The organism is Bradyrhizobium sp. GW821-FHT13H05 (assembly GCF_058804065.1).
The window spans coordinates 1-55,110 of sequence record NZ_JBXAPO010000007.1; the positions used below are offsets into that span (position 1 = coordinate 1).

Annotated in this window: 59 protein-coding genes and 1 tRNA gene (1 of these 60 only partly in view); 54 read left to right on the forward strand and 6 right to left on the reverse strand. The window is 63.5% G+C overall.

The features are described from left to right. Positions 1-896: 896 nt before the first annotated feature. Positions 897-1,682: an SDR family NAD(P)-dependent oxidoreductase gene (locus tag AC1RR3_RS21620; protein ID WP_018322223.1), complete on the reverse strand. Its 786-nt coding sequence runs from the start codon at positions 1,680-1,682 to the stop codon at positions 897-899. A 133-nt stretch (positions 1,683-1,815) separates the two neighbouring features. Here AC1RR3_RS21620 and AC1RR3_RS21625 point away from each other — a divergent pair, with 133 nt between their 5' ends. Further along, positions 1,816-2,514 carry a histidine phosphatase family protein gene (locus AC1RR3_RS21625; protein ID WP_492825163.1) on the forward strand — a complete coding sequence of 233 codons (699 nt, stop codon included), beginning with the start codon at positions 1,816-1,818 and terminating at the stop codon, positions 2,512-2,514. A gap of 70 nt (positions 2,515-2,584) precedes the next feature. Beyond that, entirely contained in the window at positions 2,585-3,352 is a 768-nt protein-coding gene (locus AC1RR3_RS21630) for an SDR family NAD(P)-dependent oxidoreductase (protein ID WP_492825164.1), read from the forward strand. Between the two features lie 207 nt (positions 3,353-3,559). Here AC1RR3_RS21630 and AC1RR3_RS21635 read toward each other — a convergent pair whose 3' ends face one another. Then, entirely contained in the window at positions 3,560-4,783 is a 1,224-nt protein-coding gene (locus tag AC1RR3_RS21635) for a serine hydrolase domain-containing protein (protein WP_492825165.1), read from the reverse strand. Positions 4,784-4,932: 149 nt separating this feature from the next. On the opposite strand from AC1RR3_RS21635, the gene AC1RR3_RS21640 reads away from it, so the two are divergent. From AC1RR3_RS21640 to AC1RR3_RS21695, 12 genes are all read left to right on the forward strand, one after another. Continuing rightward, positions 4,933-5,008 (forward strand) — tRNA-Trp (locus AC1RR3_RS21640). A 342-nt stretch (positions 5,009-5,350) separates the two neighbouring features. Next, entirely contained in the window at positions 5,351-5,542 is a 192-nt protein-coding gene (secE, locus tag AC1RR3_RS21645; RefSeq protein WP_007611620.1) for a preprotein translocase subunit SecE, read from the forward strand. Beyond that, positions 5,542-6,099, forward strand: a complete 558-nt coding sequence (gene nusG / locus AC1RR3_RS21650) for a transcription termination/antitermination protein NusG (protein ID WP_015685389.1) — start codon at positions 5,542-5,544, stop codon at positions 6,097-6,099. The genes secE and nusG overlap by 1 nt, the downstream gene beginning before the upstream one ends. 132 nt (positions 6,100-6,231) lie before the next feature. Further along, on the forward strand, positions 6,232-6,660 hold the full coding sequence (rplK, locus tag AC1RR3_RS21655) for a 50S ribosomal protein L11 (protein WP_008136439.1): 429 nt from the start codon (positions 6,232-6,234) through the stop codon (positions 6,658-6,660). 6 nt (positions 6,661-6,666) lie between these two features. Continuing rightward, entirely contained in the window at positions 6,667-7,359 is a 693-nt protein-coding gene (gene rplA, locus AC1RR3_RS21660; RefSeq protein ID WP_492825166.1) for a 50S ribosomal protein L1, read from the forward strand. A gap of 90 nt (positions 7,360-7,449) precedes the next feature. Beyond that, positions 7,450-8,403 (forward strand): 2-hydroxyacid dehydrogenase, encoded by a 954-nt coding sequence (locus AC1RR3_RS21665; RefSeq protein WP_492825167.1) that lies wholly within the window; start codon positions 7,450-7,452, stop codon positions 8,401-8,403. Between the two features lie 583 nt (positions 8,404-8,986). Further along, positions 8,987-9,505 carry a 50S ribosomal protein L10 gene (rplJ, locus tag AC1RR3_RS21670; protein ID WP_492825168.1) on the forward strand — a complete coding sequence of 173 codons (519 nt, stop codon included), beginning with the start codon at positions 8,987-8,989 and terminating at the stop codon, positions 9,503-9,505. A gap of 54 nt (positions 9,506-9,559) precedes the next feature. Beyond that, positions 9,560-9,937: a 50S ribosomal protein L7/L12 gene (rplL, locus tag AC1RR3_RS21675; protein WP_028152883.1), complete on the forward strand. Its 378-nt coding sequence runs from the start codon at positions 9,560-9,562 to the stop codon at positions 9,935-9,937. 484 nt (positions 9,938-10,421) lie between these two features. Beyond that, entirely contained in the window at positions 10,422-14,540 is a 4,119-nt protein-coding gene (gene rpoB, locus AC1RR3_RS21680) for a DNA-directed RNA polymerase subunit beta (RefSeq protein WP_492825169.1), read from the forward strand. A gap of 129 nt (positions 14,541-14,669) precedes the next feature. Further along, on the forward strand, positions 14,670-18,866 hold the full coding sequence (gene rpoC / locus AC1RR3_RS21685) for a DNA-directed RNA polymerase subunit beta' (RefSeq protein ID WP_492825170.1): 4,197 nt from the start codon (positions 14,670-14,672) through the stop codon (positions 18,864-18,866). A gap of 192 nt (positions 18,867-19,058) precedes the next feature. After that, a complete protein-coding gene (locus tag AC1RR3_RS21690) occupies positions 19,059-21,119 on the forward strand; it encodes an FAD-dependent oxidoreductase (RefSeq protein ID WP_492825171.1) in 2,061 nt (686 codons plus the stop codon). Positions 21,120-21,253: 134 nt separating this feature from the next. After that, positions 21,254-23,281 carry an ABC transporter ATP-binding protein gene (locus tag AC1RR3_RS21695; RefSeq protein WP_492825172.1) on the forward strand — a complete coding sequence of 676 codons (2,028 nt, stop codon included), beginning with the start codon at positions 21,254-21,256 and terminating at the stop codon, positions 23,279-23,281. Here the strand turns inward: AC1RR3_RS21695 and AC1RR3_RS21700 are convergent. Next, positions 23,203-24,447 carry an FAD-dependent oxidoreductase gene (locus AC1RR3_RS21700; protein WP_492825173.1) on the reverse strand — a complete coding sequence of 415 codons (1,245 nt, stop codon included), beginning with the start codon at positions 24,445-24,447 and terminating at the stop codon, positions 23,203-23,205. The two genes, AC1RR3_RS21695 and AC1RR3_RS21700, sit on opposite strands and share 79 nt — an antisense overlap. A gap of 683 nt (positions 24,448-25,130) precedes the next feature. Between AC1RR3_RS21700 and rpsL the strand changes: the two genes are divergently transcribed. The 34 genes from rpsL to AC1RR3_RS21870 all read left to right on the forward strand — a co-directional run bounded on the left by rpsL (position 25,131) and on the right by AC1RR3_RS21870 (position 46,621). Beyond that, positions 25,131-25,502 (forward strand): 30S ribosomal protein S12, encoded by a 372-nt coding sequence (gene rpsL / locus AC1RR3_RS21705; protein ID WP_007603006.1) that lies wholly within the window; start codon positions 25,131-25,133, stop codon positions 25,500-25,502. A gap of 15 nt (positions 25,503-25,517) precedes the next feature. Continuing rightward, the gene (gene rpsG / locus AC1RR3_RS21710) at positions 25,518-25,988 is read left to right on the forward strand and encodes a 30S ribosomal protein S7 (protein ID WP_028152987.1); all 471 of its coding nucleotides are present in this window, start codon (positions 25,518-25,520) and stop codon (positions 25,986-25,988) included. Between the two features lie 30 nt (positions 25,989-26,018). After that, positions 26,019-28,091 carry an elongation factor G gene (gene fusA / locus AC1RR3_RS21715; protein ID WP_492825174.1) on the forward strand — a complete coding sequence of 691 codons (2,073 nt, stop codon included), beginning with the start codon at positions 26,019-26,021 and terminating at the stop codon, positions 28,089-28,091. Between the two features lie 40 nt (positions 28,092-28,131). Continuing rightward, positions 28,132-29,322, forward strand: a complete 1,191-nt coding sequence (gene tuf, locus AC1RR3_RS21720; RefSeq protein WP_200455586.1) for an elongation factor Tu — start codon at positions 28,132-28,134, stop codon at positions 29,320-29,322. Positions 29,323-29,404: 82 nt separating this feature from the next. After that, on the forward strand, positions 29,405-29,713 hold the full coding sequence (rpsJ, locus tag AC1RR3_RS21725) for a 30S ribosomal protein S10 (protein WP_002712302.1): 309 nt from the start codon (positions 29,405-29,407) through the stop codon (positions 29,711-29,713). A gap of 53 nt (positions 29,714-29,766) precedes the next feature. Continuing rightward, entirely contained in the window at positions 29,767-30,480 is a 714-nt protein-coding gene (rplC, locus tag AC1RR3_RS21730) for a 50S ribosomal protein L3 (protein WP_492825175.1), read from the forward strand. 1 nt (position 30,481) lies between these two features. Beyond that, positions 30,482-31,102, forward strand: a complete 621-nt coding sequence (rplD, locus tag AC1RR3_RS21735; RefSeq protein ID WP_492825176.1) for a 50S ribosomal protein L4 — start codon at positions 30,482-30,484, stop codon at positions 31,100-31,102. After that, on the forward strand, positions 31,099-31,401 hold the full coding sequence (locus AC1RR3_RS21740) for a 50S ribosomal protein L23 (RefSeq protein ID WP_008136362.1): 303 nt from the start codon (positions 31,099-31,101) through the stop codon (positions 31,399-31,401). Before rplD ends, AC1RR3_RS21740 begins: the two co-directional genes overlap by 4 nt. 12 nt (positions 31,402-31,413) lie before the next feature. Beyond that, positions 31,414-32,247: a 50S ribosomal protein L2 gene (gene rplB, locus AC1RR3_RS21745; RefSeq protein WP_028152985.1), complete on the forward strand. Its 834-nt coding sequence runs from the start codon at positions 31,414-31,416 to the stop codon at positions 32,245-32,247. A 12-nt stretch (positions 32,248-32,259) separates the two neighbouring features. Then, positions 32,260-32,538: a 30S ribosomal protein S19 gene (gene rpsS / locus AC1RR3_RS21750; RefSeq protein ID WP_008136357.1), complete on the forward strand. Its 279-nt coding sequence runs from the start codon at positions 32,260-32,262 to the stop codon at positions 32,536-32,538. A gap of 10 nt (positions 32,539-32,548) precedes the next feature. After that, positions 32,549-32,935 (forward strand): 50S ribosomal protein L22, encoded by a 387-nt coding sequence (gene rplV, locus AC1RR3_RS21755; RefSeq protein WP_008136353.1) that lies wholly within the window; start codon positions 32,549-32,551, stop codon positions 32,933-32,935. Positions 32,936-32,953: 18 nt separating this feature from the next. Continuing rightward, complete coding sequence (gene rpsC / locus AC1RR3_RS21760; RefSeq protein WP_492825177.1) at positions 32,954-33,679, forward strand: 30S ribosomal protein S3; 726 nt, start codon at positions 32,954-32,956, stop codon at positions 33,677-33,679. Positions 33,680-33,709: 30 nt separating this feature from the next. Continuing rightward, entirely contained in the window at positions 33,710-34,123 is a 414-nt protein-coding gene (gene rplP, locus AC1RR3_RS21765) for a 50S ribosomal protein L16 (RefSeq protein WP_008136349.1), read from the forward strand. A 5-nt stretch (positions 34,124-34,128) separates the two neighbouring features. Continuing rightward, entirely contained in the window at positions 34,129-34,335 is a 207-nt protein-coding gene (gene rpmC / locus AC1RR3_RS21770; RefSeq protein ID WP_008136348.1) for a 50S ribosomal protein L29, read from the forward strand. A gap of 13 nt (positions 34,336-34,348) precedes the next feature. After that, a complete protein-coding gene (gene rpsQ / locus AC1RR3_RS21775) occupies positions 34,349-34,597 on the forward strand; it encodes a 30S ribosomal protein S17 (RefSeq protein WP_008136346.1) in 249 nt (82 codons plus the stop codon). An 84-nt stretch (positions 34,598-34,681) separates the two neighbouring features. Then, positions 34,682-35,050 (forward strand): 50S ribosomal protein L14, encoded by a 369-nt coding sequence (rplN, locus tag AC1RR3_RS21780; protein ID WP_007603030.1) that lies wholly within the window; start codon positions 34,682-34,684, stop codon positions 35,048-35,050. After that, entirely contained in the window at positions 35,050-35,364 is a 315-nt protein-coding gene (gene rplX, locus AC1RR3_RS21785; RefSeq protein WP_063982583.1) for a 50S ribosomal protein L24, read from the forward strand. Before rplN ends, rplX begins: the two co-directional genes overlap by 1 nt. Next, the gene (gene rplE / locus AC1RR3_RS21790) at positions 35,357-35,914 is read left to right on the forward strand and encodes a 50S ribosomal protein L5 (protein WP_234678973.1); all 558 of its coding nucleotides are present in this window, start codon (positions 35,357-35,359) and stop codon (positions 35,912-35,914) included. Before rplX ends, rplE begins: the two co-directional genes overlap by 8 nt. Positions 35,915-35,960: 46 nt before the next feature. Then, positions 35,961-36,266: a 30S ribosomal protein S14 gene (rpsN, locus tag AC1RR3_RS21795; protein ID WP_492825178.1), complete on the forward strand. Its 306-nt coding sequence runs from the start codon at positions 35,961-35,963 to the stop codon at positions 36,264-36,266. Positions 36,267-36,280: 14 nt separating this feature from the next. Then, positions 36,281-36,679 (forward strand): 30S ribosomal protein S8, encoded by a 399-nt coding sequence (gene rpsH / locus AC1RR3_RS21800; RefSeq protein ID WP_014494505.1) that lies wholly within the window; start codon positions 36,281-36,283, stop codon positions 36,677-36,679. Between the two features lie 16 nt (positions 36,680-36,695). Next, positions 36,696-37,229: a 50S ribosomal protein L6 gene (rplF, locus tag AC1RR3_RS21805; protein ID WP_027549201.1), complete on the forward strand. Its 534-nt coding sequence runs from the start codon at positions 36,696-36,698 to the stop codon at positions 37,227-37,229. 11 nt (positions 37,230-37,240) lie between these two features. Continuing rightward, entirely contained in the window at positions 37,241-37,603 is a 363-nt protein-coding gene (rplR, locus tag AC1RR3_RS21810) for a 50S ribosomal protein L18 (protein WP_027535305.1), read from the forward strand. Positions 37,604-37,647: 44 nt separating this feature from the next. After that, entirely contained in the window at positions 37,648-38,241 is a 594-nt protein-coding gene (gene rpsE / locus AC1RR3_RS21815; protein ID WP_008136332.1) for a 30S ribosomal protein S5, read from the forward strand. 21 nt (positions 38,242-38,262) lie between these two features. After that, complete coding sequence (gene rpmD / locus AC1RR3_RS21820; RefSeq protein WP_063682757.1) at positions 38,263-38,457, forward strand: 50S ribosomal protein L30; 195 nt, start codon at positions 38,263-38,265, stop codon at positions 38,455-38,457. A gap of 76 nt (positions 38,458-38,533) precedes the next feature. Next, entirely contained in the window at positions 38,534-39,019 is a 486-nt protein-coding gene (gene rplO, locus AC1RR3_RS21825; protein WP_492825179.1) for a 50S ribosomal protein L15, read from the forward strand. 149 nt (positions 39,020-39,168) lie between these two features. Continuing rightward, a complete protein-coding gene (secY, locus tag AC1RR3_RS21830; RefSeq protein ID WP_492825180.1) occupies positions 39,169-40,500 on the forward strand; it encodes a preprotein translocase subunit SecY in 1,332 nt (443 codons plus the stop codon). Between the two features lie 302 nt (positions 40,501-40,802). Further along, positions 40,803-41,693: an adenylate kinase gene (locus tag AC1RR3_RS21835; protein ID WP_492825181.1), complete on the forward strand. Its 891-nt coding sequence runs from the start codon at positions 40,803-40,805 to the stop codon at positions 41,691-41,693. A gap of 187 nt (positions 41,694-41,880) precedes the next feature. After that, entirely contained in the window at positions 41,881-42,249 is a 369-nt protein-coding gene (gene rpsM, locus AC1RR3_RS21840) for a 30S ribosomal protein S13 (protein ID WP_014494511.1), read from the forward strand. A gap of 123 nt (positions 42,250-42,372) precedes the next feature. Further along, a complete protein-coding gene (gene rpsK / locus AC1RR3_RS21845) occupies positions 42,373-42,762 on the forward strand; it encodes a 30S ribosomal protein S11 (protein ID WP_007603045.1) in 390 nt (129 codons plus the stop codon). Between the two features lie 112 nt (positions 42,763-42,874). After that, a complete protein-coding gene (locus tag AC1RR3_RS21850; RefSeq protein WP_492825182.1) occupies positions 42,875-43,906 on the forward strand; it encodes a DNA-directed RNA polymerase subunit alpha in 1,032 nt (343 codons plus the stop codon). Between the two features lie 166 nt (positions 43,907-44,072). Beyond that, on the forward strand, positions 44,073-44,489 hold the full coding sequence (gene rplQ, locus AC1RR3_RS21855; protein WP_008136314.1) for a 50S ribosomal protein L17: 417 nt from the start codon (positions 44,073-44,075) through the stop codon (positions 44,487-44,489). Between the two features lie 119 nt (positions 44,490-44,608). Next, positions 44,609-45,445, forward strand: coding sequence for a c-type cytochrome (locus AC1RR3_RS21860; protein ID WP_492825183.1), 837 nt, complete (start codon positions 44,609-44,611; stop codon positions 45,443-45,445). 81 nt (positions 45,446-45,526) lie between these two features. Further along, on the forward strand, positions 45,527-46,315 hold the full coding sequence (locus tag AC1RR3_RS21865; protein WP_492825184.1) for an SDR family NAD(P)-dependent oxidoreductase: 789 nt from the start codon (positions 45,527-45,529) through the stop codon (positions 46,313-46,315). A 9-nt stretch (positions 46,316-46,324) separates the two neighbouring features. After that, positions 46,325-46,621: a DUF1330 domain-containing protein gene (locus tag AC1RR3_RS21870; protein ID WP_492825185.1), complete on the forward strand. Its 297-nt coding sequence runs from the start codon at positions 46,325-46,327 to the stop codon at positions 46,619-46,621. Between the two features lie 140 nt (positions 46,622-46,761). Here the strand turns inward: AC1RR3_RS21870 and AC1RR3_RS21875 are convergent, their stop codons facing one another. Then, a complete protein-coding gene (locus tag AC1RR3_RS21875; protein ID WP_492825186.1) occupies positions 46,762-47,775 on the reverse strand; it encodes a zinc-binding alcohol dehydrogenase family protein in 1,014 nt (337 codons plus the stop codon). A gap of 137 nt (positions 47,776-47,912) precedes the next feature. Between AC1RR3_RS21875 and AC1RR3_RS21880 the strand changes: the two genes are divergently transcribed. Next, the gene (locus AC1RR3_RS21880) at positions 47,913-48,293 is read left to right on the forward strand and encodes a winged helix-turn-helix transcriptional regulator (RefSeq protein WP_492825187.1); all 381 of its coding nucleotides are present in this window, start codon (positions 47,913-47,915) and stop codon (positions 48,291-48,293) included. A gap of 56 nt (positions 48,294-48,349) precedes the next feature. On the opposite strand, the gene AC1RR3_RS21885 is transcribed toward AC1RR3_RS21880, so the two are convergent. Beyond that, positions 48,350-49,981: an OprO/OprP family phosphate-selective porin gene (locus tag AC1RR3_RS21885; RefSeq protein WP_492825188.1), complete on the reverse strand. Its 1,632-nt coding sequence runs from the start codon at positions 49,979-49,981 to the stop codon at positions 48,350-48,352. Between the two features lie 314 nt (positions 49,982-50,295). On the opposite strand from AC1RR3_RS21885, the gene AC1RR3_RS21890 reads away from it, so the two are divergent. From AC1RR3_RS21890 to AC1RR3_RS21910, 5 genes are read left to right on the forward strand one after another with little or no spacing between them, the layout of a single operon-like run. Continuing rightward, positions 50,296-51,702, forward strand: a complete 1,407-nt coding sequence (locus tag AC1RR3_RS21890; protein ID WP_492825189.1) for a DegQ family serine endoprotease — start codon at positions 50,296-50,298, stop codon at positions 51,700-51,702. Further along, on the forward strand, positions 51,699-53,033 hold the full coding sequence (locus tag AC1RR3_RS21895) for a replication-associated recombination protein A (protein WP_492825190.1): 1,335 nt from the start codon (positions 51,699-51,701) through the stop codon (positions 53,031-53,033). The genes AC1RR3_RS21890 and AC1RR3_RS21895 overlap by 4 nt, the downstream gene beginning before the upstream one ends. A gap of 56 nt (positions 53,034-53,089) precedes the next feature. After that, positions 53,090-53,374: a type II toxin-antitoxin system RelE/ParE family toxin gene (locus tag AC1RR3_RS21900; RefSeq protein ID WP_492825191.1), complete on the forward strand. Its 285-nt coding sequence runs from the start codon at positions 53,090-53,092 to the stop codon at positions 53,372-53,374. A gap of 9 nt (positions 53,375-53,383) precedes the next feature. Then, positions 53,384-53,701, forward strand: a complete 318-nt coding sequence (locus AC1RR3_RS21905) for a HigA family addiction module antitoxin (protein ID WP_492825192.1) — start codon at positions 53,384-53,386, stop codon at positions 53,699-53,701. Further along, positions 53,698-54,915: an RluA family pseudouridine synthase gene (locus tag AC1RR3_RS21910; RefSeq protein WP_492825193.1), complete on the forward strand. Its 1,218-nt coding sequence runs from the start codon at positions 53,698-53,700 to the stop codon at positions 54,913-54,915. The genes AC1RR3_RS21905 and AC1RR3_RS21910 overlap by 4 nt, the downstream gene beginning before the upstream one ends. 136 nt (positions 54,916-55,051) lie before the next feature. On the opposite strand, the gene AC1RR3_RS21915 is transcribed toward AC1RR3_RS21910, so the two are convergent. Then, a protein-coding gene (locus tag AC1RR3_RS21915) for a hypothetical protein (RefSeq protein WP_492825194.1) crosses the window boundary here: on the reverse strand, positions 55,052-55,110 show its end. It continues 388 nt past the right edge of the window; the window shows 59 of its 447 coding nt (coding positions 389-447); its start codon lies beyond the right edge, outside the window; the stop codon is at positions 55,052-55,054.

The following is a 55,110-nucleotide window of genomic DNA, read 5'->3' on the forward strand; positions in this document are numbered from 1 at the left end:
CGAGAGGATGACGCAAAAAGGGATTGACTAACTGAGGCCCGTTACAGAAGCCCGGATGGAGCGCAGCGCAATCCGGGTCCGCTCTTTCCGCCTGGATGGAGTCCCGGATTTCGCTGCGCTCCATCCGGGCTACAAGATGTCGCGTTGCCCGACGGGCAAAACACCCAAGCGGTCGGTCAATCCGAGCCGTCAAAAATATTCCACTTTACCGAAATTCGGAAACGGCGTATGTGTCGCCTCACTCCGGCCCAAGGAAGAGGGGCGTATCGCGATCGTCACGAACGCGGGCCGGGCGGCGGTGGACGCTGGTCTCATCGGCGCGAAAAGCTTCGCAGGGCGGGCAACCGTGAGCGAAGACCTCGCGCCAACGACAGGTGTGATCTGCGTACGGCAAAATCGTGTCGTCCTGGCGCCCGGGGTCTGTGCGCCAAGTCTTGCGGTGATGTGGCGGCCCAACCGGGTCCGCGCATCAGCCATCCGCAAGGCGACGGGGGCAATAGTGCAACGCTCCCCGGGGAGAGCACGACATAAGCCGTTCCAACCATCGCGCAGGGAAGGCCGGGATGCTCCGGTTGCCCTGTTACCCGCTGTGCATGAAGCATGCGCAATCTGCTCATGGCATAGCGGTCAATGGGAGCCAGCCGGCTCCCGGCCTTCCCTGCGCCCTCTTTCATCGGGGGTGAAGCGGCGAAGCAAAGCTCGGGCGAAACAAGCCGCGAGGATGATGAGCCATGTCAGCCGTTCAACGACAGTCTCGTGCCCCGGGCGCTGCGCAGCGCAAAGCGGTGCGCTGCAGAACCGGGGCCCATGCATCAGCGTGCCGTGCGGCCTGCTGGGTCCCGGCTCTGCAGAGCGGCACTGTGTGCCGCGCCGCATCCGGGACACGAGAGCGCGTGCTAAACCGGCTTGCCCGTATAGGGCATCGACGCCGTCAGGCCACCGTCCACCGGGAACGCCTGGCCATTCACATACGACGCCTCGTCGCTGGCCAGAAACAGTCCCATCGCCGCGAGCTCGTGCGGCTGGCCGGGACGCTTGAGCGGATTGAGCTGGCCGATCTTGTCCTGGGTGCCGCGCTCCTTGGCGCGGTCGAAGATCGGCTTGGTCATGCCGGTTTCGATCAGGCCGGGGCATACCGCGTTGATGCGCACGCCGGTGCCGGTGAGCGAATAGGCGGTGGTCTGCACCAGCGAAATCACGCCGGCCTTGCTCGCGGCATAGGGATGACCGCTGGCGCCAGCCTTGAGGCCTGCGACGGACGCCGTGAGCACGATCGCGCCGGACTGCTGCTTCACCATGTGCGGCATCGCGTGCTTCACCGCGAGGAACGGCCCGATCAGATTGACGCGCAACACTTCCTGCCAGTGCTCCACGGTCTGCTCGCCGAGCGGGACGAGTCCGCCGGAGACGCCGGCATTGGCCCAGATCACGTCGAGCCGGCCATGCGTCTTCACCGCCTTGTCGATCACGGCGATGACGTCGGTCTCGGAGCCCGCATCCGCGATCATGGCTTCTGCGACACCGCCGGCCTTCTTCACCTCGTCGACGGTCTCCTTCACCGCCTCGGTGCGATCGACCGCGATCAGTTTTGCGCCTTCCCTGGTGAAGAGGAGTGCTGCCGCGCGGCCGATGCCGCTGCCGGCGCCGGTGATGATGACGGATTTGCCTTGCAGACGGCCCATGCGTTTCTCCCTTTGCTTCGCACGCGACGCTTGCCGCGCAACGGAATTTCAAACAAGATTTCAAACGGTAAAGTGTCTTGAGACACGTTCACTACTCACGTACAGCGACATCAAACGGGATGGAAGGGTTTCGATGGCAACCGCAGACAAGCCCAATGTGGTCACGACGCGATGGTGGTGGGTCCGTCATGCGCCGGTGCGCAATGACGGCGGCAACATCTACGGGCAGAGCGATCTCCCCTGCGACACCAGCGACACCTACGTGTTCAATGCTGTTGCCAAGGTGCTGCCACGCAAGGCGGTCTGGTATTCGAGCAATCTGATGCGCACGCATCAGACCGCTGAGGCGATCTGGGCCGCCGGATTCCCAAAGCCTGCGTCGATGACATGGGAAGCAGACCTCGCCGAACAAAATCTCGGCCGCTGGCAAGGCATGAACCGCGCCCAGTTCATCGCGAGCCGTCCCGTCGGCTCGAGCTGGTTCGCCGACATCAACGAGCCCGCGCCCGGCGGCGAGAGTTTTATGGACCTCTACAACCGTGCGCGCCGCGTCATCGATCGGATCAACGTCGAGGCTGCGGGCCAGGACGTGATCGCGGTCGCGCATGGCGGCACCATCAAGGCGGCGATCGGGCTTGCGCTCGACGGCCAGGTCGAGCGGGCGCTCTCGTTCGACATCGACAATTGCTCGATCACGCGGCTCGACTATTTTTCAAGTTCTGAGCGCTCGGTCTGGCGATTGCCGATGGTGAACCAGCAGCCGTGGATCGCCGATGATGCGCATGCGGAGATGCATCAGCTTGCCGGACCGGAAGTCAAGAAGCTCGCCTGAGCAATTGTCCGGTCTCGCGATCGCGGCGTAAGCTTCAGGCCAATTCAAATCATAACTCTGGGAGAGAAACATGACCTTGTTCGACATGAAGGGGAAAGTCGCCGTCATCACCGGATCGACGCGCGGCATCGGGCTCGCGATCGCCGAACGCATGGCCGAGCACGGCGCCAAGGTCGTGATCTCCTCACGCAAGGCTGACGTCTGTGACCAGGTCGCCAAGGGCATCAACGACAAGTTCGGCACGGGCACCGCGGTCGCGATCGCCGCCAACATCTCGTCGAAAGAGAATCTGCAAAACCTGATCGACGAGAGCAACCGCGCCTTCGGCAGGATCGACGTGCTGGTCTGCAATGCCGCGTCGAACCCGTATTACGGCCCGCTCGCCGGAATCTCCGACGATCAGTTCAGAAAAATTCTGGACAACAACATCGTCGCCAACAACTGGCTGATCTCGATGGTGGTGCCGCAGATGATCGAGCGCAAGGACGGCTCGGTCATCATCGTCTCCTCGATCGGCGGCCTCAAGGGTTCGACCATCCTCGGCGCCTACGCCATCTCGAAGGCCGCCGACATGCAGCTCGCGCGCAACCTCGCTTGCGAATACGGCAAGCACAATATCCGCGTGAACTGCATCGCGCCCGGCCTGATCAAGACCGATTTTGCCAAGGCGCTGTGGGACAATCCGGAGAATTTGAAAGCCTCGACCTCGCGCTCGCCGCTGCTGCGCATCGGCATTCCCGACGAGATCGCGGGCGCAGCCGTGTTCCTGGGTTCGAAGGCGGGCGACTTCATGACCGGCCAGACCATGGTGATCGACGGCGGCGCGACGATTAGTTGAGGCGTGAGATCAGGCCGAGGTGTGGCCGCGACGCATGCTGCGCTCCCTCTCCCGCTTGCGGGAGAGGGGTGGGGAGAGGGTGCTTCCGCAATGGGACAATCCCCAAGCTGAGAGAACCCTCACCCGGCGCTACGCGCCGACCTCTCCCGCAAGCGGGAGAGGTTACACCGAGCGTGTCGCTCGACCGTTCGATTCACGAAAGCAAGCTCACTCCACCGCCGCGTAAACCAGATCCCGTACCAAGGTCCGCGTAAAATCGCGCTGGCCCGGGCCCTGGCTCATGAACACCACGAACAGGTCCTCCTTCGGATCGATCCAGAAGAACGTGCCGGCAATGCCGCTCCAGAAATACTGGCCGACGCTGCCGGGGAAGGGCGCGATGCCGGCCTCGCGGCGCACGGCGAAGCCGAGGCCAAAGCCGTGGCCGGGCGAGAGCAGGGTGCCGTTGGTCACGACGTGCGGCCCGAGATGATCGGAGGCCATCAGCTCCAGCGTCTTGCGGCCGATGATCCTGTTGCCATCGAGCGTGCCGCCACTGCGCAGCATCAGCGCGAAGCGGGCGTAATCCATCGTGGTCGAGACCAGGCCGCCGCCGCCTGACTCCATCACCGGCACCTCCAGCATGTTGAACAGCGCAACCTTGTCGCCGGTCCAGGGATCGGCTTCGAACGGCTGGGCGAGCCTGTTGGCGTTCGCCTCTGAGGCCGAGAAAGCGGTTTCAGTCATCTGAAGCGGCGCCAGGATGCGCTCGGCGAGGTACGCGCCGAGCGACTTGCCGCTGACGACCTCGATGATGCGGCCGAGGATGTCGGTGGAGCGGCTGTAGTTGAACTCGTCGCCGGGATGGCAGACCAGCGGGAAGCTCGCCACCAGCGCGGCGTGCTCGGCATTGGTGATCTTGCGGCTGCGGACGCGGGACTCCTGGTAGATCTTGTGCACGGGGCCGTCGCCCTGATGCTCGTAGGTCAGGCCCGAGGTGTGGCGGAGCAGGTCCTGCACCGTCATCGGCCGCTTCGGCGGAACCAGTTCCAGCCTGCCGCCGCTGACGACACCGACCTTCTGGTTGGCGAACTCCGGGATGAACTTGGCCACGGGATCGCCGAGCAGCAGATGGCCGTCCTCGACCAGCGCCATGATGCCGACCGACACGATCGGCTTGGTCATCGAGAAGATCCGGAAGATCGAATCAAGCGCCATCGGCGCCGACCCGCCCGGGCTCTGCTTGCCGAGCGCCTCGAACCAGCCGACCTGGCCGCGGCGGGCCACCAGCACGGTCACCCCGGGGACGGTTCCCTTGTCGATCTCGCGCCTGAACGCGTCCGACATCGCCTGGAGGCGGGGGCGCGAGAGGCCCAGCGTTTCCGGCTTGGCCTCGGGCAAAGGCGGGGTTGTCGGCGCGGTCGAGGGGCGAGGGGCAGCTGTCGCGGTCATGTTCACTCCCGGGGGCACATTATTATCGGGAACGAACTGTGGCCCAGAAGGCGCGGCACAAACAAGCGAAGCCAGCGCGCTTCACCCTTGCAATCCGGCCGTCCCCTGTGCTTGAAAGCGCCCCTGATCCGCGGCGACGCAGGGTCCGTAGGAGTGTAGCTCAATTGGTAGAGCACCGGTCTCCAAAACCGGGGGTCGCAGGTTCGAGCCCTGCCACTCCTGCCAGCTAATCCCGACAATCAGGATCGACAGGCAGGACAGCGGCGGGCCCAAAGCTCGGACCGTGGGTGATGGGGACGAGGTAAGCCATTGATCCGGATCAGGTCCGCGGCAGGCGGCCTCGGGCATCCGGGCCGGCCCACACCTTGACCTTTGGCCCTATCCGCAGTATCTACCCCGCACTCGCAGCCGGCCCGTTAGACGCGGATCTCCGGCGCGGCTTTGAAATCCCCGAACAATCGAGCCCGGTTTCCGGCTCATCCTTCGAGACAGAGGGCTGGGCCAACGGCGGCTGTTCGGATCCCTGAAATTCATTTGCGTCTGTCGACGGACGCTGGACCTCAAACGATGGCAGTCAGCCCGTTCAAGTTCTTGCAGGAAGTGCGCTCGGAGACCGCCAAGGTCACCTGGCCGACTCGCCGCGAGACCACGATCACCACCATCATGGTGTTCGTGATGGTCGCCGTGGCCTCGATCTTCTTCTTCGCCGCCGACCAGATCATCCGCTACCTCATCACCTTCCTTTTGGGCATTCACTGATGGCTACAGCCGCTGCAACCCAATCGTCCGACAAGCGCTGGTACATCGTCCACGCCTATTCGAACTTCGAGAAGAAGGTCGCCGAATCGATCCGCGAGCAGGCCAAGCAGCGCGGGCTCGAGGAGCTGTTCGAGCTGGTGCTGGTTCCGACCGAGAAGGTCACGGAAGTACGCCGCGGCCGCAAGATCGACGCCGAGCGCAAGTTCTTCCCAGGCTATGTGCTGGTGAAGATGAAGCTGACCGACGAGGCGTTTCATCTGATCAAGAACACGCCGAAGGTGACGGGCTTCCTCGGCGCCGAGAACAAGCCGATGCCGATCTCGGAATCCGAGGCCATGCGCATCCTGCACCAGGTGCAGGAGGGCGTGGAACGGCCGAAGGCGTCGGTGTCGTTCGAGATCGGCGAGAACGTGCGCGTGGCCGACGGCCCGTTCGCCTCGTTCTCGGGTGTGGTCGAGGAAATCGACGAGGCGCGCTCGCGCGTGAAGGTCGCGGTGTCGATCTTCGGCCGCGCCACGCCGGTCGAACTGGAATTCGGTCAGGTCGAGAAGGTCTGATCGGACGAGGCGTGAGGCTTCGGTCTCACGCTAGCAAGAGGCCGTGGGAGGAAGAGGGCGGTTGCCAGCCGCGCTCGATCCCAACCACGGAACCTGAAACCGCCGGCCTGGCCGGCACAACAGGAGTGATACATGGCAAAGAAAGTGACCGGATACCTGAAGCTTCAGGTCCCGGCCGGTGCGGCGAATCCTTCGCCCCCGATCGGTCCCGCGCTTGGTCAGCGCGGTCTCAACATCATGGAGTTCTGCAAGGCGTTCAACGCCCAGACCCAGAAGGAAGAGAAGAACACCCCGATTCCCGTTGTGATCACGATCTACGCCGATCGTTCGTTCACGTTCGAGATGAAGACCCCTCCGATGTCGTTCTTCCTCAAGCAGGCTGCCAAGATCCAGTCCGGCTCGAAGGCGCCGGGCCGCGACAAGGCCGGCAAGGTGACCAAGGCGCAGGTGCGCGAGATCGCCGAGAAGAAGATGAAGGATCTCAATTGCGACACCATCGAATCGGCCATGAAGATGGTCGAGGGCTCTGCCCGTTCGATGGGTCTGGAAGTGGCGGGGTAAGGGCTCATGGCAATCGGAAAGCGTTTGAACAAAGCCCGCGAAGGTGTTGACCGCGAAAAGCTTTACCCGCTCGCGGACGCCATCAAGATGGTCAAGGAACGCGCGAAAGCGAAGTTCGACGAGACCATCGAGGTCGCGATCAATCTCGGCGTCGATCCGCGTCACGCCGACCAGATGGTCCGCGGCGTCGTGACCCTGCCGAACGGCACCGGCCGTACGCTCCGCGTCGGCGTGTTCGCCCGCGGCGCCAAGGCCGATGAAGCCAAGGCCGCCGGTGCTGACGTCGTCGGTGCCGAAGACCTGGTCGAGAAGGTGCAGAACGGCACGATCGATTTCGATCGTTGTATTGCGACCCCCGACATGATGCCGCTGGTCGGCCGTCTCGGTAAGGTGCTGGGCCCGCGCGGCCTGATGCCGAACCCGAAGATCGGCACCGTGACCATGGACGTCACCGGTGCGGTGAAGGGTGCCAAGGGCGGCTCGGTCGAGTTCCGCGTCGAGAAGGCCGGCATCCTGCAGGCCGGCGTCGGCAAGGCCTCGTTCTCCGAGGAGAAGCTGGTCGAGAACATCAAGGCTCTGGCCGATGCTGTCTCGAAGGCGAAGCCGGCCGGCTCCAAGGGTACCTACATCCAGCGCGTTGCGGTGTCCTCGACGATGGGCCCCGGCGTGAAGGTCGAGCCGGGCACCATTCTCGGCTAAGGTTCGGAAATTGCATGAGGCGAGGGGCGGAATCGGGCGACCGATTCCGCCCCTTTCGTTTGTCTGCGGCATTCATCGGAAACAAGAACAATGGCTGACAAGGTCCTGGTCTACGCGCGCTTTCCCAAGACGATGCTGGCGCGCTTCGCCGAACGGTTCGAGCTGCTCGACACCGGCGGCAAGCCCGCGCACGAGGTGCTTTCGGCGGACGAGATCGGCAACGTCCGCGCGATGCTCGCCCAGGGTGGCGGCGCGCTCGGCGCCGAGGCGATGGATCTGTTTCCAAAGCTCGGCGCCATCGTCTGCTACGGCACCGGCTATGACGGCGTCGACCTGAAGGCGGCAGCCGCCCGCAACATCGCGGTCGGCCACAGTCCCGGCGCCAACGCGGCCTCGGTCGCCGATATCGCCATGACCCTGATGCTGGCGACGACCCGCCGGCTCCTCGTCGCCGATCAATATGTCCGCAGCGGTGATTGGGCATCGTCAAAGCAGTCGCCGTTGATGCGCGCGCAGGCCGGCATGCCCAGCCGCCGCATCGGCATCTACGGCATGGGTGAGATTGGCCGCAAGATCGCCGCACGCTGTGCCGCCTTCGAGAGCGAGGTCGGCTATTTCAGTCGCACCAGATACGATCTGCCCTATCAATATTTTCCGACGCTGGAGGCGCTGGCCGACTGGTGCAGCGTACTGATGATCGCGGTCCGGGCAGGGGCCGAGACCCAGCACATGGTCAACGCCGACATCCTCAGGCGCCTCGGCGCGGACGGCTACGTCGTCAATATCTCCCGCGGCTCGGTCATCGACGAGAAGGCCCTGGTCGCGGCGCTCACCGACAAGACCATCGCCGGCGCCGGCCTCGACGTGTTCGAGAAGGAACCGCACGCCCCCGACGCGCTGACCGCGCTCCCCAACGTCGTGCTCGCCCCCCATCTCGGCGGCCACACCCTCGAATCGCACGTCGCCATGCAGAACTGCGTGTTGGCGAACCTGACCGCGTTCTTCGAGGGCAAGCCGCTGCCTTACGGGGTCAAATCGACCTGAATCGGCCCTTGCCGGCCCGCCTCAACCCCCGCCGGCAACGGATTGGAACTGGTGTGAATTTTGCTCTTGGCAAGCGGGCAGAGAGCGGTTAAAGAACCGCTTCCGGACGTGCCGGCCTCGGCTGGCGCGTTCGTGCACGCATTCCGAAAACCCGACAAGACAGGAGATCATTCCTTTTCAGGACGTCCGTGAGGATTTGCCGGAAAAGGAAGGAAAACCCGTCGGTTGGTGGGGTGCGGGCAGGGGTCGGACGGTTCGCCGTCGGGCCTTGTCCTGTCCAAGACTGCAGGCGCCCGCGAGGAGTTTCGATTTCTCAACGGCTTAATCGCATGGCCTGCATAGACGGGTGAAGACCGGATTTCACTTCGCCTTCCACCTTAACGGTGGTTGCGAAACGGGTCTGGTTCGGACCTCGACACGCCGTGGGCCTTCGCGGGCTCCCGGAGGGCAGGCTTTGAATTGTCGTCTCGCCCGGCGCGTGTCCGAAGGGGGTTTGGCCCCGAGGTTCAGGTTTTGGGTGGGACGATGGGTGCAACCCGGCGGTCCCGCTTTTGCGATGACCGCCAACCGGAAAGAGCTTGCTGTGGAACGAGCGGCAAAAAAGGAAGCGGTCGAACAGCTCAATGGGGTCTTCAAGACCACGAGCGTCGCGGTCGTTGCCCAATATTCCGGCCTGACCGTTGCCCAGATGCAGAAGCTGCGTACGCAGATGAAGCAGGCTGGTGCCTCGGTGAAGGTCTCGAAGAACCGTCTCGCCAAAATTGCTCTTGAAGGCACTGACGTCGTTGCCATCGGCCCCATGCTGAAGGGGCCGACCGTGATCGCCACTTCGAACGATCCGGTAGCGGCGCCAAAGGTCGCCGTCGAATTCGCCAAGGCGAACGAAAAGTTCGTCATCATTGGCGGCTCGATGGGAACGACCGTCCTGAATGTCGACGGCGTGAAGGCGCTTGCCTCGCTGCCGTCGCTTGACGAACTGCGTGCAAAGCTCGTCGGCCTGCTTGTGGCCCCGGCGACCAAGCTTGCTCAGCTCGCCAACGCGCCCGCGGGCAAGCTCGCGCGCGTCATCCAGGCTCATGCCTCAAAGGGCGAAGCGGCCTGACGCCCTTCGCAAAACTCAAACCCGAACCAGACATACACTCAAGGAAACTGAACAATGGCTGACTTGCAGAAGATCGTTGACGACCTCTCGAGCCTCACCGTGCTCGAAGCTGCCGAACTCGCGAAGCTCCTCGAAGAGAAGTGGGGCGTTTCGGCTGCCGCGGCTGTCGCCGTGGCCGGCCCGGCTGGTGGTGGCGCTGCTGCCGCTCCGGCTGAAGAGAAGACCGAGTTCACGGTCGTTCTCGCCGCCGCTGGCGACAAGAAGATCGAAGTCATCAAGGAAGTCCGCGCCATCACCGGCCTGGGCCTGAAGGAAGCAAAGGACCTCGTCGAGGGCGCGCCGAAGCCTGTCAAGGAAGGCGTGAACAAGGACGAAGCCGAGAAGATCAAGGTCCAGCTCGAGAAGGCTGGCGCGAAGGTCGAACTCAAGTAAGCGCAAGCTTGCTGGTACGAGATTCCGGGCGCGCATCAAGCGGCGCCCGGGATCTTGGTCTCCCTCAAGAGGGCTGGCCAGATGCAAAAGGCGTGCGACGGAACGTCCCGACGCAGGCTGAACACGAAAAAGTGTGGGGATTTGAGGGTTTACCCCTCGAATCTGCACTATTGTCGCCCCATATCGGTTCGACAGCACGAAAGCGCGGTGGGCAGGGAGTCCGGTTTCCCTGTAAGCCGTTGGGAGAGCAGGCTATTTCGGGCTTTTGCAGTCCGTGAAGACAATCGTTGTGACGGGCGGGCGTGCCTATGCGCCCCGCGCGTCGTTTTGCGTTTTGAAGGTCTGAAGAACAGATTCAGGACATGACGGCCTGAATCTGGATTTTCGGTCCCCCAAAACGGGTTCGAAAAATTCAACCCGGGGAGCGGCGGCAGCTGCGTCCTGGACGGCGCGCCCAGTGCGGGCGACGAAATGAGAGGCCACGATGGCGCAGCAGACATTCACCGGTCGCAAACGCGTTCGCAAGTTCTTCGGACACATCAAGGAAGTCGCCGAGATGCCGAACCTCATCGAGGTTCAGAAGGCGTCCTATGACCAGTTCCTGATGGTCGACGAACCCCAGGGTGGCCGTCTCGACGAGGGTCTCCAGGCGGTGTTCCGCTCGGTGTTTCCGATCTCCGACTTCTCGGGCACCTCGATGCTGGAATTCGTCCGCTACGAGTTCGAGCAGCCGAAATATGACGTCGACGAGTGCCGCCAGCGCGGCATGACCTTCGCGGCGCCGCTGAAGGTGACGCTGCGCCTCATCGTGTTCGATATCGACGAGGAAACCGGCGCGAAGTCGGTCAAGGACATCAAGGAGCAGGACGTCTACATGGGCGATATCCCGCTCATGACGATGAACGGCACCTTCATCGTCAACGGCACCGAGCGCGTCATCGTCTCGCAGATGCACCGGTCGCCCGGCGTGTTCTTCGACCACGACAAGGGCAAGACCCATTCCTCGGGCAAGCTGCTGTTCGCTGCCCGCGTGATCCCGTATCGCGGCTCCTGGCTCGACATCGAGTTCGACGCCAAGGACATCGTCTATGCGCGTATCGACCGTCGCCGCAAGATTCCGGTGACGTCGCTGATGTTCGCCCTCGGCCTCGACGGCGAGGCGATCCTGTCCACGTTCTACAAGAAGATCCTCTACAAGCGGACCAAGGAAGGCTGGCGCGTTCCGTTCGACGCCAACCGTTTCCGTGGCTACTCGACCGTCAACGATTTGATCGACGCCGATACCGGCAAGGTCGTGCTCGAGGCCGGCAAGAAGCTCACCGTGCGCGGTGCGCGTCAGATGCAGGAGAAGGGCCTCAAGGCACTGCGCCTGTCGGATGAGGAGCTCGTCGGCAATTATCTCGCCGAGGACCTCGTCAACCCGAAGACCGGTGAGATCCACGCCGAAGCCGGTGAAGAGATCACCGACAAGAGCATGAAGGCGCTCAACGAGCACGGCTACAAGGAGCTGCCGCTGCTCGACATCGACCACGTCAATGTCGGCCCCTATATCCGCAACACGCTCTCGGCCGACAAGAACATGACGCGCGAAGACGCGCTGTTCGACATCTACCGTGTGATGCGTCCGGGCGAGCCGCCGACGCTGGATTCGGCGCAGGCGATGTTCCAGTCGCTGTTCTTCGATGCCGAGCGCTACGACCTCTCCGCGGTCGGCCGCGTCAAGATGAACATGCGCCTCGACCTCGATGCGCCCGACACCCAGCGCACGCTGCGCAAGGAAGACATCCTCTCCGTCATCAAGACGCTGGTGGATTTGCGCGACGGCAAGGGCGAGATCGACGACATCGACCATCTCGGCAACCGCCGTGTGCGCTCGGTCGGCGAGCTCATGGAGAACCAGTACCGCATCGGCCTCCTGCGCATGGAGCGCGCGATCAAGGAGCGCATGTCCTCCGTCGATATCGACACGGTCATGCCGCAGGACCTGATCAACGCCAAGCCGGCGGCTGCCGCCGTGCGCGAGTTCTTCGGCTCCTCGCAGCTCTCGCAGTTCATGGACCAGACCAATCCGCTGTCGGAGATCACCCACAAGCGCCGCCTGTCGGCGCTTGGACCGGGCGGTCTGACCCGCGAGCGCGCCGGCTTCGAGGTGCGCGACGTGCATCCGACGCATTACGGCCGCATCTGCCCGATCGAGACGCCGGAAGGTCCGAACATCGGTCTGATCAACTCGCTCGCGACCTTCGCGCGCGTCAACAAGTACGGCTTCGTCGAGACGCCTTATCGCAAGGTCAAGGACGGCCGGGTCACCGACGAGGTCGTGTACCTCTCGGCGATGGAAGAGGGCCGCTACACGGTCGCGCAGGCCAACGTGCCGCTCGACCCGAAGGGCCGCTTCACCGAAGACCTCGTTGTCTGCCGTCACGCCGGCGAAGTCTTGCCGGTGACGCCGGACAAGGTCGACTACATGGACGTGTCGCCGAAGCAGCTCGTCTCCGTCGCCGCGGCGCTGATCCCGTTCCTCGAGAACGACGACGCCAACCGCGCGCTGATGGGCTCGAACATGCAGCGCCAGGCGGTGCCGCTGGTTCGCGCCGAGGCGCCGTTCGTCGGCACCGGCATGGAAGGCGTCGTTGCCCGTGACTCGGGTGCAGCGATCGCGGCGCGCCGTTCGGGCGTGATCGACCAGATCGACGCGACCCGCGTCGTCATCCGCGCCACGGAAGATCTCGATCCGACCAAGTCGGGCGTCGATATCTACCGTCTGATGAAGTACCAGCGCTCCAACCAGTCGACCTGCATCAACCAGCGTCCGCTGGTGAAGGTCGGCGACATCGTCAAGAAGGGCGACATCATCGCCGACGGTCCGTCGACCGATCTCGGCGAGCTCGCGCTTGGCCGTAACGTGCTCGTCGCGTTCATGCCGTGGAACGGCTACAACTTCGAAGACTCGATCCTGCTCTCCGAGCGGATCGTGAAGGAAGACGTCTTCACCTCGATCCACATCGAGGAATTCGAAGTGATGGCCCGTGACACCAAGCTGGGCCCCGAGGAAATCACCCGCGACATTCCGAACGTCTCGGAAGAAGCGCTGAAGAACCTCGACGAAGCCGGTATCGTCTACATCGGTGCGGAAGTGCGCGCCGGCGACATCCTGGTCGGCAAGATCACGCCGAAGGGCGAAAGCCCGATGACGCCGGAAGAAAAGCTCCTGCGCGCCATCTTCGGCGAAAAGGCCTCGGACGTTCGCGACACCTCGCTGCGCGTTCCCCCGGGCGTGCAGGGCACGATCGTGGAAGTCCGCGTGTTCAACCGTCACGGCGTCGACAAGGACGAGCGTGCGCTGGCGATCGAGCGGGAAGAGATCGAGCGTCTGGCCAAGGACCGCGACGACGAACAGGCGATCCTGGACCGCAACGTCTACAACCGTCTTGCCGAGCTGCTCGAAGGGCGGCAGGGCATTGCCGGTCCGAAGGGCTTCAAGAAGGACACCAAGATCACCCGTGCGGTGCTCGAGGAGTACCCGAAGTCGCAGTGGTGGCTGTTCGCTTCGCCGAACGACAAGCTGATGGCCGAGATCGAGGCCATGCGGAAGCAGTACGACGAGTCGAAGAAGGGCCTTGAACAGCGCTTCCTCGACAAGGTCGAGAAGCTTCAGCGTGGTGACGAATTGCCGCCCGGCGTGATGAAGATGGTCAAGGTCTTCGTCGCGGTGAAGCGCAAGATCCAGCCCGGCGACAAGATGGCCGGCCGCCACGGCAACAAGGGCGTGGTGTCGAAGATCGTGCCGATCGAGGACATGCCGTTCCTCGAAGACGGTACGCACGCCGACATCGTGCTCAACCCGCTGGGCGTGCCTTCGCGCATGAACGTCGGACAGATCCTCGAGACCCATCTCGGCTGGGCCTGCGCCGGCCTCGGCAAGCGTATCGGCCAGACGGTCGATGCGTACCTGTCGAAGCAGGACATCAGGCCGCTGAAGGAAACCTTGAAGAAGGTCTACGGCGAGGACGAGACGATCAAGTCGCTCAACGACAACGAGTTGATCGAGCTCGGCCATAACCTCAGCCGCGGCGTGCCGATCGCGACGCCGGTGTTCGACGGCGCCAAGGAAGCCGACATCGAGGAGATGCTGAAGCTTGCCGGTCTCGACGCTTCGGGTCAGTCGACCGTCTATGACGGCCGCACCGGCGATGCGTTCGATCGCAAGGTGACGGTGGGCTACATCTACATGCTCAAGCTGCACCATCTCGTCGACGACAAGATCCACGCACGTTCGATCGGTCCGTACTCGCTCGTCACCCAGCAGCCGCTGGGCGGCAAGGCGCAGTTCGGCGGCCAGCGCTTCGGCGAAATGGAGGTGTGGGCGCTCGAGGCTTACGGCGCGGCGTACACGCTCCAGGAGATGCTGACGGTGAAGTCGGACGACGTCGCCGGCCGTACCAAGGTGTACGAGGCGATCGTGCGCGGCGACGACACGTTCGAGGCCGGTATTCCGGAATCGTTCAACGTGCTGGTCAAGGAAATGCGCTCGCTCGGCCTCAACGTCGACCTGCACAACTCCAAGGTGGGACCGGCGCCGACGTCGGAAGCAGCCGAGTAATACGACCTTTCATGCCCGGCCTTCACGGCCGGGCATTGGCGCCCCTCCCGAGGCCTTGAGGGCAGGGCGCCCCGATTGAGTGATTTTCGAATTTGCGGCCGTAGGCGACCGGCACGCGAGGAGAAGACGATGAACCAAGAAATTATGAATCTCTTCAACCCGACGACTCCGGCTCAGGTCTTCGACCAGATCCGGATCTCGATCGCGTCTCCCGAGAAGATTCTGTCCTGGTCCTACGGCGAGATCAAGAAGCCGGAGACCATCAACTACCGTACCTTCAAGCCCGAGCGCGACGGCCTGTTCTGCGCCCGCATCTTCGGGCCGATCAAGGACTACGAGTGCTTGTGCGGCAAGTACAAGCGCATGAAGTACAAGGGCATCATCTGCGAGAAGTGCTCGGTCGAGGTCACGCTGTCGCGCGTCCGGCGCGAGCGCATGGGCCATATCGAGCTCGCAGCCCCCGTCGCCCACATCTGGTTCCTGAAGTCGCTGCCCTCGCGCATCGGCCTGCTGCTGGACATGACGCTGAAGGATCTCGAGCGGATCCTCTACTTCGAATATTACGTCGTGCTCGAGCCGGGTCTCACCGCGCTCAAGGACCGTCAGCTGCTGTCGGAAGACGAGTATCTGAAGGCGCAGGACGAGTACGGCCAGGATAGCTTCACCGCCATGATCGGCGCCGAAGCGATCCGCGAGCTGCTCAAGGGCATGGACCTCGAGAAGCTCGAAGCCACCTTGCGCCTCGAGATGCAGGAGACCGACTCCGACATCAAGCACAAGAAGCTCGCCAAGCGCCTGAAGATCGTGGAAGCGTTCCGCCACTCCGGCAACAAGCCGGAATGGATGATCATGACCGTGGTGCCGGTGATTCCGCCGGACCTGCGTCCGCTGGTGCCGCTCGACGGCGGCCGCTTCGCGACCTCTGATCTCAACGACCTCTACCGCCGCGTCATCAACCGCAACAACCGCTTGAAGCGGCTGATGGAGCTGCGCGCGCCCGACATCATCATCCGCAACGAGAAGCGCATGCTTCAGGAAGCGGTCGATGCGCTGTTCGACAACGGCCGCCGCGGCCGCGTCATCACGGGTGCCAACAAGCGTCCGTTGAAGTCGCTCGCCGACATGCTCAAGGGCAAGCAGGGCCGCTTCCGTCAGAACCTGCTCGGCAAGCGCGTCGACTATTCGGGCCGTTCGGTGATCGTGGTCGGTCCCGAACTGCGCCTGCATCAGTGCGGCCTGCCGAAGAAGATGGCGCTCGAGCTGTTCAAGCCGTTCATCTACTCGCGGCTTGACGCCAAGGGCCTGTCCACCACGGTGAAGCAGGCCAAGAAGCTGGTCGAGAAGGAGCGGCCCGAGGTCTGGGACATCCTGGACGAGGTCATCCGCGAGCATCCGGTGCTGCTCAACCGCGCGCCGACGCTGCATCGCCTGGGCATCCAGGCGTTCGAGCCGGTGCTGATCGAGGGCAAGGCGATCCAGCTTCACCCGCTGGTCTGCTCCGCGTTCAACGCCGACTTCGACGGCGACCAGATGGCCGTGCACGTCCCGCTGTCGCTCGAAGCGCAGCTGGAAGCGCGCGTCCTGATGATGTCGACCAACAACATCCTGCATCCGGCGAACGGCCAGCCGATCATCGTGCCGTCGCAGGACATCGTGCTCGGTCTCTATTACGTCTCGATCATGCGTGAAGGCCTGCCCGGCGAGGGCAAGGTGTTCGGCGACATGGCCGAGCTCGAGCACGCCCTGCATGCGAAGGTCATCCACCTCCACACCAAGATCAAGTATCGGTGGGAGGGCATCGACGAGACCGGCAAGATCTCCAAGCGCTGGATCGAGACCACCGCCGGCCGCGTCATGCTCGGCAATCTGCTGCCGAAGAATCCGCGGGTCCCGTACGAGATCATCAACAAGCTGATGACCAAGCGCGAGATCTCCGGCGTCATCGACCAGGTCTACCGCCACTGCGGCCAGAAGGAGACGGTGATCTTCTGCGACCGCATCATGGCGCTCGGCTTCTACAACGCGTTCAAGGCCGGCATCTCGTTCGGCAAGGACGACATGGTCGTGCCGCACTCCAAGTGGAAGATCGTCGACACCACCCGTACGCTGGCGAAGGATTTCGAGCAGCAGTACAACGACGGTCTGATCACCCATGGCGAGAAGTACAACAAGGTCGTCGACGCCTGGTCGAAGGCCACGGAAGAAATCGCCAAGGCGATGATGAAGGAGATCTCCTCGACCAAGAAGACGGCGAGCGGGGCGGATGCCGACATCAACTCGATCTACATGATGGCTCACTCCGGTGCCCGCGGTTCGCCGGCCCAGATGCGCCAGCTCGCCGGCATGCGCGGCCTGATGGCCAAGCCGTCGGGTGAGATCATCGAGACGCCGATCATCTCGAACTTCAAGGAAGGCCTCTCGGTGCTCGAGTACTTCAACTCGACCCACGGCGCCCGTAAGGGTCTCGCGGACACCGCGTTGAAGACCGCGAACTCCGGCTACCTGACCCGTCGTCTGGTCGACGTCGCGCAGGACTGCATCATCACGCAGAGCGACTGCGGCACCAAGCTCGGCATCAAGATGCGCGCCATCGTCGATGCCGGCACCGTGGTCGCTTCGCTCGGCTCGCGCATCCTCGGACGCACGGCCTGCGAAGACATCCGTGACAGCTCCGGCAAGGTGATCATCAAGCGCGATACGCTGATGGAAGAGAGCCATCTGGACGCCATCCAGCAGGGTGGCGTGCAGGAGGTGAAGATCCGCTCGGCGCTGACCTGCGAACTCGTCAACGGCATCTGCGGCAAGTGCTACGGCCGCGACCTCGCCCGCGGCACGCCGGTCAACCACGGCGAAGCGGTTGGCGTCATCGCGGCGCAGTCGATCGGCGAGCCGGGCACCCAGCTCACCATGCGCACCTTCCACATCGGCGGTGCGGCGCAGCTCAACGAGCAGTCTTTCGTCGAAGCCAATTTCGACGGCAAGATCGTGATCAGGAACAAGGCCATCGCCCGCAACAGCGAAGGTCACCTGGTCGCAATGGTCCGCAACATGGTGGTGGCGATCGTCGATGCCGACGGCACCGAGCGTGCGACGCACCGCGTCCAGTACGGCTCGCGCCTGCACGTCGACGAGGGCGACACCGTCAAGCGCGGCCAGCGCATCGTCGAGTGGGATCCCTACACCCGTCCGCTGCTCACCGAAGTCGAAGGTACCATCGGCTTCGAGGATCTGGTCGAGGGGCAGTCGATCTCGGAAACGCTCGACGAAGCCACCGGTATCGCCAAGCGCGTGGTCATCGACTGGCGCTCGACCCGCGGCGGCGGGGACCTGCGTCCAGCCATCGTGATCAAGGGCAAGGACGGCAAGGTGCTCAAGCTCGCCCGTGGCGGCGATGCCCGCTACATGCTGTCGGTCGACGCCATTCTCTCGGTCGACGTCGGAGCCAAGGTCAATCCGGGCGACATCCTCGCCCGTGTCTCGACCGAAAGCGCCAAGACGCGTGACATCACCGGCGGTCTGCCGCGGGTGGCGGAACTGTTCGAGGCTCGGCGTCCGAAGGATGCGGCGATCATCGCCGAAATCTCGGGCACCATTCGGTTCGGGCGCGACTACAAGAACAAGCGTCGCATCTCGATCGAGCCGATGGACAAGACTGAAGAGGCGCGCGAGTACCTGATTCCGAAGGGCAAGCACATCCACCTTCAGGACGGCGACGTCGTCGAAAAGGGCGACTTCATCGTGGAAGGCAACCCGGCGCCGCACGACATCCTTGCGGTCAAGGGCATCGAGGAGCTCGCGGCCTATCTGGTCAACGAGATCCAGGAGGTCTACCGGCTCCAGGGCGTGCTCATCAACGACAAGCACATCGAGGTGATTGTCCGTCAGATGCTCCAGAAGGTGGAAGTCACCGACCAGGGCGACACGGACATGATCTCCGGCGAGCAGGTCGACAAGATCGAGTTCGACGCGCTGAACGAGAAGGCCAAGGAAGAGGGCAAGAAGATCGCCACGGGGACGCCGGTTCTGCTCGGCATCACCAAGGCGAGCCTCCAGACCCGCTCCTTCTTCTCGGCGGCCTCGTTCCAGGAGACCACCCGCGTCCTCACGGAAGCGGCGGTCAACGGCAAGGTCGATCCGCTCGAAGGCCTCAAGGAGAACGTCATCGTCGGCCGGCTGATCCCGGCAGGCACCGGCGCCTCCATGGCCAAGATCCGCGAAGTCGCGATGAAGCGCGACAAGCTGATCCTGGACGAGCGCGAGAAGCAGGCGGCCGTCGTGTCGCCCGCGCCGGAAGCGGAGCTTCCTGCGCTGCCGCCCGCGGAATGATGGTTCATCCGTAGGAATACCGAGGACAATGAAAAGGCCGGCGAAAGCCGGCCTTTTTGCTGCTTTGTTTCCTTGTTGCGGTGCAGGATCAACCTTTGTTCATCTTTCCTTCAGGCGCAAAAGCGCTTCTGCTAGGGGAGCTTAGACCGGTGGTCCCGTGACGGGGGCAGGGCCGGAGACCACGGAACTGACATGCTTGATCTCGCAATCGTAGGCGGCGGCCCCGGCGGGCTGATGAGCGCCTGGTACCTGAAGCGTAAGCTCGGCGACCTCTGCCGCGTCACCATCTATGAGGCCTCCGACCGGCTCGGCGGCAAGATCGTCACGCGCAAATTCGATTCCGCACCGGCGATGTACGAAGCCGGCGTCGCCGAGATCTACGACTACTCGATGACCGGCCCCGATCCGCTGCGCGAGCTGATCCAGCATTTCGGACTCCAGACCATTCCGATGGACGCCGAGCAGGTGCAGTTCGGCGGCGAGCTGCTCGACGACGTCGCCGGCATGCGCCGCCGCTACGGCGCCAAGACCGCGGCCGCGATCGAGTCGTTCCGCAAGCGCTGCGCCGAGACGATGTCGCCGATCGAATATTACGAGGGCGTCGGCGCGCACGACAACGAGAACCCCTGGGCCTACAAGACCGCCGAGCAGGTGCTCGACGAGGAGGTCGAGGACGAAACCGCAAAGCGTTTCTTCAAGGTGATGGCGCGCTCGGACATCGCGACCGAAAGCCACAACACCAACGGCCTCAACGCGCTCAAGAACTATCTGATGGATGTCGACGGCTATATCGGCCTCTATTCCATCCAGAACGGCAACGAGCAGCTGATCGAGTGCCTGCAGTCGGAGGTCAATGCCGACATCCAGCTCAATCACCGCGTGCTCACCGTCGGCAAGGCGCCGACCGGCCGCTACCAGCTCAAGATGATGAACGGCAAGGGACCGGAGACGCGCGACTTCGACCTCGTGCTGGTTTGCCTGCCGCATTCCTGGCTCGGGACCGTCGGCTGGGAAGGCGAGCAGCTCCGCAAGTCGATGGTCAAGCACGTCTCGTATTTCGACCGCCCCGCGCATTATCTGCGCGTTTCGATCCTGTTCGACTCCCCGTTCTGGGGCGACAAGATTTCCGGCGCCTGGTTCATGTCGGAGGCCTTCGGCGGCTGCTGCGTCTACAACGAGGGCGCGCGCCACGACGTCGGCAAGCACGGCGTGTTGAACTGGCTCATTCCCGGCTCCGACGCGCTGGCCTTCGCCAATCTGTCGGACCAGGAATTGTTCGACGCCGCGCTGAAATCGCTGCCGGCCTCGCTCGGCGATGCCCGTGCGCATTTCATGGAAGGCAAGATTCACCGCTGGCTGTCGTCGGTGAACGCGATTCCGGGCGGTCTGCCGGTGCGTGACGTGATGACCAATCATCGGCCGGAGCCGAAGGATCATCCCGGCATCGTCGTGGTCGGCGACTATCTGTTCGACTCGACGCTGAACGGCCTGCTCGATTCCTCGGACGCTGCGACCGACATCATCCTGACCGAGATGATGCGCCTGCGCCGCGAGCGCGCACAGGACGACAAGCCGCTCTCGGACAAGATCGACCGCGACTATTTCGAGAACTATCGCGGCCTCGGCCCCTATAGCGAAGCGTGGCAGCATTTCACGGATCCCGATTATCTGACAAAGCTGATCGGCATCGTCTGGGGCAAGGCCAAGGGCGCCAAGTTGCTGGTCGCCGGTTCCGCCAGCGGCGAGCTGGTCGGCGCGCTGCGCGAGCGCGGCATCGATGCCTTCGGCGTCGAGAACAACCGTGCCATTCACGCCAAAACGCCGAAGGCGCTGAAGAAGTACAACAAGCTCGGCTCGATCACCGACATGCCGTTCAAGGACGGCAGCTTCGACTTCGTGTTCGAGACCAGCCTGTGCCACCTTTCCCCGAAGCAGGTGGTCCGTGCGATCCGCGAGCTCAATCGTGTGGTCAAGACCGGCCTCGTGTTCGGCTCGGTCACCTCGGACATGGCATCAGCCGTGATCGACCGCTACGACCTCCTGCGCGGGGTCAAGAAGCTCGGCACCTGGTGGGAATGGTCCGAGCTGTTCTTCGGCAACGGCTTCGATCTGTCGATGCACCGCAAGGACTGCACCGATGCGCTCTGGGAGGCGACGCTCGCCGCCAACAAGGGCCCGGGCCAGTGGTACGCCGACGCTGACTCTTTGCGTTATTCGTTCTTCGACAAGGTCGAGGACGAAGACGAGGACTAGCCCAAGGGATTGGAAACGGGCGAGCCAATTGCTTTGCCGAATTCATCCTGATCGCATAGAATCAGTGCAATAGCGGTCACCGCTATGTCCTGCTTTCTCTGCGGTCATGCCGGCCGTCAGCATCGGTTGGTTTCATGGCGTCCAAGCCTTCCTCTCCCGACAAACAGAAGCTCGCTGCGGAAGAGGCGGCCGAGCTCGACGACAAGCTCGCCGCCACGGCCAAGCCCGACCTCGAAGACGACGAGGACGACGAAGACGAGGAGGATGACGAGCTGGAGCTCGATGACGACGATGAGGACGAGGACCTCGTCGTCTTTACCGCGCGCGAGGCCGCCGGCGCGCTCGCGACCATCCTGGGTTTCGTCAAGCCCTTCCTCACCAACTACAAGCAGATGCTGTCGTTCGTGGCGTTCGGCGTCTTCGTCGAGACGCTGTTCAACGTCATCATGCCGCTCAGCCTGAAGTACCTGATCGACGACGCGCTCGGCGAGGAGGACTTCCAGGCGCTGTACAAAATCCTCGGCGTGCTCGCGGCCGCCGGCATCTTCACCTCGATCGTGGCGGTCTGGTACGAGCGCTGGGACGCGCGGCTGGCCGCCTGCATCATCTCCGATGTCCGCAAGCGCCTGTTCGAGCACGTCCAGGACCTGCCGGCAGCCTATTTCGGCCGCACCAAGCGCGGCGAGATCCTGTCGCGCTTCTCCGTCGACCAGGCTGCCTTCGAAGGCTCGGTGAAAACCTTTGCCAACAGCGCGGCGCTGCCGTTCCTCGAGTTGATCGCCGGCATCATCCTGATGGTGTTTCTGAACTGGCAGCTCGCCGTGGTTGCGCTGCTGGTGTTCCCGCTCACGCTCATCGGCCCGCGCATCCTCACCCCGAAGGCGGTGCAGGCCAATTACGAGCAGAAGCAGAACGAAAGCGCGCTGCTCGGCATGGTGCAGGAGAACGTGGCAGCGCAGGCCGTGATCAAGGCGTTCAGCCTGCAGCGCAAGATGTTCGGATTCTTCAAGTTCCGCAATGACGAGACGCGCCACAGGATCGCCTCCGCCACGTTCCTGTCGACCATGGTGGAGCGGACCGTCACCATCTCGGTGCTGCTGTTGCACCTCGTGGTGCTGGCGATCGGCGCCTATCTTGCGACCAAGGGCCAGATCACCATCGGCACCTTCGTCACCTTCGAAAGCGCGTTCTGGGAGGTCTCCTACAACATCGCCCACGTGATGCACTTCATCCCGGTGTCGATCTCCTCGGCCGCCGCGATCCGTCACATGCAGGAGCTGCTCGACGAGCCGACGCGCGGCGCCGATCGTCCCGGCGCGCCCGATCTGCCGCGCGTGACCCACGACATCACCTTCGATCGCGTCACCTTCCAGTACGAAGGCAGCCAGACGCCGGTGCTGGATAATCTCAGCCTCAAGCTCGATGTCGGCAAGCGCATCGCCATCGTCGGCCCCTCGGGCTCCGGCAAGAGCACGCTGCTCAATCTGATTTTGCGGCTCTACGTCCCTGACGAGGGCCGCGTCACCATCGACGGCGTCGACGTGCGCAAGGTGACACTCGATTCGCTGCGCCGGAGCATGGCCGTGGTGTTCCAGGAGAACATGCTGTTCAACATGTCGATCCGCGAGAACATCCGCCTCGGCAAGGAAGGCGCGACCGACGATGAGGTGGAGGAGGCGGCCAAGAAGGCCGAGATCCACCGCTACATCATGAGCCTGCCGCAACGATACGACACGCCGGTTGGCGAGCGCGGCGATACCTTGTCGGGCGGCCAGCGCCAGCGCATCGCGATCGCGCGCGCGGTCATCCGTAATCCGTCGGTGCTGCTGCTCGACGAAGCCACCTCGGCGCTCGACCAGACCACGGAGGCCGCCATCAACCGCACGCTGCTCAAGGTCGCCAAGGGCCGCACCATGATCTGGTCGACCCATCGCCTGAGCTCGGTGGTCGAGATGGACGAGATCATCGTCATTTCAGGGGGCCGGGCGATCGAGCGCGGCTCGCACGCCGAGCTGCTCGCCAGGAACGGCACCTATCGCACGCTGTGGAACGACCAGACCCACCAGCCGCATAGCGCTGCGGCTCAGGCCGACGACGACAGCGACGATGACGACGAGGATGAAGACGACCTCGAGGATGATGAGGACGAGGACGAGGAGTGACCGAGGAAGTTCGGCTCCAGGTGAATGGCTCCTCCAAGCGGCCGTAAGAGCCCCTGAGCGGACCAGGCGATGAAGCGGGCCCAGCGCTGCGCTGTCCAGTAGGGACTCCTGGCGATCGACACTGAGCGGAAGTCGAACGCCTTCGCCGCCGACCATTCGTCGCAGGCCCGCTTGACCGGATCGGCGTAGAAGGCGGCCATCTTGGCCGCATCCATCCCGTCGGAGGCGAGCCATTGCGGGATGTAGGCATTGCAGAGCCGCTCGACGTCGGTGAAGACCTTGTCGCAGCCGGTGCCGGCGACGGGGCATGAGGTCGCAAACGCATCGCCGACCAGCACGAGGCCGGGCTGGCCGCTTGCATCGTTCACATAGAGATCGACCGGGCGAATCTTCATTTCGCCGGGAATGTCGAAGGCGCCGGTGATGCGCTTGAGCCGGGGCAGGGCGGCGTTCAGCGCCTCGGCTGGTGCGCGGCGCAGCTCGCGCAGCCAGGGATCGTCGAAGCTGCGATAGACGAACAGATTGGCGCGCATCCGCGTGCCGACCGGAAACAGCGTGATGTAGGGAATGCGGTCGCTCGGCCGCTCCGAGAAGTAGGTGAGGGCCGGGAAGCCGAACGAAGTCCGGCCGGCCGGCACCACGTCGAACCCGACCGAGATCGAATGGCAGGCGCTGACGATTTTTCGCGCGATGCCGAGCTGGTGGCGCAGGCCGACATTGAGGCCATTGGCGAGCACGACAAGGCGGGCCGAGATCGTCTCGTCGTTGGAGAGTGTGATTCTCTGCCGCTCCGGACTCGTCTCGATTGCTATCGCTTTGGCGCAAATACGCTCGACGGTCGCAGGGATCTCGTCGCGTACGGCGTTAACCAGGGAATCGTAGAGGATGTTGAACTGCCGGCTCGGCGCCTTGTCGAGCAGGCGGCCGAATCGCGCAATCCAGTTTTCGCCGGCAAAAGTCGCGCGGCGCAGCACCGATTCTCCGATTCCGGTCTTCAGGAATCGCTCGACCTGCATCTCGCCGCTGAGTTTTTCGACTCGAAAGTCCGCCGGATAGCTCTCATGCGGATCGATCAGCACCGCCGAAATGCCGGCGCGGCCGAGCATTGCGGCGGCGGTCGAGCCGGACAATCCCCCGCCGATAATGGCAATGTCGGTGTACCGCATGGCGCAAATCTCTGCCGAAGTGGGCAGATTGACGCATCAACAGGAAAAAAAGCCTTAGCAAGGGTTATAAAAGTATATTTCCCCCGGGTAAAAATTAGTCATTGGGGTAGCGGAACAGACTTGGCGCTCCCATATCGGGGAGGCGCGGAGAGTGCGGTAAATGTCGATTTCGACAGGCGCGAGAAGCGCTTTGTGACTGTCGTTTCACCTTGACTTGACCGATTCCCACTTATAGAAAGCGCCTCACTTAACGACAGGCGGTGAGCATCGCCAACGTCGGAACGGGCCACCCGTTGATCCCCAGGGTTCTGATCCCCAGGGGTCGCTTAGACGGGCACCAACCTCGACGAATGCCGCTCAAACGCTGTCGATCATAGCTAGGCAATGCCAGTGCGATTTTAGTTCTCTTGAGCATGTTCTCACGAGATCGAATTCGGATGCATGACCTCGGTGCGCAGGCCGCAGCTTTACGCTGAATGGCCTGAAAACTGCGGTCCTCTGTGGCGTCGTAACGCTTTCCGCTCGGTGATGGAGCGGTTGGCGCAATTTCGCTTTGCGCGGATTGTTCCGTGCGGGCGGCCTCGTCGGGCGGGTGGCTCGAAACGAATTGCGGTTCCGGCAACGGGCCGCGGCAAGACAGCGGGCCCGGAAGGGGCCGCGGCAGAACAAAGGGTAAGGCCAGGATGCCGACGATCAACCAGCTGATCGCTCAACCGCGTGAAGTGCAGAAGTCGCGCAAGAAGGTGCCGGCGCTGCAGCAGTCGCCGCAGAAGCGTGGTGTTTGCACCCGCGTCTACACCACGACCCCGAAGAAGCCGAACTCGGCGCTTCGTAAGGTCGCCAAGGTGCGCCTGACCAACGGCTTCGAGGTGATCGGCTACATCCCCGGCGAAGGTCATAACCTCCAGGAGCACTCGGTGGTCATGATCCGCGGCGGTCGCGTCAAGGACTTGCCCGGCGTGCGCTACCACATCCTCCGCGGCGTTCTGGATACCCAGGGCGTCAAGAACCGTAAGCAGCGTCGTTCGAAGTACGGCGCCAAGCGTCCGAAGTAAGCGGGAACCAGCTCAATGTCTCGTCGCCACTCAGCGGAAAAGCGCGAAGTTCTCCCGGATCCGAAGTTCGGGAACATCATCGTCACGAAGTTCATGAATTCGGTGATGTACGCCGGCAAGAAGTCGGTCGCCGAAGGCATCGTCTACGGTGCGTTCGGGATCATCGAAGCCAAGACCAAGCAGAGCCCGCTCGGCGTGTTCGAGCAGGCTCTCGAGAACGTCATGCCGACGATCGAGGTTCGCTCCCGCCGCGTCGGCGGCGCGACCTACCAGGTTCCGGTCGAAGTTCGTTCGACCCGCCGTCAGGCCCTGGGCATCCGCTGGCTGATCTCGGCCGCGCGCGAGCGCAACGAGAAGACGATGACCGAGCGGCTTTCGGCTGAGCTCTTGGACGCCTCGAACAACCGCGGCAACGCCGTCAAGAAGCGTGAAGACGTGCACCGGATGGCCGAAGCCAACCGTGCCTTCTCGCACTATCGCTGGTAACGGCGACACACGGAATCTAAGGAACAGCCCATGCCTCGCGTTCATGCCATAGAGAACTACCGCAATTTCGGTATCATGGCGCATATCGATGCCGGCAAGACCACGACCACCGAGCGCATCCTCTATTACACCGGCAAGAGCCACAAGATCGGCGAAGTGCACGAAGGTGCCGCGACGATGGACTGGATGGAGCAGGAGCAGGAGCGTGGCATCACGATCACTTCCGCTGCGACCACCGCGTTCTGGGCCGGCAAGCGCCTGAACATCATCGACACTCCCGGCCACGTCGACTTCACCATCGAAGTCGAGCGTTCGCTGCGCGTGCTCGACGGCGCCGTCTGCGTGCTCGACTCGAACCAGGGCGTCGAGCCCCAGACCGAGACCGTCTGGCGCCAGGGCGACAAGTACAAGGTTCCGCGCATCGTCTTCGCCAACAAGATGGACAAGACCGGCGCCGACTTCTTCAAGTGTCTGGCCGACATCGTCGACCGCCTCGGCGCCAAGCCGATTGCGATCCAGCTTCCGATCGGTGCCGAGAACAACTTCAAGGGTCTCGTCGACCTCGTGAAGATGCAGGGCATCATCTGGAACGATGAATCGCTCGGCGCGAAGTTCGACTATGTCGACATTCCGGAAGATATGGTCGAGCAGGCCAAGGAATACCGCGAGAAGATGGTGGAAGCCGCCGTCGAACTCGACGACGATGCATTGGCTGCCTTCCTCGACGGCAACGAGCCGGACGAAGCGACCCTGAAGCGCCTGATCCGCAAGGCGGTGCTGACCGGCGCGTTCTATCCCGTGCTGTGCGGCTCGGCCTTCAAGAACAAGGGTGTGCAGCCGCTGCTGGACGCCGTCGTCGACTATCTGCCGTCGCCGATCGACGTGCCCGCGATCAAGGGCACCGATGACCGCGGCAACGAGGTCGTGCGCAAGGCCGACGACAAGGAGCCGCTCGCGCTGCTCGCGTTCAAGATCATGGACGACCCGTTCGTCGGCACCATCACCTTCTGCCGCATCTACTCCGGCGTTCTGCAGAGCGGCACCGGCGTCGTGAACTCGACCCGCGAGAAGAAGGAGCGCATCGGGCGCATGCTGCTGATGCATGCGAACAACCGCGAAGACATCAAGGAAGCCTATGCCGGCGACATCGTCGCGCTGGCCGGCCTGAAGGAAGCGCGCACCGGTGACACGCTGTGCGATCCCGACAAGCAGGTGATCCTCGAGAAGATGGAATTCCCCGAGCCGGTCATCGAGATCGCGATCGAGCCGAAGTCCAAGGCCGACCAGGAAAAGCTGGGCGTGGCGCTGGCCAAGCTCGCAGCGGAGGATCCGTCCTTCCGCGTCTCGACCGACCAGGAGTCCGGCCAGACCATTCTCAAGGGCATGGGCGAACTCCATCTCGACATCAAGGTCGACATCCTCAAGCGTACCTACAAGGTCGACGCCAACATCGGCGCGCCGCAGGTTGCGTTCCGTGAGCGCGTCACCAAGAAGGCCGAGGTCAAGTACACCCACAAGAAGCAGACCGGCGGTACCGGTCAGTTCGCGGAAGTGTCGATCGTGGTCGAGCCGAACGAGCCCGGCAAGGGCTATGAGTTCGAGTCCAAGATCGTCGGCGGTGCGGTTCCGAAGGAATACATCCCCGGCGTCGAAAAGGGCCTCAACAGCGTGATGGGCTCTGGCGTGGTCGCGGGCTTCCCCGTGGTCGACGTCAAGGTTCAGCTCGTCGACGGCAAGTACCACGACGTCGACTCGTCGGCGCTCGCCTTCGAAATCGCATCGCGCGCGGCTTTCCGCGAAGCGCTGCAGAAGGGCAAGTCCGTCCTGCTCGAGCCGATCATGAAGGTCGAAGTGGTGACCCCGGAAGACTACACCGGCTCGGTCATCGGCGACCTGAATTCCCGGCGCGGTCAGATCCAGGGTCAAGACATGCGCGGCAACGCCAACGTCATCAACGCGATGGTGCCGCTCATGAACATGTTCGGTTACGTGAATAACCTGCGCTCGATGAGCCAGGGTCGCGCAACCTTCACCATGCAGTTCGACCACTACGCAGAAGCGCCGGCCAACGTGTCGGCAGAAGTCCAGAAGAAGTTTGCCTGATTGTCGTCGGTCACGAACTGACGATTGAACGGAGAGTCAAATGGCCAAAGCAAAGTTTGAACGTAACAAGCCGCACTGCAACATCGGCACCATCGGTCACGTCGACCATGGCAAGACGTCGCTGACCGCGGCGATCACCAAGGTTCTCGCCGAAGCCGGCGGTGCGACGTTCACCGCGTACGATCAGATCGACAAGGCGCCGGAAGAGAAGGCGCGCGGCATCACGATCTCGACCGCACACGTCGAGTACGAGACGCCGAACCGTCACTACGCCCACGTCGACTGCCCCGGCCACGCCGACTATGTGAAGAACATGATCACCGGCGCCGCCCAGATGGACGGTGCGATCCTGGTCGTGTCGGCCGCTGACGGCCCGATGCCGCAGACCCGCGAGCACATCCTGCTCGCCCGCCAGGTCGGCGTGCCCGCGCTGGTCGTGTTCCTGAACAAGTGCGACATGGTCGACGATCCGGAACTGCTCGAGCTCGTCGAGCTCGAAGTTCGCGAGCTGCTCTCGAAGTATGAATTCCCGGGCGACAAGATCCCGATCATCAAGGGCTCGGCGCTCGCCGCTCTCGAAGATTCCGACAAGAAGCTCGGCCACGACGCCATTCTCGAGCTGATGAAGAATGTCGACGAGTACATCCCGCAGCCGGAGCGTCCGATCGACCAGCCGTTCCTGATGCCGGTTGAAGACGTGTTCTCGATCTCGGGCCGCGGCACCGTCGTGACCGGCCGTGTCGAGCGCGGCATCGTCAAGGTCGGCGAGGAAATCGAGATCGTCGGTCTCCGTGCCACCCAGAAGACGACCGTCACCGGCGTCGAAATGTTCCGCAAGCTGCTCGATCAGGGTCAGGCCGGCGACAACATCGGCGCTCTGCTCCGCGGCACCAAGCGCGAGGACGTCGAGCGCGGTCAGGTTCTGGCCAAGCCGGGTTCGGTCAAGCCGCACACCAAGTTCAAGGCTGAGGCCTACATCCTCACCAAGGAAGAGGGCGGTCGCCACACCCCGTTCTTCACCAACTACCGTCCGCAGTTCTACTTCCGCACCACCGACGTGACCGGTGTCGTGCATCTGCCGGAAGGCACCGAGATGGTGATGCCGGGCGACAACATCGCGATGGAAGTGCACCTGATCGTGCCGATCGCGATGGAAGAGAAGCTCCGCTTCGCGATCCGCGAAGGTGGCCGCACCGTCGGCGCCGGCGTCGTCGCCTCGATCATCGAGTAATTACGAGAATAGGGATCGGCGAGTAGCGAATGGTTACATTCGCTATTCGCTATTCGCCACCCACTGAAGAAAGACCACGGCAATGAACGGCCAAAACATTCGTATCCGTCTCAAGGCGTTCGACCATCGTATCCTCGATACGTCGACCCGCGAGATCGTGAACACGGCGAAGCGTACCGGTGCGCAGGTTCGCGGACCCATTCCGCTGCCCACCCGCATCGAGAAGTTCACCGTCAACCGTTCGCCCCACGTCGACAAGAAGAGCCGCGAACAGTTCGAGATGCGCACCCACAAGCGCCTGCTCGACATCGTCGATCCGACCCCGCAGACCGTCGATGCTTTGATGAAGCTCGACCTGGCCGCCGGTGTCGACGTCGAGATCAAGCTCTAAGATTTTTGGATCACGTTCGCGACTAGCGGACAGAAAGAACAGGAAGCACGCCGATGCGCTCCGGAGTGATCGCACAAAAGGTCGGGATGACGCGGGTCTTTACGGAGGCCGGCGAACATATCCCCGTGACCGTGCTGAAGCTCGGCAATTGCCAGGTCGTAGGCCACCGCACTGAAGAGAAGAACGGTTACGTCGCGCTCCAGCTTGGTTCTGGCAGCCGTAAGACCGTTTACATGCCGAAGGCCGAACGCGGCCAGTTCGCGGTCGCCAAGGTCGAGCCGAAGCGGCAGGTCGAGGAATTCCGCGTCTCCGCGGATGCCATGATCCCGGTTGGCGCCGAGATCCTCGCCGACCACTTCGTCGTCGGCCAGTTCGTCGACGTTACCGGCACCTCGGTCGGTAAGGGTTTTGCCGGCGGCATGAAGCGCTGGAACTTCGGCGGTCTGCGCGCCACGCACGGTGTGTCGGTCTCGCACCGTTCGATCGGTTCGACCGGTGGTCGTCAGGACCCCGGCAAGACCTGGAAGAACAAGAAGATGCCCGGTCACATGGGCGTCGACCGCATCACCACGCTCAACCTCCGCGTCGTTCAGCTCGATGTCGAGCGCGGCCTGATCCTCGTCGAAGGCGCCGTTCCCGGCTCCAAGGGCGGCTGGATCCGCGTGCGCGACGCCGTCAAGAAGCCGCTGCCGAAGGAAGCTCCGAAGCCCGGCAAGTTCAAGGTTGCTGGCGACGCGGAAGCCGCCCCGGCTGCGCAGGAGGCGTGAGATGGAATTGAAGGTCACCACCCTCGAAGGTAAGGAAGCCGGCTCGGTCCAGCTCTCCGACACCATTTTCGGTCTCGAGCCCCGCCAGGACATCATTGCACGTTGCGTGCAGTGGCAGCTCAACAAGCGCCAGGCCGGTACGCACAAGGCCAAGGGCCGCGCCGAGATCTGGCGCACCGGCAAGAAGATGTACAAGCAGAAGGGCACCGGCGGTGCTCGTCACGGCTCGGCCCGCGTGCCGCAGTTCCGTGGCGGTGGCCGTGCCTTCGGTCCGGTGGTGCGTTCGCACGCTACCGACTTGCCGAAGAAGGTCCGCGCGCTTGCCCTGAAGCATGCGCTCTCGGCCAAGGCCAAGGACGGCGATCTCATCGTGATCGACAAGGCCGCGCTGGAAGCCGCCAAGACCAAGGCACTGCTCGGCCACTTCTCGGGTCTGGGCTTGACCAACGCGCTGATCATCGATGGTGCCGAGCTCAACAACGGCTTTGCCGCTGCGGCCCGCAACATCCCGAACATGGACGTGCTGCCGATCCAGGGCATCAACGTCTATGACATCCTGCGCCGTCAGAAGCTCGTTCTGACCAAGGCCGCCATCGATGCGCTGGAGGCGCGCTTCAAATGACGAAGAACATCGAGCCTCGCCACTACGACGTGATCCTGTCGCCGGTCGTGACCGAAAAGGCGACGATCGCCTCGGAGCACAACAAGGTCCTGTTCAAGGTGGCCGCGAAGGCGACCAAGCCGCAGATCAAGGAAGCGATCGAGAAGCTGTTCGACGTCAAGGTCAAGAGCGTCAACACGCTGGTCCGCAAGGGCAAGACCAAGGTCTTCCGCGGCAATCTCGGTTCGCAGTCGAACAGCAAGCGCGCGATCGTGACCCTCGAAGAGGGCCACCGGATCGACGTCACCACCGGTCTGTAAGGTCGCACGACGATGGCACTGAAGAAATTCAATCCCACGACGCCGGGCCAGCGCCAGCTGGTCATGGTCGATCGTTCGGCCCTCTACAAGGGCAAGCCGGTCAAGGCGCTCACCGAAGGCAAGCACTCTTCGGGCGGTCGCAACAACACCGGTCGCATCACCGTGCGCTTCCGCGGCGGCGGTCACAAGCAGACGCTGCGCATCGTCGACTTCAAGCGCGACAAGGTCGATGCGCCCGCGACGGTCGAGCGGCTGGAATACGATCCGAACCGCACCGCGTTCATCGCGCTGGTCAAGTATGAGGACGGCACCCAGGCCTATATCCTGGCGCCGCAGCGCTTGGCCGTCGGTGACTCCGTGGTTGCCGGCAACTATGTCGACGTGAAGCCGGGCAACGTCATGCCGCTCGGCAACATGCCAGTCGGCACGATCATCCACAACATCGAGGTCAAGATCGGGAAGGGCGGCCAGCTCGCTCGTTCTGCGGGCACCTACGCCCAGCTCGTCGGCCGCGACCACGACTACGTCATCATCCGCCTGAACTCGGGTGAGCAGCGTCTGGTGCACGGCCGTTGCCGCGGCACGATCGGCGCGGTGTCGAACCCGGATCACATGAACACCTCGATCGGCAAGGCCGGCCGCAACCGTTGGCTGGGCCGCAAGCCGCACAACCGCGGTGTCTCGATGAACCCGATCGACCATCCGCACGGCGGTGGTGAAGGTCGTACCTCGGGCGGACGCCACCCGGTCACCCCGTGGGGCAAGCCGACCAAGGGCAAGAAGACCCGCTCCAACAAGTCGACCAACAAATTCATTCTCCTAAGCCGCCACAAGCGGAAGAAGTAAGGAACGCCGGACATGGTTCGTTCAGTCTGGAAAGGCCCGTTCGTCGAGGGTTCTCTGCTCAAGAAGGCAGATGCCGCGCGCGCGTCCGGCCGTCACGATGTCATCAAGATCTGGAGCCGTCGCTCGACGATCCTGCCGCAGTTCGTCGGCCTGACCTTCGGCGTCTACAACGGTCAGAAGCACGTACCGGTTGCCGTGAATGAGGAAATGGTCGGTCACAAGTTCGGCGAGTTCTCGCCGACCAGGACCTTCCATGGCCACTCCGGCGACAAGAAAGCCAAGAAGGCTTGAGGATTAAACGATGAGCAAACCTAAGCGCGAACGGAGCCTCGCCGAGAACGAGGCCAAGGCGGTCGCCCGGATGCTGCGGGTGAGCCCGCAGAAGCTCAACCTGGTCGCCCAGCTCATTCGCGGCCGGAAGGCGGCTGCTGCGCTCGCCGACCTGCAGTTTTCGCGCAAGCGGATCGCGGTTGACGTGAAGAAGTGCCTGGAATCGGCTATCGCCAATGCCGAGAACAATCACGACCTCGACGTCGACGATCTCGTCGTGGCGCAGGCCTTCGTCGGCAACGGCCTCGTGATGAAGCGCTTTGCCGCCCGCGGCCGTGGTCGCTCGGGCCGTGTCTACAAACCATTTTCGCAGCTGACGATCATTGTTCGTCAGGTCGAAGCCGAAGCAGCGGCCTAAGGGACGCAGGAGCACACGATGGGTCAAAAGATCAATCCGATCGGTCTGCGTCTCGGCATCAACCGGACCTGGGATTCCCGCTGGTACGCCGGCAAGCAGGAATACGGCAAGCTGTTGCACGAAGACGTCAAGATCCGCGAGATCCTGCACAAGGAGCTCAAGCAAGCGGCCGTCGCCCGCATCGTGATCGAGCGTCCGCACAAGAAGTGCCGCGTCACCATCCACTCGGCTCGTCCGGGCGTGGTGATCGGCAAGAAGGGCGCCGACATCGACAAGCTTCGCAAGAAGGTTGCGGACATCACCGCGTCCGACGTCGTCATCAACATCGTCGAAATCCGCAAGCCGGAGCTCGATGCGACGCTGGTGGCCGAATCGATCGCGCAGCAGCTCGAGCGCCGCGTGGCGTTCCGCCGCGCCATGAAGCGCGCGGTTCAGTCGGCGATGCGTCTCGGCGCGGAAGGCATCCGCATCAACTGCTCGGGTCGTCTGGGCGGTGCGGAAATCGCGCGCATGGAGTGGTACCGCGAAGGTCGCGTGCCGCTGCATACGCTGCGCGCCGATATCGACTACGGCGTTGCGACCGCGTTCACGACCTTCGGCACCTGCGGCGTCAAGGTCTGGATCTTCAAGGGCGAGATCCTCGAGCACGATCCGATGGCCCAGGACAAGAGAATGGCCGAAGGCGAGACCGGCGGCGGTGGTGATCGTGGTGGCCGTGGGCGCCGCGACAACGCTGCGGCCTGAGCCAGCACAGGAATTTGAGGGCTTAAAGCCATGATGCAACCTAAGAAAACGAAGTTCCGGAAGGCGCATAAGGGCCGCATCCACGGCGTTGCGTCTTCGGGCGCGACGTTGGCCTTCGGCCAGTTCGGCCTGAAGGCGACCGAGCCGGAGCGCGTCACTGCGCGCCAGATCGAAGCCGCCCGCCGCGCGCTGACCCGTCACATGAAGCGTGCCGGCCGCGTCTGGATCCGCGTGTTCCCCGACGTTCCGGTGTCGAAGAAGCCGGCCGAAGTCCGCATGGGCTCCGGCAAGGGTTCGCCGGAATTGTGGGTCGCGCGCGTCAAGCCGGGCAGGGTGCTGTTCGAGATCGACGGCGTCAACACCCAGACGGCGCGTGAAGCGCTGACCCTGGCGGCCGCCAAGCTGCCGATCAAGACGCGCTTCGTCGAGCGCATTGCGGAGTAATGGCCATGGCCCAGATGAAGATCGAAGACATCCGCGCGATGAGCCCTGATCAGCAGGATGACGCCATCCTGAACCTGAAGAAGGAGCGCTTCAACCTGCGCTTCCAGCGCGCCACCGGGCAGCTCGAGAACACCTCGCGCCTGCGCGAGGCTCGCCGTGACATCGCCCGCATCAAGACCGTCGCCGCGCAGAAGCGCGCGAAAGAGAAGTAAGGGGCTTACGAATATGCCGAAACGTACATTGCAAGGCGTGGTCGTCAGCGACAAGACTGCCAAGACCGTCGTGGTGCGCGTCGATCGCCGCTTCACGCATCCGATCTACAAGAAGACGATCCGCCGTTCGAAGAACTACCACGCGCACGACGAGGACAACCAGTTCAAGCCGGGCGACATGGTGTGGATCGAGGAATCGAAGCCGATTTCGAAGTTGAAGCGCTGGGTCGTGATCCGGGGCGAGCACAAGAAAAGCGCCTGATCTGTTGGCTTTAGCCGACTGACTTCAGGGAAATGTTGAGCGCCGGCTGGGCTGGCGCAAGAGAGAAGAGGACGAGGTGCATCAATGATTCAGATGCAGACCAACCTCGACGTGGCCGATAATTCTGGCGCACGCCGTGTCATGTGTATCAAGGTGCTCGGAGGCTCCAAGCGCCGCTACGCCACGATCGGCGACATCATCGTCGTCTCGATCAAGGAAGCGATTCCGCGTGGCAAGGTGAAGAAGGGCGACGTGATGAAGGCCGTCGTGGTGCGCGTCCGCAAGGACATCCGCCGCGCCGACGGTTCGGTCATCCGTTTCGACCGCAACGCCGCCGTTCTGATCAACAACCAGTCCGAGCCGGTCGGCACCCGTATCTTCGGGCCCGTGCCGCGCGAGCTGCGCGCCAAGAACCACATGAAGATCATCTCGCTCGCGCCGGAGGTGCTGTGATGGCTGCGAAGATCCGCAAGGGCGACAAGGTCGTCGTGCTGACCGGTCGCGACAAGGGCCGCACCGGCGAAGTGTTCGAAGTGCGCCCCGACGCCGGTACGGCGCTGGTGCGCGGCATCAACATGGTCAAGCGTCACCAGAAGCAGACGCAGGCCCAGGAAGGCGGCATCATCTCGAAGGAGTCGCCGATCCAACTGTCCAACATCGCGTTCGTCGGCAAGGATGGAAAGCCGACCCGCGTCGGATTCAAGATTTTGGCTGACGGCAAGAAGGTCCGCATCGCCAAGAGCTCGGGAGCTGAGATCGATGGCTGAGGCCGCTTACACGCCGCGCCTGCGCGCGGAATACGACGCGAAGATCCGCACGGCCATGACCGAGAAGTTCGGTTATGAGAACGTCATGCAGGTTCCGCGCCTGGACAAGATCGTGCTGAACATGGGCGTTGGCGATTCCGTCAACGACCGCAAGAAGGCCGAGACCGCCGCTGCCGAGCTGACCCAGATCGCCGGCCAGAAGGCGATCGTGACCTACTCGCGTATCGCGATCGCGACCTTCAAGCTGCGTGAGAACCAGCCGATCGGCTGCAAGGTCACGCTGCGCAAGGCCCGCATGTACGAGTTCATCGATCGCCTGGTGACGGTCGCGCTGCCGCGCGTCCGCGACTTCCGCGGCCTGAACCCGAAGAGCTTCGACGGCCGCGGCAACTACTCGCTCGGCATCAAGGAGCACATCATTTTCCCCGAGATCGACTTCGACAAGGTCACGGAAGCCCGCGGTATGGACATCACCGTCTGCACCACGGCCAAGACCGACGAAGAGGCGAGGGCCTTGTTGACCGCTTTCAATTTCCCGTTCCGGCAGTGAGACGCTGACGTAAAGCCTCTCAAACGCGGATACCCAGGAGCCAAGCATGGCAAAGAAGAGTTCAATCGAGAAGAACAACCGGCGCAAGCGGATGGCGAAGAACGCCGCCCCGAAGCGTGCGCGGTTGAAGGCGATCATCGCCGACAAGACGCTGCCGATGGAGGAGCGGTTCGCCGCGACCCTGAAGCTGGCCGAGATGCCGCGCAATTCGTCCGCGACCCGCATCCGTCTGCGTTGCGAGCTGTCGGGCCGTCCGCGCTCGAACTACCGCAAGAACAAGCTGTCCCGTATCGCGCTGCGCGACCTTGGCTCCAAGGGCATGGTCCCGGGCCTCGTGAAGTCCAGCTGGTAAGGAGGGTCGTTTAGATGTCTACGCACGATCCAATCAGCGATCTGATCACCCGCATCCGCAACGCGCAGATGCGCTCCAAGAGCAAGGTCTCCACGCCTGGTTCGAAGATGCGCGAGAACGTGCTCGAGGTGCTGAAGTCCGAGGGCTATATCCGCGGTTACGCCACGCTCGAGCATTCCTCGGGCCGCAGCGAGATCGAGATCGAGCTGAAGTATTTCGACGGCGAGCCTGTCATCCGTGAGATCGAGCGCGTCTCCAAGCCCGGGCGTCGGGTTTACGCCTCGGTGAAGAACCTGCCGCGGGTCAACAACGGGCTCGGCATTTCGGTGTTATCGACGCCGAAGGGGATCATGGCCGACCACAGCGCGCGCGACGCGAATGTGGGCGGCGAAGTTCTCTTCACGGTGTTCTGAGAAGGATTTTTGATCCATGTCACGTGTTGGCAAAAGGCCTGTGGCGGTTCCGTCGGGTGTTACCGCGACCGTTGACGGGCAGACCGTCAAGATGAAGGGGCCGAAGGGCCAGCTTCAGTTCGTCGTTCATGACGACGTCGAGGTGAAGCTCGAGAACGGCCAGGTCAAGGTGAACCCGCGGGTCGAGACCAACCGCGCTCGTGCGCTGTACGGTACCGCTCGCGCCCAGGTCGCGAATCTGGTCGAAGGCGTCACCAAGGGCTTCGAGAAGAAGCTCGAAATCACCGGCGTCGGTTATCGCGCCGCAATGCAGGGCAAGAACCTGCAGCTCGCGCTCGGCTACAGCCACGACGTGGTCTATGCGATCCCGGAAGGGATCACGATCACCGTGCCGAAGCCGACCGAGATCACGGTCACTGGCAGCGATATCCAGCGCGTCGGCCAGGTCGCCGCCGAGATTCGCTCCTATCGTCCGCCGGAGCCCTACAAGGGCAAGGGCGTGAAGTATGTTGGCGAATTCATCTTCCGCAAGGAAGGCAAGAAGAAGTAACGGAGCCGGTCATGTCCAAAGCCAAGGTTACGAATGCCCGGCGCAAGCGGAGTGTGCGGCTGAAGCTGCGCCGCTCCGGTGCCGGCCGTCCGCGTCTGTCCGTGTTCCGCTCGTCGAAGCACATCTACGCCCAGGTCATCGACGACCTGAAGGGCGAGACGCTGGCCTCTGCCTCGTCGCTCGAGAAGTCGATGCGCGACGGCGGCAAGACCGGCGCCGACATCGATGCGGCGAAGGCGGTCGGCAAGCTGCTGGCCGAGCGCGCCGCCGAGAAGGGCGTCAAGGAAGTCGTGTTCGATCGCGGCAGCTACCTCTACCACGGGCGCGTCAAGGCTCTGGCCGACGCGGCGCGTGAGAGCGGGCTGAGCTTCTAACAGAATTTGAGGATTGAGGCGTAAGCCTCTGAAGGATTGGAAAAATGGCAGAACGCGAACAACGTGGTGGACGCGATCAACGCGGCGGCGGACGCGAGCGCAAGGAGCGCGAGGAGCGCGACAGCGAGTTCGTCGACAAGCTCGTCCACATCAACCGCGTTGCCAAGGTCGTCAAGGGCGGCAAGCGCTTCGGTTTCGCAGCGCTGGTCGTGATCGGCGACCAGAAGGGCCGCGCCGGCTTCGGTCACGGCAAGGCGCGCGAAGTGCCTGAGGCGATCCGCAAGGCAACCGAATCCGCCAAGCGCAACCTGACCCGCGTCTCGCTGCGCGAAGGCCGCACGCTCCATCACGACATCGCCGGCCGTCATGGCGCGGGCCGTGTCTACCTGCGTGCAGCTCCGGCCGGTACCGGCATCATCGCCGGCGGTCCGATGCGCGCCGTGTTCGAGACGCTCGGCGTCCAGGACGTGGTTGCGAAGTCGATCGGCTCGTCGAACCCGTACAACATGGTTCGCGCAACCTTCGACGCGCTGAAGCATCAGGATTCGCCGCGTTCGGTCGCAGCCCGCCGCAACATCAAGGTGTCCACTCTGCAGTCGCGCCGTATCGGTGGCGATGCCGAGGCGGCTGCCGACTAACGGAAGCTGGAGTAGACTCCCATGGCCAAGGCCAGCAAGACGATCAAGCTCGAGCAGATCGGCAGCGCGATCCGCCGCCATCACTCGCAGCGCTCGACGCTGATCGGACTCAAGCTCAACAAGATCGGTCGCACCAGCGAACTGCAGGACACCCCTGCGGTCCGTGGCATGATCGAGAAGGTTCACCATCTCGTTCGCATCGTCGACGAGAAGTAAGAAGCGGCGCGCGATCCCGAACAGCGGGCACCGGTTTTCGGTGATGATCGTGCGCAAAGAAACAAGGAGCAGGGCGATGAAGCTCAGCGATATCGCCGACAATGCCGGCTCGCGCAAGAAGCGTATGCGCGTCGGCCGCGGCATCGGTTCGGGCAAGGGCAAGCAGTCCGGCCGCGGCGGCAAGGGCCAGACCGCGCGTTCGGGCGTGCGCATCAAGGGTTTCGAAGGCGGCCAGATGCCATTGCATCGCCGTCTGCCCAAGCGCGGCTTCAACAACATCTTCCGTGTCGAGTTCGCCGAGATCAATCTCGACCGGCTCCAGGAAGCGGTGGATGCCAAGAAGATCGACGCCGGCAGTGTCGTGACCGTCGAGGCCCTGGTGAAGGGCGGCGTGCTGCGCCGCGCCAAGGCCGGCCTGCGGCTGCTTGGCCGCGGCGAGCTCAAGTCCAAGCTCAACATCGAAGTCCACGGCGCCACCAAGACCGCGATTGAAGCGGTCGAGAAGGCCGGCGGTTCGGTCAAGATCCTCGCCCCTGCCAAGGAAGAAGGCGAGGCGGCGTAACAACTGCGTCATTGGCCCGCGGCGCGCGGGCCTTTACGCATGCGGGACGTGGACTTATCGAAGCCGAGCCCCAGATAATGTCCGGCGTCCGCTAAAAGTAGCCCGGCCGCGGGCATGACGGCGCAACAGGCGGCGGGAGAAAGTCCAAGATGGTCTCTGCAGCGGAACAACTGGCAGCCAATCTCAATTTCGGCGCGTTTGCCAAGGCCGACGAACTGAAGAAGCGCATCTGGTTCACCCTGGGTGCGCTGCTGGTTTACCGGCTCGGCACCTACATCCCGCTGCCCGGCATCGATCCCACCATCTGGGAGCAGGTGTTCAAGTCGCAGGCGGGCGGCATCCTCGGCATGTTCAACATGTTCGCCGGCGGCGGCATCCACCGCATGGCGATCTTCGCGCTGAACATCATGCCGTACATCTCGGCATCGATCATCATCCAGCTCCTCACCACCGTCTCGCCGCAGCTCGAAGCGCTGAAGAAGGAAGGCGAGGCCGGCCGCAAGCTGCTGAACCAGTACACCCGCTATCTCACGGTCATCCTGGCCGCGTTCCAGTCCTACGGCATCGCGGTGGGCCTCGAAGGCGCCGGCAACGTCGTCAGCGACCCCGGCATGTTCTTCCGCCTGTCCACCGCGATCACGCTGACCGGCGGCACCATGTTCCTGATGTGGCTGGGCGAGCAGATCACCTCGCGCGGCATCGGCAACGGCATCTCGCTGATCATTCTCTCCGGCATCGTCGCCGAGCTGCCCGCGGCGCTCGCCAACATGCTCGAGCTCGGCCGTCAGGGCGCGATGTCGACCGGCCTGATCCTGGTCGTCATCATCATGGCGGTGGCCGTGATCGCCTTCATCGTGTTCATGGAGCGTGCCCAGCGCAGGCTGCTGATCCAGTATCCGAAGCGCCAGGTCGGCAACAAGATGTTCGAGGGCCAGTCCTCGCATCTGCCGCTCAAGCTCAATACCTCGGGCGTGATCCCGCCGATCTTCGCGTCCTCGCTGCTCTTGCTGCCGACCACGGTTGCGAACTTCAACGCCGGCAGCGGGCCTGAGTGGTTCCAGTGGATCACGACTCAGCTCGGCCACGGCCGTCCGCTGTTCCTGATCATGTATCTCGCGCTGATCGTGTTCTTTGCGTTCTTCTACACCGCGATCGTGTTCAACCCGACCGAGACCGCGGACAATCTGAAGAAGCATGGCGGCTTCATCCCGGGCATCCGTCCGGGTGAGCGCACCGCCGAATATATCGACTACGTGCTGTCGCGCATCACCGTGTTAGGTGCGATCTATCTGGCGATCGTCTGCTTGATCCCAGAGATCCTGATCTCCTACGCCTCGGTGCCGTTCTACTTCGGCGGCACCTCGCTGCTGATCGTCGTCAGCGTCACCATGGACACGGTGGCTCAGGTGCAGGGCTATCTGCTGGCCCATCAGTACGAAGGCCTGATCCGCAAGTCCAAGCTGCGCGGTCGCCGCCGCTAAAGAAGCGGCATCCTCGAGCGGCGGCGCAACCGCGCCGCCGATTCGCCGCGCGAGCAACGCGCGGCGTCCGCAGAGGCGACCAGCCGGCCATTCGGTCGCATCGGCAGAACTGCTCGCACTGCGACGCAATCACTGATTTCAAAGGCCTTCTTGGCGTCCGGCTATTCGCTCCCCTATGATATGGGTAGCGGTGCGGCGCCGATTATGGTTTGCACTGTTCTTGGACTTAGTCTTGGACTTAGTCTTGGACTTCAAACACAGGTGCGCGACGTATCGCTCACCAATCCGGGGGGCGTACGCCGATGAGAATTATACTTCTGGGACCGCCGGGGTCGGGCAAGGGGACCCAGGCGCAGCTGCTGGTGCAGCGCTATGGCATCGTCCAGCTCTCGACAGGCGAGATGCTGCGCGCGGCGGTTGCGGCCGGAACGCCGGTCGGGCTGAAGGCCAAGGAGATCATGGCCAGCGGCGGTCTCGTCCCCGACGAGATCGTGGTCGGAATCATCTCCGACCGGATCGACCAGCCGGATGCCAAGCTCGGTTTCATTCTCGATGGCTTCCCGCGCACCGTGCCGCAGGCCGAGGCGCTGGACGATCTGCTCAAGCACAAGCACATGAAGCTCGATGCGGTGATCGAGCTCCGCGTCAACGAGAGCGCGCTTCTGAGCCGCGTCGAGACTCGCGTTGCCCAGATGCGGGAGCGCGGCGAGGAGGTCCGGGTCGACGACACCCCGGAGGTCCTGACCAAGCGACTCGCCAGCTACCGCAACCAGACGGAACCCCTGATTCACTACTATTCCGAGCGGCGGAAGCTCTCCACCATCGACGGCATGATGGCCATCGACGAGGTCACCCGCGCCATCCACCGTCTGCTCCTGGCGCTCGGCGCGGTCGAGCCAAAGACGCATTCCCGGAACGCAACCAAGACAGGACCGGCCAAAAAGGCCAAAACTGCGAAGAGGGCGGCCAAAAAACCGGCGAAAGCAGCCAAAAAGGCCGCCAAACCGGCTAAAACCGCCAAAAAGGCGGCCAAGAAGGCCGTGAAGGGTGCCAAGAAGGCAGCCAAGAAAACTGTCAAGAAAACTGTCAAGAAAACCGTCAAGAAAGCGGTCAAAAAGACGGCCAGGAAGGCTGTCAAAAAAGGTTCGAAGAAGGGACCAAAAAAGGTCACGAAAAAGCGAGCCAAGCGCTAGCAGCGGTTGACGAAAGCCCCTGGAATCCCCTAATAAGCCCCGCATCCAAGTCGGATAGTTTCAAACGATGCCGGGCCCCAGGAAGACTAGGGGTGGGCGTCGTGTTCGCGTTTGTGAACACCTGCCCGAGAAACCAAGCACTTAAAGACCAGTCCCTGACGAGGGATCGGCAACAGGAGAGAGAGCCGTGGCCCGTATTGCCGGCGTGAACATTCCGACCAACAAGCGCGTGCTGATCGCGCTCCAGTACATCCATGGCATCGGCCAGAAGATCGCTGGTGAGATCCTGGAGAAGGTGAAGATCCCCGAGGATCGTCGCGTCAACCAGCTCAGCGATGCCGAAGTGCTCCAGATCCGCGAAGTGATCGACCGCGACTATCTCGTCGAGGGCGACCTGCGTCGTGAGGTCGGCATCAACATCAAGCGTCTGATGGACCTCGGCTGCTATCGCGGTCTGCGTCATCGTCGCGGTCTGCCGGTGCGCGGTCAGCGCACCCACACCAATGCGCGCACGCGCAAGGGTCCGGCCAAGGCGATCGCCGGCAAGAAGAAGTAAGTTTTCGCATCCAATCGCGGCGTGCGGCGAACGGGGGATGACCCGTTCGCCGCGCGCCTTTCGTTCCACAGGTGTAGCCGCTGGCATTACGGCGGCGTTTGAGATCTCCAGGAAAGGTAGTCAATGGGCAAGGAAGCCACCCGCGTTCGCCGTCGTGAGCGCAAGAACATCGCCTCCGGCGTTGCGCACGTGAACTCGTCGTTCAACAACACGACCATCACCATCACCGACGCGCAGGGCAACACGATTGCCTGGTCTTCCGCCGGCACGATGGGCTTCAAGGGCTCGCGCAAGTCGACCCCGTACGCCGCGCAGGTTGCCGCCGAAGACGTGTCGAAGAAGGCGCAGGAGCACGGCATGCGCACGCTGGAAGTCGAAGTCGCCGGTCCCGGTTCGGGTCGCGAATCGGCGCTCCGCGCGCTCCAGGCCGCGGGCTTCACCGTCACCTCGATCCGTGACGTGACCACGATCCCGCACAACGGTTGCCGTCCCCGCAAGCGTCGGCGCGTTTGATACCAGGTTGCGGGCGCATCGGCGCCCGCAATGACTTTTCTAAGAAGCCGTGGGAATGATCCGCGGCCTTTCTCCAACGCCAGTGTCTGCAACGGCAGTTCGACTGGCCTGTATGGGTGAAACAGTGACGATCCAGAAAAATTGGCAAGAACTGATTCGGCCGAACAAGCTCCAGGTACAGCCCGGCAGCGATCCGGCCCGTTTTGCGACCATTGTCGCCGAGCCGCTCGAGCGTGGCTTCGGCCAGACCCTCGGCAACGCGCTGCGCCGCATCCTGCTCTCCTCGCTCCAGGGCGCGGCGGTGCAGTCGGTGCACATCGACGGCGTGCTGCACGAGTTCTCCTCGATCGCGGGCGTCCGTGAGGACGTCACCGACATCGTGCTCAACATCAAGGACATCTCGATCAAGATGCAGGGCGAAGGCCCCAAGCGCATGGTCGTGAAGAAGCAAGGCCCGGGCGTCGTCACCGCCGGCGACATTCAGACCGTTGGCGACGTCGTCGTGCTCAACCCGGACCTCCAGATATGCACGCTCGACGAGGGCGCCGAGATCCGCATGGAGTTCACGGTCGCGACCGGCAAGGGCTACGTGCCCGCCGAGCGCAATCGTCCCGAGGACGCGCCGATCGGCCTGATCCCGGTCGACAGCCTGTACTCGCCGGTCCGCAAGGTCTCCTACAAGGTCGAGAACACCCGCGAGGGCCAGATCCTCGACTACGACAAGCTGACCATGACGATCGAAACCAACGGCGCGCTGACGCCGGATGATTCCGTGGCCTATGCCGCGCGCATCCTCCAGGACCAGCTCAACGTGTTCGTCAACTTCGAAGAGCCGCGCAAGGAAGTTGCCCAGGAGATCATCCCGGACCTCGCCTTCAACCCGGCCTTCCTCAAGAAGGTGGACGAGCTCGAGCTGTCGGTGCGTTCGGCCAACTGCTTGAAGAACGACAACATCGTCTACATCGGCGACCTCGTGCAGAAGTCGGAAGCGGAAATGCTCCGCACCCCGAACTTTGGCCGCAAGTCGCTGAACGAGATCAAGGAAGTGCTGGCCCAGATGGGTCTGCATCTCGGCATGGAAGTGCCGGGCTGGCCGCCGGAGAACATCGACGAGCTCGCCAAGCGCTTCGAGGATCACTACTGAGAATTCGTCGTTCCGGGGCGATGCGCCAGCATCGAACCCGGAACTTCGAGATTCCGGGTTCGGCTCTGCGAGCCGCCCCGGAATGACGACCGGGCGAACGCAGGCGGCCCACCTGAGCAACATGTCCGACGAACCGTCGCGGCAGTTTTAAGTAAGGACTACACACATGCGTCACGGCAAGGTTCATCGGAAGCTCAACCGCACCGCCGAGCATCGCCGCGCGATGTTCGCCAACATGTGCGCCGCGCTGATCAAGCACGAGCAGATCGTCACCACGCTCCCGAAGGCGAAGGAATTGCGCCCGATCGTGGAGAAGCTGATCACCCTCGGCAAGAAGGGCGGGCTGGCCATGCGTCGCCAGGCCATCTCCGAGATGCGCGACAAGGATCAGGTCAAGAAGCTGTTCGACACCCTCGCGCCCCGTTACAAGGACCGCCAGGGCGGCTACACCCGCATCATCAAGGCGGGCTTCCGCTACGGCGACAACGCCGCGATGGCCGTGATCGAGTTCGTCGATCGCGACGTCGATGCCAAGGGCCAGGACTCCGGCCCGGTGCAGGAGAAGGAAGCCGAGGCGGCGTAAGCCGACCGGTAGAGAGTTTTTAGAAAGCGGCGCCCCTGGGCGCCGCTTTTTTGTATGGCGCGGCGACATCTCATGCAGCGCATCGTTTTTGTTGAACGCGATTCCGGGCGGGGGCTCTCATGAGGATTGTGTTTGGGATTGCGCTGGCGCTGCTGACGTCGCCAGCCTTTGGTGAGACGCTGGTCGAGCGCGGCGCCTATCTCGTCAACAGCGTGATGGTCTGTCACAACTGCCACACGCCGCGCGGGCCGCAAGGGCTGGACCTCTCGCGCGCGCTGTCGGGTGGACAGACCTTTGACGAGCCCGCCTTCAAGGTCACCGGCTCCAACATCACGCCGGACAAGGAGACCGGCATCGGCGATTGGAGCGATGCCGAACTGAAGCGGTTTCTGGTCAGCGGCATCAGGCCGAACGGCACCAAGGCCGCGCCGATCATGCCGACCGAATTCTACACGGTGCTCACCACCCGTGATCTCGATGCGCTCGCGGCCTACCTGCGATCGGTGCCGTCAGTGCGCCACGAAACGCCGGCGCCGGAATACAGGATCGCGCTGAAGCCGGAGGTACCGACCTATGCCGGCAAACAGGCGAGCGAGGCTGAGCTGTCCGACAAGCTCGGCCGTGGCCGCTACCTCCTGACCATCGCCCATTGCCTGGAATGCCACACGCCGGAGGGCCCGTCCGCGGTGCACGATTTCGCCGCAGCAAGCGGCAAGGGCGGCAGGACATTCAAGGGACCGTGGGGCGAGTCCGTCTCTGCCAACATCACCGCGGATTCCGCAACCGGCCTCGGCCAGTGGAGCGACGACGAAATCAAACGTGCGATTACGCAAGGCATCGCCCGCGATGGCCACAAGCTCAAGCCGCCGATGGCCTATGCTGCCTACGCCACCATGACGGCGCAGGATCTCGATGCCATCGTCTCTTTTCTCAGGACGCTACCACCGAGAAATTGAATCCTCACGCGTCGGTGAGAGGCGGTTGAAGCCGCGTTTGCAGCGCACGATATCTCCGCCAGCACTCAATGGAGACGACGCATGAAGATCGACCTTTCCGGAAAGACCGCCCTCGTGACCGGCTCGACCGCCGGCATCGGCCATGCCATCGCTAAGGGCCTTGCGGGTTCGGGCGCCAGCGTCGTGATCAACGGCCGCGGCCAGGACAAGGTCGATGCCGCCGTGCGCAAGCTGGAAGCGGCCGGCGCCAAGGTGCGCGGCATCGCCGCCGATGTCTCGACCGCTGCGGGCTGCAAGGCGCTGGTCGCGGCGCTGCCGGAGGTCGACATTCTCATCAACAACGCCGGCATCTTCGAGCCGAAGGATTTCTTCGACATTCCGGACGAGGACTGGACGCGCTTCTTCGAGGTCAACGTGATGAGCGGCGTGCGGCTGTCGCGCGCGTACATGCAGGGCATGCTCAAGCGCAATTGGGGCCGCATCGTCTTCATCTCCTCGGAATCCGGCCTCAACATTCCCGTCGAGATGATCCACTACGGGATGAGCAAGACGGCCCAGCTCTCGGTCTCGCGGGGCATCGCGCAGCTCACCCGCGGCACCGGCGTGACCGTCAACTCCGTGCTGCCGGGGCCGACCATGTCGGAGGGCGTCGAGACCTTCGTGAAGGATCTCGCGAAGCAAAACGGACAGTCGGTGGACGAGGTTGCCGCCAATTTCGTCAAGCAGCATCGTCCGAGCTCGCTGATCCAGCGCTTCGCCAGCGTCGACGAGATCGCCAACATGGTGGTCTATGTTTCGTCGAAGGAAGCGTCCGCGACCAACGGGGCGGCGTTGCGGGCCGAGGGCGGCATCGTCAATACGATTGCCTGAGGCCGGCCCATGTCGGCCTACGTAATCTCCGAGGTCGAGGTGCGCGATCAAGCCGCGATGGAGGGCTATCGTGCGCTGGCGGCCCAAACCATCGCCCAATATGGCGGTCGCTACCTCGCGCGCGGCGGTGCGGCTGAAATCGTGGAGGGCGGCCCGCCAGCGAAGACCATCATCATCGTGGAGTTTCCCTCGATGGCCCGGGCGCGCGAATGGTACGCGTCGGTCGAATATGCCGAGGCGTTGAAGCTGCGGCAGACGGCGCTGGAGCGGCGGCTGATGTTCGTCGAGGGCGTGGCGGAGCCGTAACTGCCGTAGGGTTGGCAAAGCGACTTGTCCGCCGTAGCTCGAAGAGCGAAGGCGGAAGCGTGCCCACCACTTCTGTTGTAGCCGTCGAGCGATGGTGGGCACGGCGCAAGGGCGCCTTTGCCCGCCCTACGGGCTCTTCGTTACCACCCCTCCAGCACGATCTTGCCGCGCGACTTGCCGCTCTCGAGCAGCGCGTGAGCGCGCTTGAGGTTGGCGGCGTTGATCGTGCCGAAGGTCTGGTCGAGCGTGGTGCGCAAGACGCCCTTGTCGATGAGGTCGGCGACGTCGTTGAGCAACTGATGCTGCGCGATCATGTCCGGTGTCTGGAACGAGGAGCGCGTGAACATCGATTCCCAGTGCACCGAGATCGCCTTGCCCTTGAACGCGCTCACCGCGAACTCCGGCGGATCGTCGATCAGGCCGAACTTGCCCTGCGGCGCCATGAAGTCCGCGATCGCCTTGTAGTGCTGGTCGGTGAAGGTGAGGCTCGCCACCAGCGCGACCGGCGGCAGCTTGAGCTTCTCGATCTGCTCCTTCATCGGTTGGCCGTGGTCGATCACCGCATGCGCGCCGAGATCGAGGCACCATTTTTTCGATTCCGGCCGCGTCGCGGTCGCTACCACCGTCAATCCGGTGAGGCGGCGGGCAAGCTGGATCAGGATCGAGCCGACGCCGCCGGCGCCGCCCATGATCAAGAGCGTGCGCGGATCGACGCTCTTGCCTGGCACGGCGCCGAGCCGGTCGAACAGCAACTCCCACGCGGTGATCGAGGTGAGGGGAAGGGCGGCGGCTTGCGCGAACGACAGGCTCTTCGGCTTGTTGCCGACGATGCGCTCGTCGACCAGGTGGAATTCGGAGTTGGTACCAGGACGCTGGATCGAGCCGGCGTAAAACACCTCGTCGCCCGGCTTGAACAGCGTGACGTCGGGGCCGACGGCATCGACCACGCCGGCCGCGTCATAGCCGAGGATCTTGGTCTCGCCTTCGGGCGGGGCGGCGCGCTTGCGCATCTTGTAGTCGACCGGATTGGCCGAGATCGCCTTCACGGCGACGCGGATGTCGCGTCCCTTGGGCTCGGGCTTTGCGGTTTCGAAATCGATCAGTGAATTCGCATCCTCGATCGGAAGCGACTTCTTGTAGCCGATGGCTTTCATGGCTTGTCTTCTCCATCAGTTGGCGCACAGCTGGTGATGCGCGCCCCGCCGCTGTAACTGTCCCGCTAGCGCCCATTTGGCAAGTACTGTAAATTCGGGGATATAGTCCCTGTTTGGATACTAATGGAAAAATATGCATGAAGCGGCGAGATTTTACCCGGCGTCCCGGCTGCTCGGTTGAGGCGACGCTGGATCTGATCGACGGCAAGTGGAAGGGCGTGATCCTCTACCACCTCCAGGACGGCACCCAGCGCTTTGGCGAGCTGCGCCGCCGGATGCCCGGCATCACCCAGCGCATGCTGACAAAACAGCTTCGCGCGCTGGAGGAGGACAAGCTCGTCATCCGCAAGGTCTATGCCGAGGTGCCGCCGCGCGTGGAGTATTGCCTCTCCGAGCTCGGCGAGAGCCTGCGGCCGGTGATCGACATTTTGAAGGCTTGGGGCGAGAGCCACCAGCAGCGGCTGTCCTGCGCGCCGCCGCCGGCGGTGGTTGTGAAGAAGCCAAAGCGCGCGGCCTGATTTCAAGTCGCGGTCCCGGGTTCGCGCTTGCGCGCGCCCCGGGACGACGAGTGTGCTCAGAATGCGAATTGCGTACGCAATGCCACCGCATCGAACTTCGATCCGACGTCAGCTGCCGACACCGCTGAGGTCTGCTTCGACACCGTGCCATGCAGATAGTCGAGCATGAAACGGACATTGCCGTTGACGTACCAGTTGAGCGCGAGCGTGTAGACCGTCTGGCGTCCACCCGCGATGCCGGCGGCGGTCGCGAGCTGGTCGTTCAGATCGATGGTGGAGTAGCGGCCGGCGATCTCCCAGGCACCCCAGCCACCGCCGGCGAGTGAGAACGGGTGATCGGGCTTGACGCCGCCATAGGCGGCATTGGCCGGATTGTACTTGCGGGATTCACCGGTCAAAACGTAGGCTGCTTGTGCGTAGCCACCCTGGAATTTCAGGCTCGACGTGCCGACAGGCGGCACGGCGGTATTCGCATTGCGCTCGATGTTGAACCAGTAATATTCGCCCTGGACCCAGAGCGATCCGTAGGTGGCTGCGGCTTCGACGCCATAGACCTGCGCGCCCGACACATTTGCGATGGCTCCGGTCGAGATCAGGGTCGTGGGGTCAATGCGCAGCTCGGGCCGATCGCTGAGCGTGAGCGTTTGCGTGTTCGCGACCAGATTGCGCGGCGGCTGGATCAGCCATTGGGCGTCGCCGCCGAGATGCACCGAGTAATCCTTGCCGCTGACAACCTGGCCCGCAACGCGCGCGGTCGCGCCGTATTGCTCGCTGGTCCCGGGAGGCGAAACGCTCGAGGCCGAGTGAATGGCACCCGTGGTCGGGCCGGTCACGTAAGCACCAGCGAAGAACACGTCGTTGTACCAGCGAGTGCCCACCGCAGAACGAAAGTCGCCGGCGGCGATATTTTGCGCGATGATGCCGACCGAGGCGCGTTCCATGAAGGCAATGTCGTTGGAGCTCGTGGACTCATCCATGGTCCAGGCGATATCCATCACGCCGGCATCGATCGCCATCTTGCCGCCGAACGGCTTCAGCCCCGTGTAGCTGATATACGCGTTCTCGATGCCGGATGTGCCGCCGCCGGGCAGGAAGCCGACGGGAGTAGCGCCGGCGGCTCCCGTACCGCCGAAGCCGTCAGACGAACCGCCGAAGTCGTAGACCAGCGCGAAATTCCAGTCTTCGAGGAACTTGCCGGCGATACCGATGCGCGCGCGACGCACGTTCTCGCCGCTGTCGAGTTTCTGCGGCACGGTGGCCGCCGTGTTGGGGCGGTAGTCGTAGCCGCCGACATCCCAATGCACGCGGCCGGTGATGGCGACGCAGTTGGCGCCATCGGCCGTGCAGATGGTCGGCCGGTTGTTCGGCATCGTTACGATCACGCCGGCTGGGGGCGCCGTGCCCTTGACCGGAAATGCCGCGTTGGCATTGGCGACGACCGCCTTCGCCTCCGAACGCGCCTCGGCCTTCGCTTCAGCCTTGGCCTCGGCTTTGGTCTTCGCCGCGGCCGCCGTGTTCGCCGCGGTCTGGCTCTGCAGCTTGTCGAGCTTCTGCTCCAGCATCTTCAACTGCTGCTTCAGCAGCGCGATCTCCTGTTCGCTGCTGCTTGCCGATTGAGCCTGGGCCTGCGAGGCCACGAGCGCGCCGGCGAGACCAATCGCCGTGGCTGCTATTCTTGTCCTGCTCACGTTACGCCTCCATCGTTTGACCAACTTCCCCAAGTCGCGAACGGAGAGCCTAGGAATGATCGATGACTGCCCCGCGACGGCGCGCTCCGGTTGTGCGGTTCCCACTGATGTAAATTCGCAGCAACCGAATCCGCCACGGGATAGAATGCTGGATGATGAGCGTCATGCCAATCTGTGGCGCCAGGCGGCTTGTGATTTCGCACGGAGGGATTGCATTCCGGAGACACCCGGAAGGGGGTGAATATTGCCGTCTGCCGCCCTTCTATTGGGGGGCGAACGCGCCTATATTCCGGCGTCTTTTCCGAGAGGTAGGAATGTTTCGATCGACCTGGACCGCCGCCGTCACGGCATTGTGCATAGGCTTTTCGGCCCACTTCAATCCGGCTGCGGCGCAGGACCGTCGCGTCCCGTCCTCGCCGGCCGAGCTGCGGCTGTCCTATGCACCAATCGTGCAGCGGGTGCAGCCGGCGGTCGTCAACGTCTATGCCGCCAAGGTGGTGCAGAACCGCAATCCGCTGCTCGATGACCCGATCTTCCGCCGTTTCTTCGGCGTGCCGGGCCAGCAGCCCGAGCAGATGCAGCGCTCGCTGGGCTCCGGCGTCATCGTCGATGCCGCCGGCCTCGTCGTCACCAACGTCCACGTCATCGAGGGCGCAGACCAGGTCAAGGTGTCGCTGTCGGACAAGCGCGAGTTCGAGGCCGAGATCCTGCTCAAGGACCCGCGCACGGATCTGGCCGTGCTGCGGCTGAAGGACACCAAGGAGAAATTCCCGACCCTGGACTTCACCAATTCCGACGAGCTGCTGGTCGGCGATGTCGTGCTCGCGATCGGCAATCCTTTCGGCGTCGGCCAGACCGTGACCCACGGCATCATCTCGGCGCTGGCGCGCACGCAAGTCGGCATCACCGACTACCAGTTCTTCATCCAGACCGACGCGGCAATCAATCCCGGCAATTCCGGCGGTGCGCTGGTCGACATGAGCGGCAAGCTTGCCGGCATCAACACTGCGATCTATTCGCGCTCCGGCGGCTCGCAGGGCATCGGCTTTGCGATTCCCGCCAATATGGTGCGCGTCGTGGTCGCCTCCGCCAAGGGCGGCGGCAAGGCGGTGAAGCGTCCCTGGCTGGGGGCGAAGCTGCAGGCGGTGACGCCGGAGATCGCCGAGAGCCTTGGCCTGCGCTCGCCGACCGGCGCGCTGGTCGCGAGCGTGGTCTCGAATAGCCCCGCGGCGAAGGCCGGCCTGAAGTCCTCCGACCTCATCACCGGGATTGACGGCCAGACCGTCGATGATCCCAATGCCTTCGACTACCGCTTCGCGACGCGGCCGCTCGGCGGAACCGCGCTGATCGACGTGCAGCGCGGCGGCAAGCCGGCCAAGGTGACGATTGCGCTGGAGACCGCGCCCGACACCGGTCGCAACGAGCTCGTCATCACCGCGCGTTCGCCGTTCCAGGGTGCGAAGGTCTCGACCATCACGCCGGCGGTTGCCGACGAGCTGCATCTGGACGCCGACACCGAAGGCGTGGTGATCGCCGATCTCGGCGGCGACAGCGCGGCTGCCAATGTCGGCTTCCAGAAGGGCGACATCATTTTGGCCGTCAACAACCAGAAGATCAGCAAGACCGGCGACCTCGAGAAGGCCGCAGGCGAGCGCCCGCGGATATGGCGCATCACGCTGGTGCGCGGCGGCCAGCAGATCAACGTCACGCTGGGCGGATGAGTTCGAAGCGACCACAGGAGACGCCAACTCTCTTTGCCGCGGCGGGGCTCGATCACGAGGCACCGCATCCGCTGCCGGACCGGCTGCGTCCGCGTGCGCTGTCGGAGGTCGTCGGCCAGGATCACATCCTCGGTCCCGACGGCGCGCTGACGCGCATGCTGGAGACGCGCACGCTGGGCTCGCTGGTGTTCTGGGGGCCGCCCGGCACCGGCAAGACCACGGTGGCGCGGCTGCTGGCGGACGCTACCGATTTGCATTTCGAGCAGATCTCCGCGGTGTTCTCCGGCGTCGCCGACCTGAAGAAGGCGTTCGACGCCGCGCGCGCCCGCCGCGAGATGGGCAAGGGCACGCTGCTGTTCGTCGACGAGGTGCATCGCTTCAACCGCGCCCAGCAGGATTCGTTTCTTCCGGTGATGGAAGACGGCACGGTGGTGATGGTCGGCGCCACCACCGAAAACCCGTCCTTCGAGCTCAACGCGGCGCTTTTGTCGCGTGCCCGCGTGCTGGTGTTTCGCTCGCTCGACGCCGCCGCGATCGAAAAGCTGTTCGCGCATGCCGAGGAGGTCGAGGGCAAGAAGCTGCCGCTCGATGCCGAGGCGCGCGCCGTGCTGGTGCGCATGGCCGACGGCGACGGAAGGGCATCGCTAACGCTCGCCGAAGAGGTCTGGCGTTCGGCCCGCGCTGACGAGATTTTCAACGCCGCGCAGTTGCAGGATATCCTGCAACGCAGGGCGCCGATCTACGACAAGTCCGCCGACGGCCATTACAACCTGATCTCGGCGTTGCATAAATCGGTGCGCGGCTCCGATCCCGATGCCGCGCTGTATTATCTCTGCCGCATGCTGGACGCCGGCGAGGACCCGCTGTTCCTGGCCCGCCGCGTCGTGCGCATGGCGGTCGAGGACATCGGCCTTGCCGATCCGCAGGCGCTCGTCATCGCCAATGCCGCCAAGGATGCTTTCGACTTTCTCGGCCACCCCGAGGGCGAACTCGCCGTCGCGCAAGCCGTTGTGTATCTCGCCACTGCGCCGAAATCGAACGCGGTCTACACCGCCTTCAAGGCCGCCATGCAGACGGCCAAGCACGCCGGCTCGCTGCTGCCGCCAAAGCATATCCTCAATTCCCCGACCAAGCTGATGAAGTCGGAGGGCTACGGCGCAGCTTACGAATACGACCACGATGCCCCCGACGCTTTTTCGGGGCAGGACTACTTTCCGGAAGCCCTGGGCCGCCAGACCTTCTACGACCCGCCAGAGCGTGGTTTCGAGCGGGAGATCAGGAAGCGGCTGGATTATTGGGCGAAGCTGCGCAAGGAGCGGGGCGGGAAGTAGCTCCTCCAATCGAATTTACTATTTACGTAACTCGTAAATCTTGCTATTGCTCAGGCATGATCGTCAGCTACCGCGACAAGCGCACCGAGCGATTTGCCGCCGGCCAGCACGTCAAGGAATTCTCGGGATTTGCCCGCCAAGCAGAGACGCGCCTTGATCGATTGGACGCTGCCACGAGTTTAGCCGATTTGGCGGCATTGCCCGGTAATCGACTGGAAGCTTTGAAGGGCGATCGTGCAGGACAATTCTCGATCCGGATCAACGATCAATGGCGGATCTGCTTCAGTTGGCCGGAGGGATCGCCTGGCCCAACCGAGGCAGAGATCGTCGACTATCACTGAAGGAAGCTTATGCCCCGTACACCTATTCATCCCGGCGAGCATCTTGCCGAAGAGCTGCGAGAACTAGGCATCACTGCCGCGGAGCTGTCGCGTCAGATCGACGTGCCGGTCAATCGCATTACCGGCATTATCAACGGGCAGCGCGGCATCACCGCTGACACTGCTCTGCGTCTGGGTCACTGGTTCGGTACGAGCCCGCAATTCTGGATGAACCTGCAACAGCAATATGAGCTGCGGCTCGCGGAAAAAGAGGTGGGGGCGCAGGTTGCGTCGCTGCCGCGACGGTCCACGCTGCAGTCGACACGAAAGCTTGGAAAAACTGCATGAGCCGCCGTATCAAGAGAATGAACCCAAAGCCCCGTTCGCGTGACGAGCGCGATGAGTCACGTCCGTTCAAGGCGCGGACTGCGAAGAAGGCGGGGCCACGACCGGCAGGCAAGCTGGGTGCGAAGCCGCCACGCTTTGCGGCCGAGCGCGCCGAGCGGCGTCCGCCCAAAGCTGCTGCGCCGGAAACGTCTGCGCCGCCCAAACCCGTCGAGGCGCTGCTGCCGACCAAGGTGCAGACCGTCAAGGTGACGGCCGACGAGAACAACATGCGCGTCGACCGTTTCCTCGAAGCGCGCTTTCCCGGCCTGTCGTTCTCCCACATCCAGCGCGTCGTCCGCAAAGGCGAGCTGCGCGTCGACGGCAAGCGCGTCGACAGCAAGGACCGGCTGGAGGAGGGCCAGAGCGTCCGTATTCCGCCGCTGAAGCTCGATACGCCGAAGGCCGTCAGCGAGCTCTCGGAAGCCGCGCAGAAGACGCTTGCCGCGCTGAAGGAGATGACGATCTACGAGGACGACGACGTCCTCGTGCTGAACAAGCCGTTCGGGCTTGCGGTGCAGGGCGGCTCCGGCACGACGCGCCACATCGATCAGATGCTGGAGGTGATGCGCGACTCCAAGGGGCAGAAGCCGCGGCTTGTGCACCGGATCGACAAGGATACGTCCGGCTGCCTGCTCATCGCGAAGACACGGTTCGCGGCTTCACACCTGACCGGCGCGTTCCGCTCGCGGTCGGCGCGCAAAACCTATTGGGCGCTGGTGCCGGGCCTGCCGAAGCCGAAGCAGGGCCGCATCTCGACCTTCCTTGCGAAGGAAGAGAGCGAGGACGACACCATCATGCGCATCGCCCAGCACGGCGACGAGGGCGCCAGCCACGCGGTGACCTACTACGCGGTGGTCGAGACCGCCGGCAACAAGCTGACCTGGGTATCGCTGAAGCCGGTGACGGGACGCACCCACCAGCTGCGCGCGCACATGGAGCATATCGGCCATCCCATCGTCGGCGATCCCAAATATTTCAACATCGAGAACTGGCAGCTGCCGGGCGGCCTGCAAAACCGGCTGCATCTGCTCGCACGCCGCATCGTCATTCCGCATCCGCGCGGCGGCGTGATCGACGCCACCGCGCCTTTGCCGCAGCACATGCAGCAGTCGTGGAATCTGCTCGGGCTCGATGCAAGCCGGTTCGATCCGATCGAGAACGCGCCGGAGGAGTAGGGGGCGAGCCCGGCTATTGGCCCCGTCATTGCGAGGAGCCCTTGCGACGAAGCAATCCAGACTGTCTCCGCAGATACATTCTGGATTGCTTCGCTACGCTCGCAATGACGGTGTGGAGGCAGCTGTGGCTGCGCCCTCAATTCCGAAACTGCTCCAGAAACATCCGCAAGCTATCATGTGGGCTCTCGACATCGG

Coding starts and splice junctions, on each gene's coding strand:
- AC1RR3_RS21620 (WP_018322223.1), bottom strand. CDS start 1,682: ATGGGCCGTCTGCAAGGCAAATCCGTCATCATCACCGGCGCCGGCAGC.
- AC1RR3_RS21625 (WP_492825163.1), top strand. CDS start 1,816: ATGGCAACCGCAGACAAGCCCAATGTGGTCACGACGCGATGGTGGTGG.
- AC1RR3_RS21630 (WP_492825164.1), top strand. CDS start 2,585: ATGACCTTGTTCGACATGAAGGGGAAAGTCGCCGTCATCACCGGATCG.
- AC1RR3_RS21635 (WP_492825165.1), bottom strand. CDS start 4,783: ATGACCGCGACAGCTGCCCCTCGCCCCTCGACCGCGCCGACAACCCCG.
- secE (WP_007611620.1), top strand. CDS start 5,351: ATGGCAGTCAGCCCGTTCAAGTTCTTGCAGGAAGTGCGCTCGGAGACC.
- nusG (WP_015685389.1), top strand. CDS start 5,542: ATGGCTACAGCCGCTGCAACCCAATCGTCCGACAAGCGCTGGTACATC.
- rplK (WP_008136439.1), top strand. CDS start 6,232: ATGGCAAAGAAAGTGACCGGATACCTGAAGCTTCAGGTCCCGGCCGGT.
- rplA (WP_492825166.1), top strand. CDS start 6,667: ATGGCAATCGGAAAGCGTTTGAACAAAGCCCGCGAAGGTGTTGACCGC.
- AC1RR3_RS21665 (WP_492825167.1), top strand. CDS start 7,450: ATGGCTGACAAGGTCCTGGTCTACGCGCGCTTTCCCAAGACGATGCTG.
- rplL (WP_028152883.1), top strand. CDS start 9,560: ATGGCTGACTTGCAGAAGATCGTTGACGACCTCTCGAGCCTCACCGTG.
- rpoB (WP_492825169.1), top strand. CDS start 10,422: ATGGCGCAGCAGACATTCACCGGTCGCAAACGCGTTCGCAAGTTCTTC.
- rpoC (WP_492825170.1), top strand. CDS start 14,670: ATGAACCAAGAAATTATGAATCTCTTCAACCCGACGACTCCGGCTCAG.
- AC1RR3_RS21690 (WP_492825171.1), top strand. CDS start 19,059: ATGCTTGATCTCGCAATCGTAGGCGGCGGCCCCGGCGGGCTGATGAGC.
- AC1RR3_RS21695 (WP_492825172.1), top strand. CDS start 21,254: ATGGCGTCCAAGCCTTCCTCTCCCGACAAACAGAAGCTCGCTGCGGAA.
- AC1RR3_RS21700 (WP_492825173.1), bottom strand. CDS start 24,447: ATGCGGTACACCGACATTGCCATTATCGGCGGGGGATTGTCCGGCTCG.
- rpsL (WP_007603006.1), top strand. CDS start 25,131: ATGCCGACGATCAACCAGCTGATCGCTCAACCGCGTGAAGTGCAGAAG.
- rpsG (WP_028152987.1), top strand. CDS start 25,518: ATGTCTCGTCGCCACTCAGCGGAAAAGCGCGAAGTTCTCCCGGATCCG.
- fusA (WP_492825174.1), top strand. CDS start 26,019: ATGCCTCGCGTTCATGCCATAGAGAACTACCGCAATTTCGGTATCATG.
- tuf (WP_200455586.1), top strand. CDS start 28,132: ATGGCCAAAGCAAAGTTTGAACGTAACAAGCCGCACTGCAACATCGGC.
- rpsJ (WP_002712302.1), top strand. CDS start 29,405: ATGAACGGCCAAAACATTCGTATCCGTCTCAAGGCGTTCGACCATCGT.
- rplC (WP_492825175.1), top strand. CDS start 29,767: ATGCGCTCCGGAGTGATCGCACAAAAGGTCGGGATGACGCGGGTCTTT.
- rplD (WP_492825176.1), top strand. CDS start 30,482: ATGGAATTGAAGGTCACCACCCTCGAAGGTAAGGAAGCCGGCTCGGTC.
- AC1RR3_RS21740 (WP_008136362.1), top strand. CDS start 31,099: ATGACGAAGAACATCGAGCCTCGCCACTACGACGTGATCCTGTCGCCG.
- rplB (WP_028152985.1), top strand. CDS start 31,414: ATGGCACTGAAGAAATTCAATCCCACGACGCCGGGCCAGCGCCAGCTG.
- rpsS (WP_008136357.1), top strand. CDS start 32,260: ATGGTTCGTTCAGTCTGGAAAGGCCCGTTCGTCGAGGGTTCTCTGCTC.
- rplV (WP_008136353.1), top strand. CDS start 32,549: ATGAGCAAACCTAAGCGCGAACGGAGCCTCGCCGAGAACGAGGCCAAG.
- rpsC (WP_492825177.1), top strand. CDS start 32,954: ATGGGTCAAAAGATCAATCCGATCGGTCTGCGTCTCGGCATCAACCGG.
- rplP (WP_008136349.1), top strand. CDS start 33,710: ATGATGCAACCTAAGAAAACGAAGTTCCGGAAGGCGCATAAGGGCCGC.
- rpmC (WP_008136348.1), top strand. CDS start 34,129: ATGGCCCAGATGAAGATCGAAGACATCCGCGCGATGAGCCCTGATCAG.
- rpsQ (WP_008136346.1), top strand. CDS start 34,349: ATGCCGAAACGTACATTGCAAGGCGTGGTCGTCAGCGACAAGACTGCC.
- rplN (WP_007603030.1), top strand. CDS start 34,682: ATGATTCAGATGCAGACCAACCTCGACGTGGCCGATAATTCTGGCGCA.
- rplX (WP_063982583.1), top strand. CDS start 35,050: ATGGCTGCGAAGATCCGCAAGGGCGACAAGGTCGTCGTGCTGACCGGT.
- rplE (WP_234678973.1), top strand. CDS start 35,357: ATGGCTGAGGCCGCTTACACGCCGCGCCTGCGCGCGGAATACGACGCG.
- rpsN (WP_492825178.1), top strand. CDS start 35,961: ATGGCAAAGAAGAGTTCAATCGAGAAGAACAACCGGCGCAAGCGGATG.
- rpsH (WP_014494505.1), top strand. CDS start 36,281: ATGTCTACGCACGATCCAATCAGCGATCTGATCACCCGCATCCGCAAC.
- rplF (WP_027549201.1), top strand. CDS start 36,696: ATGTCACGTGTTGGCAAAAGGCCTGTGGCGGTTCCGTCGGGTGTTACC.
- rplR (WP_027535305.1), top strand. CDS start 37,241: ATGTCCAAAGCCAAGGTTACGAATGCCCGGCGCAAGCGGAGTGTGCGG.
- rpsE (WP_008136332.1), top strand. CDS start 37,648: ATGGCAGAACGCGAACAACGTGGTGGACGCGATCAACGCGGCGGCGGA.
- rpmD (WP_063682757.1), top strand. CDS start 38,263: ATGGCCAAGGCCAGCAAGACGATCAAGCTCGAGCAGATCGGCAGCGCG.
- rplO (WP_492825179.1), top strand. CDS start 38,534: ATGAAGCTCAGCGATATCGCCGACAATGCCGGCTCGCGCAAGAAGCGT.
- secY (WP_492825180.1), top strand. CDS start 39,169: ATGGTCTCTGCAGCGGAACAACTGGCAGCCAATCTCAATTTCGGCGCG.
- AC1RR3_RS21835 (WP_492825181.1), top strand. CDS start 40,803: ATGAGAATTATACTTCTGGGACCGCCGGGGTCGGGCAAGGGGACCCAG.
- rpsK (WP_007603045.1), top strand. CDS start 42,373: ATGGGCAAGGAAGCCACCCGCGTTCGCCGTCGTGAGCGCAAGAACATC.
- AC1RR3_RS21850 (WP_492825182.1), top strand. CDS start 42,875: ATGGGTGAAACAGTGACGATCCAGAAAAATTGGCAAGAACTGATTCGG.
- rplQ (WP_008136314.1), top strand. CDS start 44,073: ATGCGTCACGGCAAGGTTCATCGGAAGCTCAACCGCACCGCCGAGCAT.
- AC1RR3_RS21860 (WP_492825183.1), top strand. CDS start 44,609: ATGAGGATTGTGTTTGGGATTGCGCTGGCGCTGCTGACGTCGCCAGCC.
- AC1RR3_RS21865 (WP_492825184.1), top strand. CDS start 45,527: ATGAAGATCGACCTTTCCGGAAAGACCGCCCTCGTGACCGGCTCGACC.
- AC1RR3_RS21870 (WP_492825185.1), top strand. CDS start 46,325: ATGTCGGCCTACGTAATCTCCGAGGTCGAGGTGCGCGATCAAGCCGCG.
- AC1RR3_RS21875 (WP_492825186.1), bottom strand. CDS start 47,775: ATGAAAGCCATCGGCTACAAGAAGTCGCTTCCGATCGAGGATGCGAAT.
- AC1RR3_RS21880 (WP_492825187.1), top strand. CDS start 47,913: ATGAAGCGGCGAGATTTTACCCGGCGTCCCGGCTGCTCGGTTGAGGCG.
- AC1RR3_RS21890 (WP_492825189.1), top strand. CDS start 50,296: ATGTTTCGATCGACCTGGACCGCCGCCGTCACGGCATTGTGCATAGGC.
- AC1RR3_RS21895 (WP_492825190.1), top strand. CDS start 51,699: ATGAGTTCGAAGCGACCACAGGAGACGCCAACTCTCTTTGCCGCGGCG.
- AC1RR3_RS21900 (WP_492825191.1), top strand. CDS start 53,090: ATGATCGTCAGCTACCGCGACAAGCGCACCGAGCGATTTGCCGCCGGC.
- AC1RR3_RS21905 (WP_492825192.1), top strand. CDS start 53,384: ATGCCCCGTACACCTATTCATCCCGGCGAGCATCTTGCCGAAGAGCTG.
- AC1RR3_RS21910 (WP_492825193.1), top strand. CDS start 53,698: ATGAGCCGCCGTATCAAGAGAATGAACCCAAAGCCCCGTTCGCGTGAC.